Below are 41,048 nucleotides of genomic sequence, written 5' to 3' on the forward strand. Positions count from 1 at the left end.
CCGCTATCCGGGTACATCTCCCCGGTGGCGCTGCGCTTACCGGGGCTACAAAGCGGAGCTGGCCTGTAGCCCGGATAAGGCGTCAGCCGCTATCCGGGTACATCTCCCCGGTGGCGCTGCGCTTACCGGGGCTACAAAGCGAAGCTGGCCTGTAGCCCGGATAAGGCGCCAGCCGCTATCCGGGTACATCTCCCCGGTGGCGCTGCGCTTACCGGGGCTACAAAGCGGAGCTGGCCGGTAGCCCGGATAAGGCGCCAGCCGCTATCCGGGGTTACAGGGAGTGATACATTTTCACTCCCCGTGGTTAGCCAGCACCGCGGGGAGATTCAGCTCGATCCAGTCCGCCAGCGCCGCCACCTTCTCGCTCACCTGCAGGCCGAGCGACGTCAGGCTATATTCAACATGCGGCGGCACCACCGGATATGAAACACGGTCGATAAAGCCATCCTGTTCCAGCGCCTGTAAGGACTGCGCCAGCATCTTTTCGCTGACGCCGCCCATTTTGCGCCGCAGATCGCTAAAGCGGTGGGTCCCCTCGCGTAGCGCCACCAGAATCAACACGCCCCAGCGGCTGGTCACGTGTTTTAGCACATCACGCGACGGGCACTGTTCAGCAAACAGATTCCCGTTGCGCAGTTTGTCGCTCAGCGTCGGTTCGGCCATTTTATACTTACCTTTTTGTACGTACTTACTAAAAGTTAGTTAAGGTGTTAGCTTACCACAACTGCCAATGAACACGAAGGAGAAGACCTATGATCGCGATTACCGGCGCCACCGGCCAGCTTGGCCAGCACGTACTGCATGATCTGTTAAAAACCGTCCCCGCCAGCCAGATCGTGGCGATTGTCCGCAACCCGGCGAAAGCGCAAGCGCTCAGCCAGCGGGGCGTCACTGTGCGGCAGGCCGAGTACGGCGATGAAGCCGCGCTTACCGCCGCGCTGCAAGGGGTTGATAAACTGCTATTAATCTCATCAAGCGAAGTCGGCCAGCGCGCCGTTCAGCACCGTAACGTCATTAACGCCGCCAAAGCCGCTGGGGTGAAATTTATCGCCTATACCAGCCTGCTGCATGCCGATACCTCACCGCTGGGCCTGGCCGGCGAACATATCGAAACCGAACAAATGCTGGCTGATTCCGGTATTCCTTACGCGCTGCTGCGCAACGGCTGGTATACCGAAAACTATTTAGCCAGCGCGCCGCCAGCGCTGGAACACGGCGTGTTTATCGGCGCCGCCGGCGAAGGTAAAATCGCCTCCGCCACCCGTGCCGATTATGCCGCCGCCGCCGCTCACGTTATCGCCGGTGAGGGCCATGCCGGGAAAGTTTACGAACTGGCGGGGGACAACGCCTGGACCCTGAGCGAACTGGCTGCCGAGCTGAGCAAGCAAAGCGGGAAAAATGTGGTTTATCAAAACCTCAGCGAAGCCGATTTCGCCGCCGCGCTGAAAAACGTCGGCCTGCCGGCCGGGCTTGCCGATATGCTGGCGGATTCCGATACCGGCGCGTCGAAAGGCGGACTGTTTGACGACAGCCGCACTCTGAGCAAACTGATTGGCCGCCCGACCACGTCGCTTGCCGATAGCGTTAAAGGCATCATTTAACCGCTCCCTGTCAGTTTTTGCGGTTGCGTCCCGGCGCTTCATCTCTAATATTGAAGGGATGAATCGTCGGGAGACACGGCATGCAGGGCGTACCACCACAATTTAGCGATGAAAAAGACCACGCGCGCTTTCGCCATCTCGAACAACTTCCCGGCGTTGAGCTCTATCACGCCCATATTTCCCGTTATGCCTTTGAACCGCATACCCATGAAGCCTTCGGCATCGGCGTGATTGAACAAGGCGCCGAACGCTTTCGCTATCGCGGCAGCCAGCACGTCGCCTCTGCCAATTCCATCGTCACCATGAATCCGGATGAGCTCCATACCGGCGAGGCGGAAACCGCCGAAGGCTGGCGCTACCGGATGATTTATCTGGAGCCGGATCGGCTGGAGGCCTTCACCGGCGTTCGCCACTGGTGGTTCAGCGAGGTCGTGCGCCAGGAGCCGCAGCGAGCCCGGCAAATCGGCCAACTGATTTACGGCCTGTGGCACGCAGACGATCCGCTGGCGCAGCAAGGAATGCTGCTCGACCTGGTTGATACCTTCCGCCCGCTGGCTCACCATGCGCCAATGGCGCCGGAAGCGGCGCACCGCTTCGATCGGGTACGCGACTACCTGCACGATAACTATATGCGCGCCGTCAGCCTTGATGAACTGGCGCAGGTGGCAGCGCTCAGCCCCTATCACTTCCAGCGCCAGTTTAAAGCCCACTTTCACGTTACCCCGCACCAGATGCTGATGGCGATTCGCCTGTGGCGCGCCAAGGCGTTTCTGACCCACGGCATGCCTGCCGCCGAAGTGGCCATTGCCGCCGGGTTAACCGACCAGTCACATTTAACCCGCGCCTTCACCCGTCGCTACGGCATCACACCGGTGCGTTACCAAAAGCAGGTCGCCGGGCGCTAAAGCGCAATCTCATACAATATTCTTTCCCTCGTACCCTCCTACACTTGGCGCAAGCAAACTGAAGATGGATGTCATCATGATTAGCGGCGTGTTGTATGCCCTGCTGGCGGGGTTAATGTGGGGGCTGATTTTCGTCGGCCCGTTGCTGGTGCCGGAATATCCGGCGGTGCTGCAGTCGATGGGGCGCTATCTGGCGCTGGGACTTATCGCCCTGCCGCTGGCGTGGCTCGGCCGCGCGCGTCTACGCCAGCTGAACGGCAAGGATTGGTGGACCGCGCTGGCGCTGACCATGATGGGGAACCTGATCTATTACTTCTGTCTGGCCAGTGCCATTCAGCGCACCGGCGCGCCGGTATCGACAATGATTATCGGCACCCTGCCGGTAGTACTGCCGGTGTGCGCCAACCTGCTTTATAGCAAGCGCGATGGCAAGCTGCCGTGGCGGCGGCTATTTCCGGCGCTAATCTGTATTGCCCTGGGGCTGGTGTGCGTCAACGTGGCGGAGCTACAGCACGGGCTTCCTGATTTCAGCCCGTGGCGCTATGGTTCGGGCATTGTTCTCGCGCTGATCGCCGTCGTCTGCTGGGCGTGGTATGCCCTGCGCAACGCCCGCTGGTTGCGTGAAAACCCGGATAAGCCGCCGATGATGTGGGCTACCGCGCAGGCGTTGGTCACCCTGCCGCTCTCGCTGGTCGGTTACATCGCCGCCTGCTGGTGGCTGCAGGGCCAACACCTCAACTTTCCGCTCCCCTTCGGCCCGCGCCCGGCTGTATTCATCGCGCTGATGCTGGCGATTGCCGTACTCTGCTCGTGGGTGGGCGCGCTGTGCTGGAACGTCGCCAGCCAGCGCCTGCCGACGGTGATCCTCGGGCCGCTGATCGTCTTCGAGACGCTGGCTGGTCTGCTGTACACCTTCCTGCTCCGCCAGAGCCTGCCGCCGCTGCTGACGCTGAGCGGGATCCTGCTGTTGGTGCTCGGCGTGGTGTCGGCGGTTCGCGCCCGCCCGGAAAAACCGGTTCTGCAGGAACTGCGCGTCGAGCCAAAAAAATAGCCTGGTATCCTAAAGGGGTATTCCCATGGATTAAAGATGCATTTAATATACATCTTATATTCTTGATGACGAGGTAATTGCTATGGCTTTCCGTGACCAACCTTTAGGCGAGCTGGCGCTGAGCATCCCGCGCGCCTCCGCGCTGTTCCGTAAATACGATATGGATTACTGCTGCGGCGGCAAACAAACCCTGGATCGCGCGGCGGCGCGCAAAGCGCTGGACGTCGCGGCGATTGAAGCCGAGCTGACAAAACTGGCCGAGCAGCCGATCGAGCGCGACTGGCGCGCCGCGCCGTTCACCGACATCATCGACCACATCATCGTTCGCTATCATGATCGTCACCGCGAACAGCTGCCGGAACTGATTCTGCAGGCAACCAAGGTTGAACGCGTCCACGCCGATAAGCCGAACGTGCCAAAAGGACTAACCAAATATCTGACCATGCTGCACCAGGAACTCTCCAGCCACATGATGAAAGAGGAGCAGATCCTGTTCCCGATGATCAAGCAGGGGATGGGAACCCAGGCCGGTGGTCCTATCAGCGTGATGGAAAGCGAGCACGACGAAGCGGGCGAACTGTTGGAAGTCATCAAGCACATCACCCATAACGTGACACCGCCGCCGGAAGCCTGCACCACCTGGAAAGCGATGTACAACGGCATTAACGAGATGATTGACGACCTGATGGAGCACATCAGTCTGGAAAATAACGTGCTGTTCCCGCGTGCCCTCGCCGGAAAATCATAAAAAAAGCGCCCGCAGGCGCCCTCTCGACATTGTCAGTTTATTGGCCACTCCGGGTGGCCTTTTTTATTTCGCCAGACGTTTTTTACCGGCAAACAGCCAGCCCGCGCCCAGCAAAACAAACCACAACGGGGTAACCATCAGCGCTTCGCGGGTATCATCTTCCAGCGTCAACAGCACCAGTACGAAGACGAAGAAGGCCATGCACACCCAGCACATCACTTTACCCAGTGGCATCTTATAGATGGACTTCTCGTGCAGCTGCGGACGCTTTTTACGATAGACCAGATAAGAGCAGAGGATAATGGTCCAGACGAACATGAACAGAATCGCCGACACCGTGGTGATCATGGTGAACGCGGCAATCACGCTCGGGTTGACCATCAGCATTACCACGCCGCCCAGCAGGCACATGCAGGAGAAGGTTAAGCCCTTCGCCGGCACCGCGCGCTTCGACAGCTTGGCGAACATTTTCGGCGCCTGACCTTCCTGCGCCAGACCGAACAGCATACGGCTGGTGGAGAACACTCCGCTGTTAGCGGAAGAGGCGGCGGAAGTCAGTACCACGAAGTTGATCAGGCTGGCGGCAGCCGGCAGACCAACCAGAACAAACAGTTCAACGAACGGACTCTTGCTCGGCACGACGGAGCTCCACGGCGTCACCGACATAATCACAATCAGCGCGAAGACGTAGAACATAATGATACGCAGCGGGATGGAGTTGATCGCCCGCGGCAGCGATTTTTCCGGGTCCTTGGTTTCCGCCGCGGTGGTACCAACCAGCTCAATACCCACGAAGGCGAATACCGCTATCTGGAAGCCGGCAAAGAAACCGCTGAGGCCTTTCGGGAACCAGCCGCCGTCATTCCACAGATGCGCGAATGAGGCTTCGACGCCGGTCGGCGATTTAAAGTGCATCATCACCATCACCAGGCCGACCACAATCAGCGCCACGATGGCGACGATTTTGATCATCGCGAACCAGAACTCCATTTCGCCAAACATCTTCACGGTTGCGAGGTTCAGGCCCAGCAGCAGCAGGATAACCGCTAACGAAGCGACCCAGTCAGAAAGTCCGGGGAACCAGAACTGCGCGTAGGCGGTGATGGCGACAACGTCCGCCATCCCGGTGACCACCCAGCAGAACCAGTAGGTCCAGCCGGTAAAATACCCCGCCCACGGCCCTAACAGGTCGGAGGCGAAGTCACTGAATGATTTATATTCGAGGTTCGACAGCAGTAATTCGCCCATTGCACGCATGACGAAAAACAGCATAAAACCGATGATCATATAAACAAAAATAATGGATGGCCCGGCGAGACTGATGGTCTTGCCAGACCCCATAAACAGCCCGGTGCCGATCGCCCCGCCGATAGCAATAAGCTGAATATGCCGGTTAGTGAGATTTCGCCGTAGCGATTGTTCAGTCGTCTCCTGCTCGTCGGCAACGACTTTGACCTGATCTACCATGTGATTTTCTTCCTGTTGTACCTGTCTGTGTTGTTCAGGCTCTGTTGGCCTGTCATTTGTCGCAACCCTGGCAAGAGGGTTTATCGATATTAGGTAAGAATCGGAGGGATGAATACTATGATTTAGATATAATGTTAATTTTATGTTTAAAGTGAGTGTTATATCACCAATGTAACGCGAAACAGCTCACAAAAATACACTCAACGAACTTATATGCAATACAAAATTCCAATAAATTTATAACTTAAGGATTTTACACTGTTTTTATTGGCTCCCTCCCCCTGACAGGAGAGGAAGCCCCTGGTGCTTAAATAATGTCCAGCAGCTCAACTTCAAAGATCAGGGTGCTGAATGGCGGGATAGAAGCGCCCGCGCCGCGCTCGCCGTAAGCCAGGTTGTGCGGAATGGTCAGTTCCCATTTGGAACCTACCGGCATCAGGGTCAGCGCTTCGATCCAGCCGCCGATCACGCCGGTCACCGGGAATTCAGCCGGTTCGCCGCGGGCCACGGAGCTATCGAACACGGTACCGTCGATAAGCTTACCGGTGTAGTGAACGCGTACGCGGTCGGTACGCGCCGGGATCGGGCCTTCGCCCTGCGTCAGTACGCGGAACTGCAGGCCGGATTCAGTGCTGTTCACGCCTTCTTTTTCACGGTTTTCATCGAGGTATTTCTGGCCATCGGCGGCCATCGCCTGGAAGCGCTCACGACGCACGGCGTCAGCGCGTTCGTGGATTTCACGCAGCGCGCGGTGTACGGCTTCAACCGGCACCTGCGGCTGGTTGCCTTCCAGCGCATCGGCAATGCCGGCAACCAGCGCTTCCGGCAGCAGCCCCTGCAGGCCGGATTCGCTCAGTTGTTGTCCAACCTGCAAGCCGATACCGTAACTTGCCTGCGCTTCGATAGTGTCAAAAGTCGGGGTTGCCATCTTTGTTCCTTTTTTGGGTGATAAACATCTTGAGAAAAGCGTTCGAAAGCATAACAGCCATAGAGGAATGGGTAAAACTTTGTCGGCGGATGATGACAAATCTCAGCGAAACAGAAACAATAGGCGATATCAGGTTAACCTCTACCTTCAGGACGTTAGCCGTCTATACTCATAAGCAGGATAAAAATATGCGGAGCAGGAGGAAAGCCATGCCCGGGCGCTTTGAATTGACATCTACCCTGGCGAAGATCTGGCACGCCCCGGATCAACTTCGTCTCATGGATCCGCTACCGCCCATGCATCGCCGCGGCATCATCGCCGGCTTCCTGCTGGTCATTATTGGTTTCCTGCTCCCCTCCGGCGATAACAGCACGCCGACCCAGGCCAGCCGCGAAGCTAATCTCGATCTGCAGTCCCAGTCTCAGCCGCAAGGTTCGGGCAATCAGGCCGTGCCGCTTCCGCCAATCACCAATACGCCGACGGTCAGCGATGCCGACCAGGTTGCGCCTGTGGCGCCTGAAGCCATTCAGGATGAACAGCCGGACCAGACGCAGACGCAAACTTCTTCTTCTTCTCAGCCGTACCAGCAGCCGGCGCAGCAGCAATCTGCGCCGGGCATTGAACAGCAGTGGCGCACCTACCGGATTGAATCGGGCAAAACGCTGGCGCAATTGTTCCGCGACCACGGACTGCCAGCCACTGACGTCTACGCCATGGCGCAGGTCGAAGGCGCCGGCAAACCATTAAGCACCTTGCAGAGTGGACAGACGGTGCAAATTCGCCAGAACGCCAACGGCGTCGTCACCGGCCTCACTATTGATACCGGCAACGGCCAGCAGGTGCTGTTCACCCGCCAGTCGAACGGCAGCTTCGTGCGTGCGCGATAAACGCTTCGCTTAGGCCGGGTTGTACGCCCGGCCTAATGCGCCTGGCTTTTGTTCACCCAGCGGATCCCTACACACACCAGCACCAGCGCGATCGCGTACTTCCACTCAAAGATATTCTCGCCAAGAAAGATCGCTGACAGCACCGTCCCGGCCACCGGGATAACAAAGTTAAACGGCGCAATCATACTGACGCGATTGTGCTTGAGCAGCACGCTCCATAGCGCAAAAGCTATCGACGACAGCAGAGTTAAATAGCCAAGGATCATCGCTGCGGTCAGGCTGTGCATCCGTAGCTCCCCGCCGGTCAGATACCCGCCCGCCACCAGCACCAGACCGCCGAAGGCCAGCTGCCAGCCGGTCATCACCGTCGGGTCGACGGTTTGCGAGATGCGTTTGCCGTAGAGCGTCGCCGCCGAGAGGATGAACGCCGCCAGCACGACAAAGCCATCGCCCTGCCAGACAAAATTAAAATCGCCCAATGAGGTGTTGAAGTTCACCAACATCACGCCGACGAAGCCCAGCACACAGCCGATAGTTTTGTTATAGCTGAGCCGGTCATTCTGGTAGATAAAATGCGCCAGCAGAACGCTGAAGAACGTCCCGGTGGCATTCATAATCGATCCCTTCACTCCGGTGGTGAACGCCAGGCCGACGTAGAAGAAGGCGTACTGGATAGCGGTCTGCGTCAGCCCCAGCATCGCCAGCTGCCCGCACTGGCGGCCATTGAGCCGGGCGATGGGTTTGCGCTGCGCGAGCGCAAACAGCAGCAACAATAAGCCTGCAAACAGGAAGCGATAACCAGCAAAAACAATTTTTGAGGGGACATCATCGGTGGCGATGTGCAGAAGTTCATAGCCGTTTTTTATCGCGGGATAAGAACTGCCCCACAGCAGACAGCATAGCGTCGCGCAGACATAAGCTACTTTTTTATTGGCAAAAATCGAGGGGGTCGGAAAGGAAGCGTCCATTAACTTTACCGGAAATAAAATCGTGTTTTATTTTATCATCCAGAAAGTGGAGAGAATAGCTACCATACCAGATAAAAATCAGGCTGGCGCTAAAAAGCAAAACGCCGGCACAAGGCCGGCGCATCGACGTGAGTTGAGTAAAAAATTACTCAGCTACAACGTTAACAACCAGTTTAGCGAAGACTTCGCTGTGAACCTGGAAGTCTACTTCGTGCTCACCGGTGGTGCGCAGAACGCCGTTCGGCAGGCGAACTTCGCTCTTCGCAACGGCAACGCCAGCTGCAGAAACAGCGTCAGCGATGTCGCGAGTACCGATGGAACCGAACAGTTTACCTTCGTCGCCAGATTTGGACGCGATGGTAACGGTGCCCAGTGCGTTGATTGCTTCAGCACGTGCGTTAGCAGCGGCCAGAACGTCAGCCAGTTTGGCTTCCAGTTCAGCGCGGCGCGCTTCGAAGAACTCAACGTTTTTCTTGGTAGCTGGAACAGCTTTACCCTGTGGTACCAGGAAGTTACGAGCATAGCCCGCTTTAACGTTTACCTGATCACCCAGGCTACCCAGGTTTGCTACTTTATCAAGCAGAATAACTTGCATTACCTTATCCTCTCAAAGTCGTATTAATGGACCGTGACCGATTACTGATGACGATCAGTGTACGGCAGCAGGGACAGGTAGCGTGCGCGTTTGATAGCGCGAGCCAGCTGACGCTGATATTTTGCACGGGTACCGGTGATACGGCTTGGGACAATCTTACCGCTTTCGGTGATGTAGTTTTTCAGCGTAGCGATATCTTTATAGTCGATCTCTTGAACGCCTTCCGCGGTGAAACGGCAGAACTTGCGACGACGGAAATAACGTGCCATATGGCTAGTCTCCAGAATCTATCAATTCAATCTGCTCGGCATGCAGAACCATTTTACTCAAGCCGTTCTTTGCCTTATGGCAACTAATGAACCCTTGAACGGTGACTGCGCTACCGACCGTTATACTGTGAGTAATGGCCTGGTTCTCGTGTCCGCTAATAATAACGGGCATTTGGCACCACGCCTGCCGGTGAAAACCGGCTTCCTCCTGCACAGAACGATGCTCAAGCACGAACTGGCAATGAGGAATTCCTGACGGGCTGACCTTTCGAAGGGGCATCCTGCACACGGTGCCGGACAACACCAGACGGTTGGTCATCAGGATTACTCTTCAGAATCCCCAGCTTCAGAATCATCTGCGGTTTCGTTAGCGAAATCTTCACGACGCTCACGGCGCTCGTCTTTCGCTTTAACCATCGGAGATGCTTCGGTAACAGCGTGCTTAGTACGCATTACCATGCTGCGGATAACGGCGTCGTTGAAGCGGAAGTTAGTTTCCAGCTCATCGATCGCTTCCTGCGGCGCTTCAACGTTCAGCAGAACGTAGTGAGCTTTGTGCAGTTTGTTGATCGGATAAGCCAGCTGACGGCGGCCCCAGTCTTCCAGACGGTGGATCGTACCTTCTGCTGCAGTGATTGCACCAGTGTAACGTTCGATCATGCCCGGAACCTGTTCGCTCTGGTCAGGATGGACCATAAAAACGATTTCGTAATGACGCATCGAATTGCTCCTTACGGATTATTCAGCCTCCTGTCTGGGTCAGCCGCGGCCCATGGAGGCAAGGAACGTGTTAAAGGGCGGCTGAAAAATTGACGCGTCATTCTAATTGCGCCCCCCCAGGAACACAAGCGCATTTGCACAAATAATTCGCACTAAGCGCCAAGCTGGGCTAAGTGGGTGATTTAAAATTAACCAATAACGAACGCGGCATTTTTTTGAACAACTGCATCAGAAAAGGTCGCTATCAGGCGACGCGCCAGCGATTACAATTTAATCAATGGCCAGACACCAGCAAGAGGAGTCCAGCGTTTTACCCGTACTGTCAGTAAGGAGCGTTCTATGAAAAGCATTATCATCGCCGTTATGGCTGCGCTACTCCTTAGCGCCAACGCGCTGGCAGCCATCAAAATCGATGGGCGTCAGGCTCGCAACATGGACGATGTGCAGAGTCTGGGCGTAATTTATATCAACCATAATATGGCTAGCAAGCAAGAGGCCGACCAGGCCCTGAACCAGGAAAGCGATGCCCTGGGAGCGAAGTACTTCCAGCCAATCCTGATTCACGAACCGCAGAGCAATGGCCTTATTCATGCCAGCGCCGCTATTTACCGCTAACCCAGGTCGATGCTTCGCCTCTCCTCACGAGGGGCGAAGCGATAGCCGATGTAAACGCAATTGAGAATTATTTTCCAAACTGACTTACCAGCGTCATCGCAACCTGATTTAATCATCAATTCACCGTTTGTTAATCAGGAGTGATTGATGGTCCCGCGTTTCGCGACGTTAGGTCGCATCCCGAAAGGAGTTTGGGTGCTCGGCGGCGTCAGCCTGCTAATGGATGTCTCATCCGAGATGATCCACAGCCTGCTTCCGCTGTTTATGGCCACCACGCTCGGCGCCAGCGTCATTATTATCGGTCTTATCGAAGGGCTAGCCGAAGCCACCGCCTTAATTCTCAAAGTCTTCTCCGGCGTCATTAGCGACTACGTTGGCAAACGCAAAGGGCTGGCGCTGCTTGGCTACGGGCTGGGGGCGCTGAGTAAACCGCTGTTTGCCCTCGCGCCGAGCGCCGGGGTGGTATTTAGCGCCCGCATGATCGACCGCGTCGGAAAAGGTATCCGCGGAGCGCCGCGCGATGCGCTGGTCGCCGACGTAACACCGCCGGAGATCCGTGGCGCTGCCTACGGGTTACGCCAGGCGCTGGATACCGTCGGCGCCTTTCTCGGCCCGCTGCTGGCGGTGCTGCTGATGTTCATCTGGGCCAACGATTTTCACGCTATCTTCTGGGTGGCGGTCATTCCCGCCGTACTATCCATTGCTCTACTGGGCTTTGGTCTGCAGGAGCCGAAATCCGCCATCGCGCACAAACGTAGCAATCCGCTGAAGCGCGAAAACCTGAAAAAGCTCTCTGCCGCTTACTGGTGGGTGGTGGCGATCGGCAGTATCTTCACCCTCGCCCGCTTCAGCGAAGCTTTTTTGGTACTGCGCGCCCAGCAGATGGAGATCCCGCTGTTTACTATTCCGCTGGTCATGGTCGCGATGAACCTGGTCTACAGCCTCACGGCTTACCCGTTCGGTAAGCTCTCTGACAGCATGAGCCACAGTAAACTGCTGCAATGGGGGCTGCTGGTGCTGATCCTCGCCGATATCGTGCTGGCGCTCAGCGGCCACTGGAGCACGCTGCTGATCGGTGTCGCGCTGTGGGGGATTCACATGGGCATGACTCAAGGCCTACTGGCGGCCATGGTTGCGCATACCGCGCCGCCGGAACTACGCGGTACGGCATTCGGCATGTTCAACCTGATGAGCGGGCTGGCGCTGCTGCTGGCCAGTACCGGCGCGGGGATACTCTGGGAAAGCTTCGGCGCCGCATCGACGTTTTACGCCGGCGCGGTTATCTGTCTGCTGACGCTCATCGGCATGCGCTGTATGCCATCGGCCTATCGTCAGGGTTAAAAACGGCTCCGGGGCCAGACCAGTTGCTTCACCCTGAGGTGAAAGCCCCGGAGCGCGTAGCTTACTTCTGCCCGTAGTAGGCGTCAGGCCCGTGTTTACGCAGAAAATGTTTCTCCATTAGCCAGCTGTCGATGGGCTGTAGCTGCGGATTAATGCCGCGGGCGATCCACGCCATTCGCGCCACTTCTTCCATCACCACCGCATTGTGCACCGCCTCGTGGGCATCTTTCCCCCAGGAGAAGGGTCCGTGCTGATACACCACAATTCCCGGCGTATGTAACGGGTTGGCCTCGCCCAGCGTTTCGATAATCACCTTCCCGGTGTTCAGCTCATAGGCCTCTTCCACCTCCTGTGCGCTGAGCGCCCGGGTGCAGGGGATATCACCGAAGAAGTAGTCCGCGTGAGTGGTGCCGAGCGCCGGGATTGCCAGCCCCGCCTGCGCCCAGGCGGTAGCGTGCGTCGAGTGGGTATGCACCACCCCGCCAAGGCCGGAATAACGGCGGTATAACGCAAGGTGGGTAGCGGTATCAGAAGAGGGACGCCAGCGCCCTTCCACCACGTTGCCCTGCAAATCGACCACCACCATATCATCGACGGTCATTGACTCGTAGGCTACGCCGCTGGGCTTAATCACCACCAGCCCACGTTGCCGGTCGATTGCGCTGACGTTGCCCCAGGTAAAGGTCACCAGCCCGTAGCGCGGCAGATCCATATTAGCTGCAAATACCTGCTGTTTAAGCTGCTGCATTATGCCGCCTCCGTCAGGCCCGCGCGGGCCATCCGCGCTTTCACCCAGTCGCGAGCCTTTGCGACTTCCGCCGCCGGATCATCGGTGGTTTCGCTCCACATCTCAATCAGATACGGACCGCAGTAGCCTGTCTGCTTGAGCGTTTCGAAGCAACGTTCAAAATCGACGACCCCTTCACCAAACGGCACGTTTTTAAAGACGCCGGGCTTCGTATCTTTGACATGTACCGCCACGATATGCCCCATGCCGGCCTGCAATTCCATCTGTACGTCGTTATCCCACGCCGACAGATTGCCAATATCCGGATAAAGCTGGAACCACGGATTATTCAGGTAGTGGGCATAACCCAGCGCCTTACTGATCGAGTTCATCAGCGGATAGTCCATGATTTCCATCGCCAGCGTGACCTGGGCCCGGCTGGCCATCTCGACGCTCTCTTTCAGGCCTTCACGAAAACGGCGGCGCGTTTCATCATTCGCCTGCTGATAATAAACATCGTAGCCCGCCAGCTGGATCACCCGAATCCCCACATCCTGCGCCAGCTGAATGGCTTTACGCATGATGTCCAGCCCCTGCTTGCGCACCGCGTCATCTTCGCTGCCGAGCGGAAAACGACGATGGGCGCTAAGGCACATCGATGGTACCCGGACGCCGGTTTCGGCTACCGCCTTGACCAGCGCGAGGCGCTGCTCCTGGCTCCAGTCCAGCCGGGCGAGACGGGCATCGGTTTCATCAAGCGACATTTCAACAAAATCAAAACCCAGCGCTTTCGCAAGCTGTAACCGCTCCAGCCAGCACTCCCCGGCGGGGAGCGCTTTTTCATAGATACCGAGCGGAATTTGTTTCGACAACATAACCGCTCCTTAACCCCACAGCTGGGCGATAGAGCGTTTAAACTGGCGAGCCGCTTCCACCGGCGAGGCGGCATCGCGGATGCTGCGCCCGGCAATAAAGACGTGAATAGGGATACCGGCGAACAGCGGCAGGTCTTCCAGCGCCAGTCCGCCGGTCACGGTGACTTTGAAGCCCATATCGGAAAGGCGCTTAATCGCGCTGATATCCGCCTCGCTCCACGCCACGCCCGCGGCCTGCGCGTCGCGGCTGCGGTGATAGACCACCTGCTGAATACCCGCATCACGCCACGCCTGCGCCTGCTCCCAGGTCCAGAAGCCGGTCAGTTCAATTTGTACGTCGCCATTGAACTCTTTAGCGACATCCAGCGCCCCTTTGGCGGTGTTGATATCGGCGCAGCAGATCACGGTCACCCAGTCGGCGTTGGCTTCAAAGCACATCCGCGACAGGATTTTACCGGCATCGGCGATTTTGGCATCCGCCAGCACGATTTTATGCGGATACAGCGCTTTCAGATCGCGCACCGCGCGCACTCCTTCGCCGACGCAGAGAATAGTGCCGACTTCAATGATATCCACCTCTTCGGCGATCAGCCGGGTGGTCTCATAGGCGTGAGACAGGGTTTGGTTATCCAGCGCAACCTGCAACATTGGTAACTGAGACATCGTATCAACTCCCTCTTAAACAGCCGCCGCAGTGGCGTTTTCAATTAAATCCAGCACTTCCTGCTCGGTGCGGCAGGCGCGTAAACGGTCGAAATTGGCTTCGTCATCAAACAGGTTAACGATCTGCATGATGCCCACCTCCTGGTGGGTGGTGGCGTCAACTGCCGCCATGGTGATCAGAATGTCGACCGGGTCGTTATCTTCGTGATTGAAAATTAGCGGTTTTTTGAGCGTCACCAGCGCAAAGCCGGTTTTCTTAACGCCCTCTTCCGGACGGCCGTGCGGCATCGCCAGCCCCGGCGCGATAACAAAATAGGGGCCATGCTGCGCGACGCCATCGAGGATCGCCTGGTAGTAACGCGGTTCCACTACGTCGGCGGCCACCAGCAGATCGACGCCGATTTTCACCGCCTCCTGCCAGCTTTCCGCCTCCGCCTGCAGGCGTATGGAGTGGTTCTGCGCCAGAGAATCATGAAGTTTCATGGCGGCTCCTTATTTCACATCCTGCGGGAAGTGGGCTTTGATCACTTCTAGCAGTTTTGGGCCGAAATCCGCAGGCGACAGCATATTGCGCACACCAACCACGTATTTATTGCCAGTGACGGTGATTTCGCCGGCGATGTGGGTCGAGGCAATAATGATATCCGCGCCGTTTAGTTCGCTTTTATACTCACCTACCGCGCAGCTGTTCACCGTGTGGTCGATATTTGATTGCGTCAGGAACTGGTCCACCTTCATTTTCATGATCATGGAACTTCCTTGCCCGTTGCCACACACAGCCAGAATACGTACGGTCATAATCAGAACTCCTTATTGAGCAGAGGCTTCTGCCAGTTGTTTTTCTGCGTCTTCCTCGGCGCGCAGCGCGCGGCCGGCGAAGAACATATAAGCCAGTGAAATCAGAATAATGACGGCCATAAACGCCAGCCCTATCGAGGCGAAGCCCTGCATCATCGGCGGCGCCAGGATTGACCAATCCGCCATGCCCATCCAGGCGCTCATTCCGGTCAACTTCACCGCCCACACGCAGCCGAAGATTTCAATCATGCCCATCACCAGACAGATTTTGAGCGCCGCGCGCCAGCCGCCGAAGTGGTTAGCAAAGACGCCAATCGTCGCGTTAGAGAAGAACATTGGGATAAAGCCCGGGATGATCAGGATGGAGGAACCAACGCCGACGAGAATACCCACGGCAATCAGTTGGCCGATGGTGCCCCACATAAAGCCCCAGACCACGGCATTCGGCGCGAAGCTATAGATAGCGGCGCAGTCGATCGCCAGCACGGCGCCGGGGATCAGGCGCTGTGAGATACCGTTGAAGGCTTCGGACAGCTCGGCGACGAACATACGCACGCCCTGGGTAATGATGAAAATGGCCACGGCGAAGGAGAAACCGGTCTGCAGGATATAGACCGTCCAGTGGGTTTTGCCCGCCATCGCCTGTACAACGTCGATACCAAAGGAGAGCAGAATGGCGCCAAAGAAAATGGTCATCACAATCGCGGTAGAGACGATGTTGTCGTGGAAGATATTGAGCCAACCGGGCAGTTTGAGGTCTTCGACGCTCTCCTCTTTTTTCCCCAGATACGGCGCCACTTTATAGGCAATCCACGAGGCAAACTGCTGTTGGTGTCCGATAGAGAAGCCGCAACCGTCGGTAACCAGTTGAGTCGGCTTGAACATCATGTTGGAGGTGATCCCCCAGTACAGGGAGACCAGTACCGCGGTACAGATAATGGTCGTCCACATGGAGTAGCCGAAAATGAAGAAAGAGACCGCAATCAGCCCCGCCTGCTGAAACATGATATGGCCAGTCAGCATAATGGTGCGGATGCCGGTAATGCGGCGCAGCAGGACGTAACAGATGTTTAACGCCAGCGCCAACAGCACCGCATATCCCACCCAGCTATAGGCTTCACCCATCCGGTCGATGGTCGCCATCATCGAGGCGTAGGTGTCGGAAATCGCGCCATTGATGCCATAAACCTCTGACATTTTCGCCACCACCGGCTTAAAGGTGCTGGTAAGAATGCCAGAGCCGGCTTGTAACAGCATGAAACCAATGATGGTTTTGATCGTGCCTTTGATAATCACGCTGACGCTTTTACGCAACAAGATATAGCCAAGGCAGGTCACGATACCCAGCAGCAGCGGGGCATTAGTCATTACCTGATTAAAGAAGACGGTAAAGATGTTGTAGAGGATCTCCATAACACACTCCAGAAGAGGAAGGCTTTGAACGCGCATGACGCTCAGCAGTTGTCGTCGCCCTCACTCTAATAATCAAAAACAATCACAACAAGATTGAATTTGATTAAATGTGACGCATCACGCAAATAATCACATTTTTTATGCGTGTATTTTCCACTACGTCATATCACAACCAAACAAACCACTAATATCAACAATATACATACATCCATGATATTAAACTCAGGGTTTATCAGCGCGTTAGCGCAACGATATCAGCGCTTTTTATCGAAAATAGCCGATTGCATTCCTGAAAAAACAGTGACAATATAAATCAAAACAAATCACCAATTGATTACTTTTGAAATAAAAGAGGAAGAGATAGATGAGTAAAGTGCAAACCATCACCCGTGAATCCTGGATTTTGAGCACTTTCCCGGAATGGGGCAGTTGGCTGAATGAAGAGATCGAACAAGAGCAGGTTGCGCCGGGCACCTTTGCCATGTGGTGGCTGGGATGCACCGGTATTTGGCTTAAATCGGAAGGCGGCGCTAATATTTGCGTCGATTTCTGGTGCGGCACCGGTAAGCAGAGCCACGGTAATCCGCTGATGAAAACCGGCCACCAGATGCAGCGCATGGCCGGGGTGAAAAAACTACAGCCGAACCTGCGCACTACGCCATTCGTGCTCGATCCTTTCGCCATCCGCCAAATTGACGCCGTGCTGGCGACGCACGATCACAACGATCATATCGACGTTAACGTCGCCGCCGCGGTGATGCAAAACTGCGCCGCCGATGTGCCGTTTATCGGGCCGAAAACCTGCGTTGACCTGTGGATTGGCTGGGGCGTGCCGAAAGAACGCTGCATCGTCATGAAGCCGGGTGATGTGGTGAAGATCAAAGACATTGAGATCCACGCGCTCGATGCATTCGATCGTACGGCCCTCATTACCCTTCCCGCCGATCAAAAAGCCGCCGGCGTGCTGCCGGACGGCATGGACCAACGCGCGGTCAACTATCTGTTCAAAACGCCGGGCGGAAACTTGTACCATAGCGGCGACTCCCACTACTCCAACTACTACGCGAAGCACGGCAACGACCATCAGATTGACGTCGCCCTCGGTTCCTACGGGGAAAACCCGCGCGGCATCACCGACAAAATGACCAGCGCCGATATCCTGCGCATGGCGGAATCGCTGAATACCAAAGTGGTTATCCCGTTCCATCACGATATCTGGTCCAACTTCCAGGCCGACCCGCAAGAGATCCGCGTACTGTGGGAGATGAAAAAAGATCGTCTGAAATACGGCTTCAAGCCGTTTATCTGGCAGGTCGGCGGTAAATTTACCTGGCCGCTGGATAAAGACAATTTCGAGTACCACTACCCACGCGGGTTCGACGACTGCTTTACCATTGAGCCGGACCTGCCGTTCAAATCCTTCTTGTAACCGTATTCCGGCGGGCGCGCTCGCCGGAATTCCCTTTCCGCATTAGTATTTAGCGTTGATTTCAAATATCATCTTTGCTTGTCACTTTTAATCGGATTCGCTCATGACTGAAGCGCAAAGACATCAAATTTTACTGGATTTGCTGGCGCAAACGGGATTCGTCACCGTTGAACAGGTAATTTCCCGTCTCGGCATCTCTCCGGCGACAGCAAGACGCGATATTAATAAGCTGGATGAAAACGGCAAGCTGAAAAAAGTTCGTAACGGCGCGGAAGCCATCAGCGAACAGCGCCCGCGATGGTCGCCAATGAACATTCATCAGGCGCAAAACCATGATGAGAAAGTGCGGATTGCCCGCGCCGCCTCGCAGCTGGTGTCGCCGGGCGAAAGCATTGTTATCAACTGCGGCTCCACCGCCTTCCTGCTCGGCCGCGAACTATGCGGCAAACCGGTGCAGATCATCACCAACTACCTGCCGCTGGCCAACTATCTGATTGATCAGGAGCATGACAGCGTGATCATTATGGGGGGGCAATATAACCACAGCCACTTCATCACCCTCAGCCCGCAGGGTAGCGAAAACAGCCTGTATGCCGGGCACTGGATGTTCACCAGCGGCAAAGGGTTAACCGCCGAGGGATTGTACAAAACGGATATGTTGACTGCGATGGCCGAGCAGAAAATGCTTAACGTCGTTGGCAAACTGGCGGTACTGGTCGATAGCAGCAAAGTCGGCGAACGCGCCGGGATGCTGTTCAGCCAGGCCAGCCAAATCGACCTGGTTATCACCGGTAAGCAGGCCGATGAAACGATCCTCAAGCAGCTTGAGGATCAGGGCGTGCAGGTTATTCGCGTTTAAAGATGCCGCAGAAAAAAGGCGGTGGTCGCGTCCAGCGCTTCCGGGGTGATGCGGTGACGCACGCCCTTTTGCCAGTGGCAGGTCAGGTTAGTTGCCAGGCCGCTCTGCGTTAACGCCTGCTGCAGACGGAAAGTGTCACCGGGTGGAACCACATCATCGGCATCACCGTGCCACAGCAGCAACGGCTTATCAGCCACTGCCGCCAGCTGATGAGTGACGTCCCACTCCGCCAGGCTTGCCGTATCGAATTCGGGCGACGGAAACAACGTCTGTGCAAGGGTGCTGAAATAGCCCGAGCCCATCAGGCAGGCCACACATTTAAGCTCAGGATGATGAGTCATGATGCCGAGCGCGGTCATGCCGCCCATTGATGCGCCGGCCACCGCCAGCCGCTCGTCTTCCAGCCACCCCTCAGCGATAATCGCTTCCCGCAGTGCGGCAAACTCAACAAAGTTTTGTCGCAGGATCGGCCAAAAGCGCTGCATTCGCCCGGCATCATCGCCGTGAAAACGCGCGCCATGTTCGGCGGCATCCGGCATAATCACCCGGAAGCCGGCTTCGGCCAGCGCGACGGCAAAGTAGCTGTAGACCAGTTTGGAAGAGGTAAAACCGTGATAGAAGACGATAACCGGCAGCGGTTTCTCCGCCATCCCAGCCGGACAGGCGTGAATCACTTCACCGCCCGCCAGATTGCGCATTTCGAGTGTTATCATTTATCGTCTCCTTCTTTATAGTGGCATCACGCAATGCGCAAAAAGCAACCACCAAAATTCTGCTTTTGCCGTGAATTATAATGTTGAGAGCTCGGTTACGCTTTCATAACATTTTCATTCGAAAATCGCGCGATAGATAACAATTCGGGAACATTCCCCAGAAATGATGTTCAGGCTACCACTACACTATCACTATCAGGAAACGAGATATGGTCATGCGTAGGTTTACACCGTGGTTACTGGCTCTCGCCTTAAGCGGATGTAGTGTCCTGCAGGGTACGCCGGAGGCACCGCCGCCGGCAAGCGATCATCCGCAGGAGATTCGTCGCAATCAGACTGAGGGCCTGCAAAAGATAGGTACCGTCAGCGTGCTAATGTACGGTTCGCCGATGGATGTCGAGACCGCGTTGAAAGCCAAAGCAGAAGCCGCCAAAGCGGATTACTACGTCATCGTCATGATCGATGACACCATGGTTCCCGGCCAGTGGTATTCGCAAGCGATTCTGTATCATAAATAGCAGCGTGATGCGCTTTTAATCAGCTTTACACTGCTTTGCGTCCATTCACGTTCTCCTGCGCATAATAACGTTCGGCCAGCCTTTTTGGCAGAACGTTAGCAAACGGACTGCCCTCGGGATTACGTGAAATGGAGCTGACGATGAAACGATCACTGACCTTACCCAGCCTGTTGCTGACCACCGCGACGGCCAATACTTCCGCTCAGTCAGCCGAATTCGCCAGTGCGGATTGCGTCACCGGCCTGAACGAAATTGGTCTGATTTCCGTCAATAATATCTCCGGCAGTCAGCAGGATGTCGAGCACGCCATTGCCGTAAAAGCCGATGAGCAGGGCGCTTCCTGGTATCGTATCGTTCAGATGTATGAAGAGCCGCAGCCGGATAGCTGGCGAGTGCAGGCCATTCTCTACGCCTGAGACGGCTGTCGTCCGCGCCCCATTGCTCGCAGCAGCGCATCGTCAAGCAGTTGAGCGTCCAGGCGGACACTTCCTCGCGGATCCAGCATCATTCGGCACCATGCCTGGGCCAGCGGCGGCGACGCAAAGCGCAGCATCTGCGCACCCGCCCCCAGGCAATACACCAGACGCGCTATTTCTCGTCCCTGCGCCTCAACAGGTCGCCGTAAGAGTTGCTGAAGCTGTCGCCACGCGCGGTCATAATGCCGGTTCTGCCCCTTAACCTCAGCACACTCCGCCGCCAGCATTTCTAGCGCCGCAGGCTGCTTGCTAAGTACCCGCATCACGTCGAGACACATAATATTGCCGGAGCCTTCCCAGATACTATTCACCGGCATCTCACGGTATAAGCGCGGGAGTTCGCTCTCTTCGCAATAACCGATACCGCCCAGCACTTCCATCGCCTCAGCGACAAACGGTATACCAGCGCGACAGATAGCAAACTTGGCGACCGGGGTAAATAAACGAGCCCATAGCACTTCATGCGCATCGTCGCGCCGATCCCAGGCGCGAGCCAGACGGAACAGAAAAGCGGTTTGTCCTTCAAGACGCAGCGCCATCTGGCCCAGCACCTGACGCATCATCGGCTGATCGGCCAGATTCTTGCCGAACGCCTGACGCTGCAGCGCATGATACAGCGCCACCGAGTAAGCGCGGCGCATCAGGGCATGACTGCCGGCGGCGCAGTCGAAGCGGGTCAGCGCGCCCATCTTGAGAATTTGCCGCACGCCGTCGCCTTCTTCGCCTATCAGCCACCCGCAGGCGTCAAAGAATTCGGCTTCGCTACTGGCGTTAGAGCGGTTGCCTAATTTATCTTTCAGCCTCTCCAGGCGAACGCCATTGCGTTGGCCATCGGGTAAAAAGCGCGGCACAAAGAAGCAGGAGAGCCCACCCGACGCCTGAGCCAGCACCAGATGCGCGTCGCTCTGCGGCACCGAGAAGAACCATTTATGCCCCACCAGCCGATAGAATCCTTCCGCCGTTTTTTCCGCCCGGGTGGTATTACTGAGCACATCGGAACCGCCCTGTTTTTCGGTCATTCCCATACCAATCAGCAACCCACGCTTCTGATCGCCGGGCGCCAGATGCGGGTCATAGCGGTCGCTGAGCAACGGCGGCAGCCAGTCGCTAAAGACGGTGGGCAGCGCGCGCTGTAGCAGCGGCGTTGCGGCGAAGGTCATGGTTATCGGGCATAACGTTCCCGCCTCCACCTGGGCATGCAGCATAAAGCGGGCAGTACGGGCAACAAACGAACCCGCGCGGGCATCCTCCTGCCAGGCAAGATTATGCACCCGGTTGGCGCACAGTCCCTGCATTAGCAAATGCCAGGCGGGGTGAAACCGCACGTCATCCAATCGGGCGCCGGTGGCGTCGTAGCGTAGCAGTTCCGGCGGATTACTATTGGCCAGACGCCCCAACTCCAGCGATTCCGCCGTGCCTAACTGCTGGCCGATGCTGGCGAGCAGATCGCTATCCCAGCCGGCGCCTTCACGCGTCACTGCCTCACAAAGCGCGGTATCGGACAAAAACAGATTACTGTTACACAACGGCGTCGGTTGATTGAATACGGTATGCGTTTGCCAGTGCATGATGTCTCCCTCCGTCAATGGCTCTGACAGTAAGTATGGTCGGCCGCATAGACGCTCACAAAAAAACCGCTCCGCCTTCGTGAAGCCCATCACAGGCATAAGAATTTAAAATTTTCTCATTAAAAATGTATGGAATAATTTATTCATTCGTTACTGTTTTGTATCAGTCGGGGCTTCCTATGCACACCGCCAGCACAACATCGGCAGCGCAAAAACGCGCGCTGATCGCCGGTTCTATCGGTAACTTTATTGAATGGTACGAGTTCGCGGTCTATGGCTTTCTGGCGACCGTAATTGCGAATAATTTTTTCCAAATGACTGGAGAAGCGCCGCTGACCGGGCTGATTCTGACTTACGCCTCTTTCGCGATAGCGTTCTTCTTTCGCCCGCTGGGCGCCATCGTTTTTGGCCGTCTCGGCGACCGCATCGGCCGCAAGCCGACGCTGATTATCGTGTTGGTACTGATGACGCTCGCCACCACGGCTATCGGACTGGTACCGGTTTACGCCAGCATCGGTATTGCCGCACCGCTCATTCTGACCGGATTACGTATTCTTCAGGGATTGTTTGCCGGCGGCGAGTACGGAGGTGCGGTATCGCTGATGACCGAGTTCGCCCCTAAAGGTAAGCGTGGGCTGTATGGCGCATGGCAATCTTTTACCGTCGCGCTGGGGCTGCTGGCAGGCGCAGGCGTGGTCGCGCTGATTTCCGCCGCGCTTAGCCCCGAATCGCTGCATGACTGGGGCTGGCGCATCCCCTTCTTTCTCGCCATACCGATGGGCATCGTCGCGCTGTGGCTACGCGTTAAAATGGAAGAGACGCCGGGCTTTTTACGTCAGCAGCAGGCTACACCGCCCGCGGAAACCCGCGCCAGTTTGCGCCAGACGCTCAAAGCGATTCTCACCGGCATTGGCCGGCTGATGGTATGGTCGGCGGCGGGTTATACCTACCTGGTGATCATGCCCTCATACCTTCAGTCCGCGCTGCACACCGGTTTTAATCAGGCACTGCTGATTGCGGTGATCTCCAATATTGGCTTCGCCATCACCATCTTGCCTGCCGGGATGCTCAGCGATAAGTGGGGACGTCGGCGGGTGATGGTCGCGGCTGCGGTATTGCTGCTGGTACTGGCGCTACCGCTGCTGAAAATATTGCAGGCGGAAAGCAGTACGCTGCTGGTGAAAGGTATCGTGGTGCTGATTGCGGGTGGCCTGGTGGGGATTCTGGCCGGGCCTGGGCCGGCGATGCTGGCGGAGATGTTCCCAACCAGAGTGCGTTATACCGGGCTGGGTTTAGCCTATTCGCTTTCGAATGCTGTCTTCTCCGGCTGTGCCGGGTTGATTATTACCGGCCTGATTAAACAGACCGGTAATCTGGATATTCCGGCGTACTACGTGATGGCGACGGCCGTCGTCAGTATTGCCGCGCTGATGACGCTCAATAAGAACGATCATTTGCGGGCGCTGGACGACTAACCTACCGCGCCCGCGGCGGCTTAGCTGCGCTGGCGCACCGCTTCAAACAGGCAAATACCGGTGGCGACGGAGACATTCAGCGAAGAGACGCTACCCGCCATCGGGATACTGATCAGTTCATCACAATGTTCGCGGGTCAGGCGACGCATACCTTCGCCTTCCGCGCCCATCACCAGCGCCATCGGGCCGGTCATTTTGCTCTGGAACAGCGTATGGTCGGCTTCGCCGGCGGTACCAACGATCCACACGTTTTCTTCCTGCAGCAGACGCATGGTCCGCGCCAGGTTAGTGACGCGGATCAGCGGCACGCTTTCCGCCGCGCCGCAGGCGACTTTCTTCGCCGTAGCGTTGAGCTGAGCGGAACGATCGCGCGGCACGATCACCGCATGCACGCCGGCGGCGTCGGCGCTACGCAGGCAGGCGCCGAGGTTGTGCGGATCGGTGACGCCGTCGAGGATCAGCAGGAACGGTTGATCGAACTGCGCCAGCAGATCCGGCAGATCGTTTTCCTGATACTGACGTCCCGGCTTCACGCGGGCAATGATGCCCTGATGCACCGCGCCTTCGCTTTTCTCATCGAGGAACTGGCGGCTGGCAACCTGAATCACCACGCCCTGCGCTTCAAGGGCATGAATCAGCGGCAGCAGACGCTTATCCTCACGGCCTTTCAGAATAAAAACTTCCTGAAAACGCTCAGGTGCGCGTTCCAGCAGTGCCTGCACCGCATGGATGCCGTAAATCATTTCACTCATTGATGTACTCGTTTTAGGTTCTGTTATCCGCCCCCTTCACCCCACCCCAGCAGGCTTCAGGGTGAAGGGACGTCAATCACTCGGCGTTCTTCTTTTTTGCCGCGCGCTTGGCTTTGGTTGCCGCGGCGATTTTTTGCGTTTTCGCCGACGGCTTTTTCGCTTTCTTCTCGCCTTTCGGTTTGGCTTTAGCTTTCTCTTTTTCCTTGCGGAAGGCGCTATCCGGCTCGAAGTTTACCTGCTTGCCAACCTGGCGACGACGGCCGCCGCCGTTTTTACCCGGCGCGCCCTTCTTCGCTTTTTCGCGTGCGGTTTTGCCGACATTACGCGGGCCGCGTTCACTGGAAATCAGGCTGAAATCAATCTTACGCTCATCCATATTGACCGCTTCGACGCGCACTTCCACGCGGTCGCCCAGGCGGTAAGTCTGGCCGCCGGACTCGCCAATCAGCCGCTGTCCTACCTGGTCGAAGCGATAGTAGTCATTATCCAGCGAGGAGACATGTACCAGACCATCGATAAACAGATCGTTCAGGCGGACGAAGAAGCCAAAGCCGGTGACGCTGGCGATCACGCCGGAGAAGGTGTTGCCCACCTGATCCTGCATGAAGTCGCACTTCAGCCAGTCTGACACTTCACGCGTTGCTTCATCGGCGCGGCGCTCGGTCATCGAGCAGTGCTCGCCCAGCTGCAGCATCTCTTCCATGCTGTAGTGCCAGCCGCCGGTCTCGGTGCTATTGCCTTTATGTCCCTGCTCTTTCGCCAGTAAATACTTAATAGCGCGATGCAGCGACAGGTCAGGATAACGACGGATCGGCGAGGTGAAGTGGGCGTATGACTGCAGCGCCAGGCCGAAGTGGCCGCGGTTTTCCGGATCGTAGACCGCCTGCTTCATAGAACGCAGCAGCATCGTCTGCAGCATTTCCGCATCCGGGCGATCGGCGATGGAAGTCAACAGCTCGGCGTAATCGCGCGGCTCCGGCTTGTTGCCGCCCGGTAGTTCCAGCCCCAGTTCCGCCAGCACGGTACGGAAGGCGGTAATCGCTTCGGTGCTTGGCTTATCGTGAATACGGAACAGCGCCGGCTCCTGCGCTTTCTCAACGAAACGCGCCGCGGAGATGTTCGCCAGGATCATGCACTCTTCAATCAGCTTGTGCGCATCGTTACGCTGAGTCTGTTCAATACGCTCGATACGACGCTCGGCGTTGAAGATGAATTTAGCTTCTTCACTTTCAAATGAGATACCGCCGCGCTCTTCACGGGCGCCATCCAGCACCTTGTAGAGGTTATGCAGCTCTTCAATATGCTTCACCAGCGGCGCATAGTGCTCGCGTAGCTCCTGATCGCCCTGCAGCATATGCCACACCTTGGTATAGGTCAGGCGGGCGTGAGAGCTCATCACCGCTTCATAGAATTTAAAGCCGGTCAGGCGGCCTTTTGACGAGATCGTCATTTCGCAGACCATACACAGGCGATCGACCTGTGGGTTCAGCGAACACAGGCCGTTGGACAGCACCTCTGGCAGCATCGGTACGACCTGCGAAGGGAAGTAGACTGACGTCCCGCGGCTGCGCGCTTCGCCGTCCAGCGGCGTACCGGGGCGCACGTAGTAGCTCACGTCGGCGATAGCCACCCACAGTCGCCAGCCGCCACCGCGTTTTTTCTCGCAATACACCGCGTCATCGAAGTCGCGGGCATCTTCGCCGTCAATAGTGACCAGCGGCAGAGAGCGCAAATCGACGCGCCCGGCTTTCGCCTCTTCTGGCACTTGCTCTTTGAGGCCGGAGACCTGTTTTTCCACCGCCGGCGGCCAGACGTAAGGGATCTCATGGGTACGCAGCGCCATATCAACGGCCATGCCGGTGCCCATGTTGTCGCCCAGCACTTCAACTATTTTGCCGACCGCTTTGGTACGGCGGGTTGGACGCTGGGTCAGCTCGACCACCACCACGTAGCCCATACGCGCGCCCATGATCTCTTCAGGCGGGATCAGGATATCGAAGCTAAGACGGCTGTCATCCGGCACCACGAAGCCTACACCGGCATCGGTGAAATAACGGCCGACGATCTGGCTGGTTTTCGGCACCAGCACGCGAACGATGCGCGCTTCGCGACGCCCCTTACGATCGGCGCCCAACGGCTGGGCCAGCACCTGATCGCCATGGATACACATTTTCATCTGCTCAGATGAAAGATACAGGTCGTCTTTACGCCCTTCGACGCGTAAAAAGCCGTAGCCGTCGCGGTGGCCAATAACGACGCCTTTGACTAAATCGAGACGTTCCGGCAGCGCATAGCACTGACGGCGAGTAAACACCAACTGGCCATCGCGTTCCATTGCACGCAGGCGACGACGTAGCGCTTCGGTTTGTTCTTCGCCCTCGATATTTAACTCAATCGCCAGCTCATCACGGCTGGCCGGTTTTTCGCGTTTGGTTAAATGTTCGAGGATAAATTCCCGGCTCGGGATTGGATTCGCGTACTTCTCAGCTTCGCGTTCCTGGAATGGATCTTGTGACATATCGGTTCCTCCGTTGTCATCTCCGATGAAAGTCTCTGGGTGGCGCACGCCGCCGCTTTGTGAGTTCTCTTTACGCTGCGGCGCGAATCACTCAGCGCTTTTCTTCCACCAGTAATAATTTATATAGCGGTTGATTCTTTTCAACCAAATCGGCCAGCGTGTAGTTATCCAGTTCCTTCAGGAAACTTTGCGCGGCTTCGGCAAGTGCCTGTTTCAGGCGGCAAGCGGGAGTAATGTGGCAAAATTCGCTGCTGCAATTCACCAGCGATAGCGGCTCAAGATCGCGCACAACATCACCCACGCGAATCATTTTAGCTGGCTTGCCAAGGCGAATCCCCCCATTCTTTCCCCGCACGGCCGTCACGTAGCCAGCACGGCTTAACTGATTGATTATTTTGACCATATGATTACGGGAAACGCCATAGACATCCGTCACCTCGGAAATACTGGTCATTCGGTCATCCGGCAACGACGCCATATAAATCAGCGCACGTAATCCATAATCGGTGAAACTCGTTAACTGCACATCAACCTCAGGGTAAGGGGAAAGCGGTGAATCCGCGGGTATTAACTCTATTGATGATAAACCAGCCAGCGCTCAGGCCGCTAATTTATTTGAAATGGGGCGGGCGAACTGCAAAAACAAGGGCGCCCGAACGGCGCCCCTGGATGATGATTACGCGTCGAACGGGTCGCGCAGAATCATAGTCTCAGTACGGTCAGGACCGGTAGAGATGATATCAACCGGCACGCCGGTCAGCTCTTCAATACGCTGGATATAGTTCAGCGCTGCCTGCGGCAGACCGCTGCGCTCTTTCACGCCGAAGGTGGTTTCGGACCAACCCGGCATGGTTTCGTAGATAGGCTCGATACCTTCCCAGTTGTCGGCAGCCAGCGGAGTGGTGGTCACTTCACGGCCGTCCGGCATACGGTAGCCGACGCAGATTTTCACTTCTTTCAGGCCGTCCAGGACGTCCAGTTTGGTCAGGCAGAAGCCGGACAGGGAGTTAATCTGCACCGCGCGGCGTACCGCGACAGCGTCCAGCCAGCCGGTACGACGACGACGGCCGGTAGTGGCGCCGAATTCGTTACCCTGCTTGCACAGGAACTCGCCGGTTTCATCAAACAGCTCGGTCGGGAACGGACCCGCGCCTACACGAGTAGAGTAAGCTTTGATGATACCCAGAACGTAATCCACATAACGCGGGCCCAGGCCGGAGCCGGTCGCCACGCCACCAGCAGTGGTGTTGGAGGAAGTTACATACGGATAGGTACCGTGGTCGATATCCAGCAGCGTGCCCTGCGCGCCTTCGAACATCACGAAGTCGCCGCGCTGACGCGCCTGATCCAGCAGATCGGAGACGTCAACGACCATGCTGGTCAGGATGTCGGCAATCGCCATCACATCGTCCAGCACTTTTTGATAGTCGACCGCTTCTGCTTTATAGAAGTTCACCAACTGGAAGTTGTGATATTCCATCACTTCTTTCAGTTTGTCAGCGAAGGTAGCTTTATCAAACAGGTCGCCAACGCGCAGGCCGCGACGGGCGACTTTATCTTCGTAAGCCGGGCCGATACCGCGACCGGTTGTACCGATAGCTTTCGCACCGCGTGCTTTCTCACGCGCAACATCCAGCGCAACGTGATAGTCGAGAATAAGCGGACAGGCTTCGGACAGCAGCAGACGCTCACGAACAGGGATACCACGGTCTTCCAGACCTTTCATCTCTTTCATCAGCGCAGCCGGAGACAGCACAACACCGTTACCGATGATGCTGGTTACATTCTCACGGAGAATACCTGATGGAATAAGATGGAGGACGGTTTTTTCACCGTTGATTACGAGAGTATGGCCTGCGTTATGGCCACCCTGGTAGCGCACAACATATTTAGCCCGTTCAGTCAGGAGATCGACGATCTTCCCTTTACCTTCGTCACCCCATTGGGTGCCCAGTACGACGACGTTGTTACCCATTTTTTCAAAATCACCGTTTGCTTAAAAATGGATTCTACCATCGCTTTTTCAGAGTTACAGCACTTTTTGCACTCAAAATGAGGGTAATACGATTGTTTTTTGATCAGCCAATCGATTTCCTCAACATGTAGTAGATGACGATACCAGCTACCACAAGACCGCCGCCAAAGCGACGCAATAAATTATCCGGCAGTTGGCTCATGGTCGCTACCATCTTGCGCCAGGCACGGGGATAAAGCAGTGGGCCAAGACCTTCGAGAACTAAAACCAGCGCCAGTGCCAGCCAAATTGTTGCATTCATTATTGATGACCCTTATCGAAAAACAAAACCGCCGCCAGTTTGGCGCCGGTGAGTATTACCGCAAAACCCTTTTCTTTCTTCACATTCTCCGGCATTTCATAGGCTATATGAAACCACTAGCTGAGAGAAAAATCACAATCTATGGCATGAAAAAAGGCGCCTCTTGCAAGGCGCCTTCTGATTTCACACTGACCCGGCTTATTTACGCACAGAATCCGGTGACTTCATGTAACGGAAGAAATCGCTATCCGGGCTGAGGACCATCACGTCCTGGTTGCTCTGGAAGCTCTTCTCATAGGCGCGCAGGCTACGGATAAAGGCATAGAAGCCCGGATCCTGACTGAATGCATCGGCAAACAGTTTTGCCGACTCGGCATCGCCTTCACCGCGCAGAATACGCCCTTGACGCTCGGCTTCCGCCAGGGTCTTGGTCACTTCATAGTCCGCGGTCGCGCGCAGTTTTTCCGCTTCTTCCTGACCTTGTGAACGATGGCGACGAGCAACCGCTTCACGCTCGGCGCGCATACGGTTGTAGATCGCTTCAGACACTTCAGCCGGCAGGTTGATCTGCTTGATACGTACGTCAACGACTTCAATACCCAGCGCCGCCATACTGTTCGGGTTGATTACCTGAACCTTACCGTTAGTTTCAGCTTCTACACGCTCTGCCGCTTTAGCGATAGCGTCATCGGCTGCCGGCGTCGAGACTTCATCTTCTGTACCTGCAGAACCGGAGTTCAGCGCATCACGCACTTCCAGGGTCAAACGACCGCGGGAATCAGTCACGATGTCTTTCACGTCCAGACGACCAATCTCAGAGCGCAGACGGTCAGAGAACTTACGCTTCAGCAGAACTTCGGCCTGGGAGACGTCGCCGCCGCCGGTCGCCAGATAGTAACGACTGAAGTCACTGATGCGCCACTTGATATAGGAGTCGACGATCAGGTCTTTCTTCTCTTTAGTAACAAAGCGGTCAGCCTGGTTGTCCATGGTCTGGATACGCGCATCCAGCATTTTCACGGATTCAATAAACGGGATCTTGAAGTGCAGACCCGGCGCATACACCAGCGGCTTGTTCTCATCGTCGCGCAGAACTTTGCCAAAGCGCAGCGTAATGCCACGCTCGCCTTCTTTCACCACGAAGACAGACATGTAGAGCACTACCAGCACGACGACAATGATCGCGATAACAGATTTACGCATCGTTATTCCCCCTGACGCTGGTAGTCGTTACGCTGCGCGTTGGCGCGGCGTTGGTCCATAATGGTACCCCCGGTTGAACTCGAGGTTGATGAGGTGCTGGCGCTGCTTGAGCTGGACGCAGGCGGCAGGCGCAGCAGATCGCTTGCGCCACTGCTATCGCTCTTTGCCGGCGCACCAGTGGCGCCTTTCAGCATCTGATCCAACGGCAGCACCATCAGGTTGCCGCCCTTGCTGTCATTAACCAGCACTTTGCGGGTATGGCTCAGCACTTTTTCCATGGTTTCGATATACAGACGCTCGCGGGTAATTTCCGGCGCGGCTTTATATTCCGGCAGGATCTTCGCAAAGCGAGCGACTTCACCCTGTGCTTCCAGTACGGTCTGGGTTTTATACGCACGCGCCTCTTCGAGGATACGCTGCGCCTGACCGTTCGCACGCGGCTGAACTTCGTTGGTATAAGCTTCCGCTTCGCGGATGTACTGCTGCTCGTTCTCACGCGCGGCAATGGCATCATCAAACGCGGCCTTCACCTCTTCCGGCGGACGCGCCGTCTGGAAGTTGACGTCCAGCAGGGTAATACCCATGTTGTACGGACGAATGGTCTCTTCCAGCTCGCGCTGGGTATCGCTACGGATAACGGTACGACCTTCGGTCAGGATACGGTCCATGGTGTACTTACCGATGACGCCGCGCAGGGCGCTGTCGGTGGCCTGACGCAGACTATCGTCGGCGCTGGTCACGCTAAACAGGTAGCGCTCCGGATCGGTCACCCGGTACTGTACGTTCATCTCAACGCGCACGACGTTCTCATCGGAAGTCAGCATCACACCAGATGCGGCCAGCTCACGAACCGACTCGACGTTCACCGCTTGCACATTATCGACAAAGGTTGGCTTCCAGTTCAGACCTGGCTCAACCAGATGGCTGAACTTGCCAAAGCGTGTCACCACACCACGTTCCGCTTCCTTGATGGTATAGAAACCGCTGGCTGCCCAGATAATCACCGCCGCTGCAGCAACGATGCCGACAATGCGCCCGCCCATCGGGCCGCGCGGCCCCTGCGTCACATTACCGCCACCCTGGCCGCCTTTACCGCCGCCGAGACCGCCAAGTTTTTTGCTTAACTTGCGGAAGATATCATCCAGATCGGGCGGCCCCTGATCGCGACCGCCTTTGTTGCCATTTCCCTCAGAGTTGCCGCCATTCTTGCTGCTTCCCCACGGGTCGCGGTCCTGTCCGTTATTACCGGGCTGATTCCACGCCATGTATATGCTCCATATTTGTTTTTGATATCCCCACAGGGGTTAATATCTTCAGGCCAGGTCAAACCACGTAGTCGACCAACGCAGGCTCTTGTTTGCAGAGGCGACGCCAGTCCACGATGGGCATGCGCACTTGCAGGCTTACGCTGCCGTCATCCTCCATCCACTCTTTTTCTATCGCCTGAAGCTGATAGAACCGGCTTCTCAGACGACCTTCCTGCGGTGGTAAACGCAGCGTATGCTGAGCCACTTCGCCGGAAAGACGTTCTGTTAACGCCTGAAAAAGCAGTGGTACGCCAACTCCGGTCTGGGCGGAGAGCCAGACCCGAATCGGTTTATTCTCTTCATCCCGATCGATGCGCGGTTCAAAATCGTCAAGCACATCGATTTTGTTCATCACCAGCAATGACGGGATTTCATCGGCCTCGATTTCAGCAAGGACCGTATTTACTGCATCAATATTTTCCTGCACGCGGACATCCGCCGCGTCGATAACGTGCAGCAGCAGCGTCGCCTGACGCGTCTCCTGCAGCGTCGCTTTAAACGCCGCCACCAAATCGTGCGGCAGATGACGAATAAAGCCTACGGTGTCAGCCAGTACCGTTTCGCCGACGTCGGTGACGTTAATGCGGCGCAGCGTTGGGTCCAGGGTGGCGAACAGTTGGTCCGCGGCATAGACTTCCGCTTCGGTTATCTGGTTGAACAGCGTTGATTTTCCGGCGTTGGTATATCCCACCAGCGAGACGGTAGGGATATCGGCCTTAGCGCGTGACCGCCGACCTTGCTCGCGCTGCTTTTCTACTTTTTCCAGTCGCGACAGGATCTGCATAATACGGTTACGCAGCAATCGACGGTCGGTTTCGAGCTGGGTTTCACCCGGTCCGCGCAAACCAATCCCGCCCTTCTGCCTTTCAAGGTGGGTCCAGCCGCGTACCAGACGGGTGGCCAGATGGCGCAGCTGCGCCAGCTCAACCTGCAGTTTCCCTTCGTGGGTACGCGCTCGCTGGGCAAAAATATCTAAAATCAGACCGGTGCGATCGATAACCCGGCATTCGCAAAGCTGCTCCAGGTTACGTTCCTGGGCCGGACTCAAGGCATGATCGAACAGCACGACCGAGGCGCCGGTCGCTTTTACGGCTTCCGCAATTTCAACAGCCTTACCTTCACCAACAAAATACTTCGGGTGCGGTGCTTTACGGCTACCGGTAATCACCTGCATTGCTTCGACACCGGCGGAAGAGACCAGGGATTCAAACTCCTGGAGATCCTCCATATCTTTGTCTTGCGAAAAATAGATGTGTACCAGTACCGCCTGCTCACCGGCATCATAACGGTCAAACAAGCGTAAACCCCTTATAAAATACCAGCGGGGAACGCAGAAAACCTGGCTCCCCGACGTGGAAAAACAGCATTAGCCTTATTCGGCGTCGTCGCTGTCTTGCTGCGGCGCAGAAGAACCTTGCGCGCTACCACCGTGGTGATAGTTGTTTGCACCGCCGCCAGCATTATTGCTGTGGTGAGACACCGGACGGGACGGAACAACAGTAGAAATTGCGTGCTTATAGACCATCTGGCTGACCGTGTTCTTCAACAGGATCACGAACTGATCGAAAGACTCAATTTGCCCTTGCAGCTTAATACCATTCACCAAATAAATAGAAACCGGAACACGTTCCCGACGCAAAGCGTTCAGGAACGGATCTTGTAAAGATTGCCCCTTAGCCATTCTCTCTTTTCCTTATATGTATGCTTGTTTTGTACTCAGAACCTTACGATTCTTAAAAAAAATTACGCACGATACCGTTCAATTGTACACGTTCAGTTCTGGCTAGCACCAACAACCTGTAATACTTTGTTGAGCGCTTGTTCAGGTTGCTCACTGTCTAACCAGTGAACATCTTCCCAACCACGCAGCCAGGTGACCTGACGTTTAGCTAACTGTCTCGTCGCGCAAACACCTCGATAAACCATTTCATCATACGGGACCTCGCCTTCAAGGTATGACCACATCTGGCGGTATCCGACACAACGAATGGAAGGCATATCCGTATGCAAATCTCCACGGGCAAATAGCGCCCGCACTTCTGCTTCAAAACCTGAAGCCAACATCTGATGAAAACGCTGCTCAATGCGTTGATGTAGCAGTTCACGGCTCGCCGGGGCGATGGCGAACTGATGCACCTGATACGGCAGAGCCTCTCCTGACGTTTGCGTCAGTTCCGTTAAAGTTTTACCCGAAATGAAAAAAACTTCCAGTGCTCGGGAAAGTCTTTGCGGATCATTTGGATGAATACGCGCGGCGGCCACGGGATCGATGTCCTGTAACTGCCGGTGCAATGCGTGCCACCCCTGCTCTGCTGCTTGTTGCTCAATTCTGGCCCTGACTGCGGGATCCGCCGAAGGCAGCGGCGATAACCCTTCCAACAACGCTTTGAAGTACAACATTGTTCCGCCGACCAGCAGCGGGATGCGCCCGGCGGCGACGATATCCGCCATTTCCGCCAACGCATCGCGGCGAAAATCCGCCGCCGAGTACGACTCTGCCGGATCAAGGATATCCAGCAACCGATGCGGCGCAGCGCTAAGCTCCGCGGCATCGGGTTTGGCCGTGCCGATATCCATTCCTCGATAGATGAGGGCGGAATCGACGCTAATCAACTCTACGGGCAAAACTTTACGCAAGGCGATAGCTAATGCGGTTTTACCGGAGGCCGTCGGCCCCATTAAAAAAATTGCCTTAGGCAGGCTCGCCTCAGTTACATCACTCATCTTTCAGGGCTGTCATCGCCGAATGTAAATCAACAGGTTGTAACAGACCACCCGGCGGCGCTTTAATCAGCTGCGGACATAAACGCTCAACGTCCGCCAGCACGGAAATCGCCTGCGCCATACTCCACTGCGCGTGCTCGCTCGTCAGATTACGCGCCGTCCACTGGGCAATGTCGCCGACGTCGAATGCCGTTAGCTGCGCCAGGTAGCCTATCAGTTCAGGAATCAAGATTTGTAAATTTTGTTGTCTTAAGGGTAAAGGCACCGCGCGGACCGTCACGTGCTGAGCATCTGCTTGTAAATCGATACCCAATTGCGCCAGCGCCGGCTGCGCCTTTTCCAGCGCCTTACGTTCTGCTTCGCTCACTTTAAGACGTAGCGGGATCAGCAGCGGCTGCGCGCAAACCGCTTCCGCGCCCGGCGTTAGCTGCGCCTGACGCAGCCAGCGCTCCGCCACCGGCAGCGCCAGCAACGCCAATGTGCCGCCGCGCTCGAGCAGCGCGCAATCGCTGCCGATAATAGTCAGCACCCGGCCAAAGCTTTGGCTGTGGGCTGCCAGGCTTTCCGCAGGCGCCGGCGCAACGGGCTGCTTTTCCACCGCCGGGGTTTGCAGCAGTTGACGGTAAAGCACCCCCTGCTGTTTTTGGTAACCCGGCTGCGCGTGGGGCCAGCTGGCGCCGCCTGCACTATAGCCGCCGCCAGAGGCGGCAGGTTCGCGCGGCGCGCGGGTATCATAACCCGCCGCCGGTTCCCGGGCAGGCGATGGGCGAGCGAAATGGTTAGCGCCTGCCGCTACGCGGTTTTCCGGCACCTGCCGCGGCGCGGGAGCTTCGTCTTCTTCCACCAGCGGCGCATCCAGTTGCTGCTGCAGCACGCTCAGTACGCCTTGATAGATAAAATCATGCACCAGCCGCGATTGATGGAAACGTACTTCGTGCTTCGCCGGATGCACGTTGACATCAACCTGATGCGGGTCAATCTCCAGATACAGCACAAACGCCGGCTGCTGGTCAGCGCCCAGCTTGTCTTCACAGGCCTGGCGAATGGCATGGTTGATCAGCCGGTCGCGCATCATACGCCCGTTGACGTAGCAGTACTGGATTTCCGCTAATGCCGGATTGGTATGCAACGGATCGGCAACCCAGCCGCGCAGCGTCAGATCGCCATGCTGCCACTCAATGGCCAACGCGTGTTCCAGAAACGCCGCGCCGCAAATCGAGCCGAGGCGGCGTTCACGCTGGCCGCCTTCCGCCACTGCGCGATACTGGCGCATCATTTTGCCGTTATGGCTGAGATTAATCGTTACATCGAAACGCGCCAGCGCGATGCGGCGGACGATTTCATCAATATGATTAAACTCGGTTTTTTCGGTACGCATGAACTTGCGCCGCGCGGGGGTGTTGTAAAACAGATCCAGGACTTCCAGCGTGGTGCCTATCGGATGCGCCGCCGGTTTCACCGTCACTGCCTGGTCGCGCCCTTCAGCATAAGCCTGCCATGCCTCGTGCTGCTCCGCGGTACGCGAAGTCAGCGTCAGGCGGGCGACGGAACTGATACTGGCCAACGCTTCGCCGCGAAAGCCAAGGCTGATGATCGCCTCAAGGTCATCCAGCGAGGCGATTTTACTGGTGGCGTGACGAGCCAGCGCCAGCGCCAGCTCATCTTTTTTGATCCCACAGCCGTTATCGCGAATACGGATAAGCTTCGCGCCCCCGCGTTCGATATCAATGTCGATACGGGTTGCGCCGGCATCAAGGCTGTTCTCAACCAGCTCCTTCACTACCGACGCCGGACGTTCCACCACCTCGCCAGCGGCAATCTGGTTGGCGAGCTGCGGCGGTAGAACCTGAATCGGCATGACCTTCTCCTTAGTTAATCAACGTCCCGCCAGGCGAACTGGCGCTGGCGGTTTGCGCAGCCGTGCCGCGCGGCGCTGATTGCAGCGGGTGCTGCATATAATAGTTACGCAGCCCTTTATAAATCGCCTCTGCAATCTGCTGTTGGTAATCATCGCTACCCAGCAGGCGCTCTTCGCCGTTATTACTAATAAAGCCGGTTTCGACGAGGATCGACGGAATATCCGGCGAGCGCAGAACGCCAAGGCTGGCATGCTCCGGGCGGCGTTTATGGAGATTACCGACCCGCTGCAGCTGGCTTAGTACATCCGTCGCCACATCATAACCGACGCGCTGGGAATGGCCGAACTGTAAATCCAGCACCGCCTGGCTCAGATAAGGATCCGACTGACTATTTGCCAGCACGTCGCCCGCACCGCCCAAAAGTTCGGATTGTTTCTCATGCTGTTCTAGCCAGCCGGCCATTTCGCTATTCGCGCGGCGGTTAGAGAGCACCCACACCGATGCGCCGGTCGCGTCGCGGTTCGGGGCCGCATCGGCATGGATAGAGACAAGGAAATTGGCGTTTTGTTTGCGCGCCACGTCCGAACGCCCCATAACCGAGATGAAGTAGTCGCCGTTGCGGGTTAGCACCGGTTTAAACTGCGGATCGTCGTTGAGCAACGCCCGTAGTTTATGGGCGATAGCAATCGTGACGTTTTTCTCTTTGGTGCCGCCCGGTCCGATGGCGCCAGGATCCTGGCCGCCGTGACCGGCATCAATGGCGATAATAATTTTATCGTCAGAAGAGACGGTACGCGCCGCCGGACGGCTGATGGTCTGGTTGTTGGTCATCGCCGGCTGACTGCTGGTCACCACCGTGGTTCTGTCGCTGCCAGAGTTTTTAAACGGATTGCGCGGCGGCGCGCTCGGACGCGACGCCACTACCGGCGCTTCGACCCGTTTCGCTATCACTGGCGGCGGCGGAGGTGGCGGCGGCACATCGGCGTTAATGGTAAAGACGACGGTATAGTTGGCGCCATTTTGCTGCTTCACCGCCCGCGTTTTACCATCTTCCGTCAGATCGACCAACAGACGCAGCGATTGCGTATCCTGAGGCGAGCCGGAACGAATGCTCTTGACCAGATTATTACCGCTAAACTGCAGCGGCAGCCCCTGAAGTACGCCGGTTTGTTTGATATCCAACGCCACCGCCCGCTTACCTTGCGGGGTGAAAGAATATTCAGGATCGCCGACAAAACTTAGCGTGATGCGGGCCTGCCGATCGCCGTTTGAGACCTGGATATCGGATAAACTTGCCGCGGATGCCTGAGTGCCGAGCAGCATCAGAGCGGCGGCCAGCCAACTGGTTATACGATACTTCATCCCGTCATCCTTTAGGCTAAATGGCTAAACGCGCCAATAAAGACTCACCCAATGAAGAGACCGCCGTTACGCGCGCCTCACGCCCTTGCGCCTGATAATCCAGGTGAATTTCGACATCCGGGTCAGGCAGTACACCCGCGCCTTGTTGCGGCCATTCTACCAGGCAGATGGCATCGTTAGCGAAGTAATCGCGGATCCCCATAAATTCGAGCTCCTCAGGATCCGCCAGCCGGTAGAGGTCGAAGTGATACACCATCAGATTGTCGAGGGTGTAAGGCTCCACCAGCGTATACGTTGGGCTTTTGACATTGCCGCGGTGGCCAAGGACCTGCAGAAAACCGCGGCTGAAGGTGGTTTTACCCGCGCCTAAATCGCCATACAGATAGATAACCGTCGCGCCGCTACAGGCCTGCGCTACGCGGTTGCCAAGGTCTAATGTCGCCTGCTCGTCGGGTAAAGGAATCACACGGTTAATCATGGTCTAGGTCAATCACATCCGGGTTAACAACACGCCTCAGCGTGCAAAAAAGATCGGTCGCCAGCATCCCGCGGGCGCCATCTCTGGCGGCCAGCCGGTCTGCGGCTTCGCCGTGCGCCACGCAGCCTGCGCAAGCGGCATCATATGGGGTCAGCCCCTGTCCCAACAGCGCGGCGATAATGCCGGTGAGCACATCGCCCATCCCGCCGCTGGCCATTCCGGGATTACCGGCATCAATGATACCGATTTCCCCCGCGTTATTCGCCACGACGGTTCCTGCGCCTTTTAGCACCACCACGCCGCCATACCGTTTTACCAGACGTTGTACAGAATGTAAGCGATCGCTTTCAACTTCTGCCACGCTGATATTCAATAAACGGGCGGCTTCGCCAGGATGCGGGGTTAACACGCGATTGTGACGTTTATCGGGATTGATTGCCAGCAGGTTCAACGCGTCGGCATCCCAGACCATCGGTTTGCGAAAATTCTCTACCTGCCGCAGCGCCGCTTTACCCCATTCGCTTTGCCCAAGACCGGGACCAATCGCCACGACATCCGCCCACTCCAGGCTCTCGGCAAGAGAGTCACCGTTCAGCTCATGGACCATCAATTCCGGTCTGGCAGTCACAATGCCCGCGATATTTTCCGCCCTGGTCAGCACGCGTACTAAACCCGCGCCGGCACGCAGCGCGGCCTCACCTGCCATACGAATGGCGCCAGCGGTGCCACGATCGCCGCCGATAATCACCAGCCGACCATGCGAGCCTTTATGCGACGTCGGGCGACGCGGCGGCAACCAGCCTGCCAGTTGCGCTGCGGAAAAACGGCGAATAGCGGTGTTTTGCCCGGCAAGCCAGCGCTCCAGCCCGAGCGCATGATGATGTAAGCGCCCGACGACGTCGCGGGCGTTGCCGGTCAGTAGTCCGGGTTTTAGCGCGATAAACGTCAGGGTATGGGCGGCGTGGATTACCGCGCCAGGCGTCGCGCCGGTTTGCGCGTTCAGCCCGGAGGGGATATCAAGCGCAATAACCGGCGCGGGATAGGCATTTGCCAGTTCAATCAGCCCGGCGACGTTAGCGCGCGGCGCGCTATGCAGGCCGGTGCCGAGCAGCCCGTCAATAATCAATGAGATATCATCCGGCCAGGCGCTATCGGCGGCGTGGATGACGCCGCCGGCATTGAGCCACTCTTCCCGCGCGGCCTGCGCCTCTTCCGGCAGCGGCTTATCGCTTTCCAGCGCCAGTAGCGTTACCGCGATGCCCTGCGCCTGCGCCAGTCGCGCGACGACATAGCCGTGGCCGCAAAGAATCAACCAGTGCTGGCTGGCGGGATAAAGGCTGCGGGCCAGTTGAAACGCCGCCTCGCCGGCACGCCGCATCAATTCAAAAAGCGTCAGCCCGAGACTATCCGCCGCCTCTCTTTCCGCCTGGCGCAGCGTCTCCGCTGGCCATACGATGTGTGGTATACTGTCAGGGTTTTTCGTCATTGTATGGTCCATCATGTCACAGCCCCTCGATCTCAATCATTTAGCGCAACAAATCAAACAATGGGGCACCGAGCTTGGCTTCCAGCAGGTCGGTATTACCGATACCGATCTCAGCGCCAGCGAACCTAAACTACAGGCATGGCTGGATAAACAATACCATGGCGAAATGGAATGGATGGCTCGCCACGGCATGATGCGCGCCCGGCCGCATGAACTGCTGCCCGGTACGCTACGCGTGATTAGCGTGCGCATGAACTACCTGCCCGCCAATGCTGCTTTCGCCAGCACTCTGAAAGATCCCACGCTGGGTTACGTCAGCCGTTATGCCCTGGGGCGTGATTATCATAAGCTGCTACGTAACCGCCTGAAAAAACTCGGCGAGATGATTCAGGAACAGTGTGCTTCGCTCAATTTTAGACCGTTTGTCGATTCCGCGCCTATCCTGGAGCGGCCAATCGCTGAAAAAGCGGGCCTTGGCTGGACAGGTAAGCACTCACTTATCTTAAGCCGCGAGGCCGGATCGTTTTTCTTCCTCGGCGAGCTGCTTATTGATCTTCCGCTACCGGTAGACCAGCCGGTTGCCGAAGAGTGCGGACGCTGTGTCGCCTGTATGACTATCTGCCCCACCGGCGCCATCGTCGAGCCCTATACCGTTGACGCGCGACGCTGCATCTCCTATCTGACCATCGAGCTGGAAGGCGCCATCCCGGAAGAATTTCGTCCGCTTATCGGCAACCGTATTTACGGCTGCGATGATTGCCAGTTGATATGTCCGTGGAACCGTTTTTCGCAGCTCACCGATGAAGAGGACTTCAGCCCGCGTAAAGCGCTACATGCGCCGCAGCTGATTGAGCTGTTCGCCTGGAGCGAAGCCTGGTTCCTGAAAGTCACTGAGGGATCGGCGATACGCCGTATCGGTCACTTACGCTGGTTACGCAATATCGCCGTCGCGCTCGGTAATGCTCCCTGGAATGAAGCCAATCTGGTCGCGCTGGAAAGTCGCCGAGGTGAGCACCCACTTCTCGATGAACACATTGAATGGGCGGTTGCGCAGCAGATCGAAAAGCGAAACGCCAACGTTATCGAAGTGCAGTTGCCGCAGAAATTACGCCTGGTCAGGGTGGTCGAGAAAGGATTACCGCGCGACGCCTGATTCATTCACAGGCTGTGAATAAAAACAAAAACACATTGCGTTTCAACGGGCAGACGTACGTCAAGTGATCGAATTAACAGTTTGAAATGAAATTTAAATGTTAAATTTCAATCAGATACGACAATACTATTTACAAAGTGAAGCATTTATCGCGCCGTCAGCCAAACGACAGCCTGTGGATAACTCTGTTTACAGTATTTTTGGATAGGCAATGAAAATCATCCCCGGCGCGATTTCGCACTGTGGATAAACTGGATAAAGGAAGAAATTTGGAGCGGGAAACGAGACTCGAACTCGCGACCCCGACCTTGGCAAGGTCGT

43 protein-coding genes are annotated in these 41,048 nt (G+C 56.6%); 13 read left to right on the top strand and 30 right to left on the bottom strand.

What is annotated here, in order from left to right; genetic code table 11:
* Positions 1-291 precede the first annotated feature (291 nt).
* Entirely contained in the window at positions 292-663 is a 372-nt protein-coding gene (locus tag ABLU86_RS17030; RefSeq protein ID WP_046883312.1) for a helix-turn-helix domain-containing protein, read from the bottom strand.
* Between the two features lie 89 nt (positions 664-752).
* Here ABLU86_RS17030 and ABLU86_RS17035 point away from each other — a divergent pair, with 89 nt between their 5' ends.
* The 4 genes from ABLU86_RS17035 (at position 753) to ytfE (ending at position 4,305) form a co-directional block, all read left to right on the top strand.
* The gene (locus tag ABLU86_RS17035) at positions 753-1,601 is read left to right on the top strand and encodes an SDR family oxidoreductase (RefSeq protein WP_046883313.1); all 849 of its coding nucleotides are present in this window, start codon (positions 753-755) and stop codon (positions 1,599-1,601) included.
* Positions 1,602-1,681: 80 nt separating this feature from the next.
* Positions 1,682-2,506, top strand: coding sequence for an AraC family transcriptional regulator (locus ABLU86_RS17040; protein ID WP_045386744.1), 825 nt, complete (start codon positions 1,682-1,684; stop codon positions 2,504-2,506).
* A gap of 76 nt (positions 2,507-2,582) precedes the next feature.
* The gene (locus ABLU86_RS17045) at positions 2,583-3,557 is read left to right on the top strand and encodes a DMT family transporter (protein WP_063402218.1); all 975 of its coding nucleotides are present in this window, start codon (positions 2,583-2,585) and stop codon (positions 3,555-3,557) included.
* 82 nt (positions 3,558-3,639) lie between these two features.
* Entirely contained in the window at positions 3,640-4,305 is a 666-nt protein-coding gene (gene ytfE / locus ABLU86_RS17050) for an iron-sulfur cluster repair protein YtfE (protein ID WP_015368602.1), read from the top strand.
* Between the two features lie 63 nt (positions 4,306-4,368).
* Here ytfE and cycA read toward each other — a convergent pair whose 3' ends face one another.
* Both cycA and fklB read right to left on the bottom strand, forming a co-directional pair.
* Positions 4,369-5,772: a D-serine/D-alanine/glycine transporter gene (cycA, locus tag ABLU86_RS17055; protein ID WP_015368603.1), complete on the bottom strand. Its 1,404-nt coding sequence runs from the start codon at positions 5,770-5,772 to the stop codon at positions 4,369-4,371.
* 307 nt (positions 5,773-6,079) lie between these two features.
* The gene (gene fklB, locus ABLU86_RS17060) at positions 6,080-6,700 is read right to left on the bottom strand and encodes an FKBP-type peptidyl-prolyl cis-trans isomerase (RefSeq protein ID WP_002886687.1); all 621 of its coding nucleotides are present in this window, start codon (positions 6,698-6,700) and stop codon (positions 6,080-6,082) included.
* A gap of 209 nt (positions 6,701-6,909) precedes the next feature.
* Between fklB and ABLU86_RS17065 the strand changes: the two genes are divergently transcribed.
* A complete protein-coding gene (locus ABLU86_RS17065; RefSeq protein ID WP_047053215.1) occupies positions 6,910-7,587 on the top strand; it encodes a LysM-like peptidoglycan-binding domain-containing protein in 678 nt (225 codons plus the stop codon).
* A gap of 32 nt (positions 7,588-7,619) precedes the next feature.
* On the opposite strand, the gene ABLU86_RS17070 is transcribed toward ABLU86_RS17065, so the two are convergent.
* The 5 genes from ABLU86_RS17070 to rpsF all read right to left on the bottom strand — a co-directional run bounded on the left by ABLU86_RS17070 (position 7,620) and on the right by rpsF (position 10,139).
* Complete coding sequence (locus tag ABLU86_RS17070; protein WP_047053214.1) at positions 7,620-8,555, bottom strand: DMT family transporter; 936 nt, start codon at positions 8,553-8,555, stop codon at positions 7,620-7,622.
* 145 nt (positions 8,556-8,700) lie between these two features.
* A complete protein-coding gene (rplI, locus tag ABLU86_RS17075) occupies positions 8,701-9,150 on the bottom strand; it encodes a 50S ribosomal protein L9 (protein WP_015368607.1) in 450 nt (149 codons plus the stop codon).
* Between the two features lie 41 nt (positions 9,151-9,191).
* Positions 9,192-9,419, bottom strand: a complete 228-nt coding sequence (gene rpsR / locus ABLU86_RS17080; RefSeq protein ID WP_000135199.1) for a 30S ribosomal protein S18 — start codon at positions 9,417-9,419, stop codon at positions 9,192-9,194.
* Between the two features lie 4 nt (positions 9,420-9,423).
* Positions 9,424-9,738: a primosomal replication protein N gene (priB, locus tag ABLU86_RS17085; RefSeq protein WP_015704181.1), complete on the bottom strand. Its 315-nt coding sequence runs from the start codon at positions 9,736-9,738 to the stop codon at positions 9,424-9,426.
* Between the two features lie 5 nt (positions 9,739-9,743).
* Complete coding sequence (gene rpsF, locus ABLU86_RS17090; RefSeq protein WP_004098001.1) at positions 9,744-10,139, bottom strand: 30S ribosomal protein S6; 396 nt, start codon at positions 10,137-10,139, stop codon at positions 9,744-9,746.
* A gap of 339 nt (positions 10,140-10,478) precedes the next feature.
* On the opposite strand from rpsF, the gene ABLU86_RS17095 reads away from it, so the two are divergent.
* Together ABLU86_RS17095 and ABLU86_RS17100 are read left to right on the top strand one after the other, a co-directional pair.
* Positions 10,479-10,754, top strand: coding sequence for a DUF1471 domain-containing protein (locus ABLU86_RS17095; protein WP_348796032.1), 276 nt, complete (start codon positions 10,479-10,481; stop codon positions 10,752-10,754).
* Positions 10,755-10,901: 147 nt separating this feature from the next.
* Positions 10,902-12,095 carry an MFS transporter gene (locus ABLU86_RS17100; protein WP_015704179.1) on the top strand — a complete coding sequence of 398 codons (1,194 nt, stop codon included), beginning with the start codon at positions 10,902-10,904 and terminating at the stop codon, positions 12,093-12,095.
* A gap of 61 nt (positions 12,096-12,156) precedes the next feature.
* Here ABLU86_RS17100 and ABLU86_RS17105 read toward each other — a convergent pair whose 3' ends face one another.
* From ABLU86_RS17105 to ulaA, 6 genes are read right to left on the bottom strand one after another with little or no spacing between them, the layout of a single operon-like run.
* Positions 12,157-12,843 (bottom strand): L-ribulose-5-phosphate 4-epimerase, encoded by a 687-nt coding sequence (locus ABLU86_RS17105; protein ID WP_015704178.1) that lies wholly within the window; start codon positions 12,841-12,843, stop codon positions 12,157-12,159.
* Positions 12,843-13,697 (bottom strand): L-ribulose-5-phosphate 3-epimerase, encoded by an 855-nt coding sequence (locus ABLU86_RS17110; RefSeq protein ID WP_042895261.1) that lies wholly within the window; start codon positions 13,695-13,697, stop codon positions 12,843-12,845. Before ABLU86_RS17110 ends, ABLU86_RS17105 begins: the two co-directional genes overlap by 1 nt.
* Before the next feature lie 9 nt (positions 13,698-13,706).
* Complete coding sequence (ulaD, locus tag ABLU86_RS17115) at positions 13,707-14,360, bottom strand: 3-keto-L-gulonate-6-phosphate decarboxylase UlaD (protein WP_015368613.1); 654 nt, start codon at positions 14,358-14,360, stop codon at positions 13,707-13,709.
* A 15-nt stretch (positions 14,361-14,375) separates the two neighbouring features.
* A complete protein-coding gene (gene ulaC / locus ABLU86_RS17120; protein ID WP_015368614.1) occupies positions 14,376-14,843 on the bottom strand; it encodes a PTS ascorbate transporter subunit IIA in 468 nt (155 codons plus the stop codon).
* 9 nt (positions 14,844-14,852) lie between these two features.
* The gene (ulaB, locus tag ABLU86_RS17125) at positions 14,853-15,158 is read right to left on the bottom strand and encodes a PTS ascorbate transporter subunit IIB (RefSeq protein ID WP_001577590.1); all 306 of its coding nucleotides are present in this window, start codon (positions 15,156-15,158) and stop codon (positions 14,853-14,855) included.
* 12 nt (positions 15,159-15,170) lie between these two features.
* On the bottom strand, positions 15,171-16,571 hold the full coding sequence (gene ulaA, locus ABLU86_RS17130) for a PTS ascorbate transporter subunit IIC (RefSeq protein ID WP_015368616.1): 1,401 nt from the start codon (positions 16,569-16,571) through the stop codon (positions 15,171-15,173).
* Positions 16,572-16,935: 364 nt separating this feature from the next.
* Between ulaA and ulaG the strand changes: the two genes are divergently transcribed.
* Entirely contained in the window at positions 16,936-18,000 is a 1,065-nt protein-coding gene (gene ulaG, locus ABLU86_RS17135) for an L-ascorbate 6-phosphate lactonase (RefSeq protein ID WP_047040128.1), read from the top strand.
* A 103-nt stretch (positions 18,001-18,103) separates the two neighbouring features.
* Positions 18,104-18,859, top strand: a complete 756-nt coding sequence (gene ulaR / locus ABLU86_RS17140; RefSeq protein WP_015368619.1) for an HTH-type transcriptional regulator UlaR — start codon at positions 18,104-18,106, stop codon at positions 18,857-18,859.
* Here the strand turns inward: ulaR and yjfP are convergent.
* Entirely contained in the window at positions 18,856-19,572 is a 717-nt protein-coding gene (yjfP, locus tag ABLU86_RS17145) for an esterase (RefSeq protein ID WP_063402259.1), read from the bottom strand. The two genes, ulaR and yjfP, sit on opposite strands and share 4 nt — an antisense overlap.
* Before the next feature lie 209 nt (positions 19,573-19,781).
* Between yjfP and bsmA the strand changes: the two genes are divergently transcribed.
* Together bsmA and yjfN are read left to right on the top strand one after the other, a co-directional pair.
* Positions 19,782-20,090 (top strand): biofilm peroxide resistance protein BsmA, encoded by a 309-nt coding sequence (bsmA, locus tag ABLU86_RS17150; protein WP_015368621.1) that lies wholly within the window; start codon positions 19,782-19,784, stop codon positions 20,088-20,090.
* Positions 20,091-20,230: 140 nt separating this feature from the next.
* A complete protein-coding gene (yjfN, locus tag ABLU86_RS17155) occupies positions 20,231-20,506 on the top strand; it encodes a DUF1471 family protease activator YjfN (protein ID WP_020079815.1) in 276 nt (91 codons plus the stop codon).
* On the opposite strand, the gene ABLU86_RS17160 is transcribed toward yjfN, so the two are convergent.
* On the bottom strand, positions 20,497-22,134 hold the full coding sequence (locus ABLU86_RS17160; RefSeq protein WP_015368623.1) for an isovaleryl-CoA dehydrogenase: 1,638 nt from the start codon (positions 22,132-22,134) through the stop codon (positions 20,497-20,499). The two genes, yjfN and ABLU86_RS17160, sit on opposite strands and share 10 nt — an antisense overlap.
* 179 nt (positions 22,135-22,313) lie before the next feature.
* Here ABLU86_RS17160 and ABLU86_RS17165 point away from each other — a divergent pair, with 179 nt between their 5' ends.
* On the top strand, positions 22,314-23,609 hold the full coding sequence (locus ABLU86_RS17165; RefSeq protein WP_348796031.1) for an MFS transporter: 1,296 nt from the start codon (positions 22,314-22,316) through the stop codon (positions 23,607-23,609).
* Positions 23,610-23,629: 20 nt separating this feature from the next.
* Here the strand turns inward: ABLU86_RS17165 and rlmB are convergent, their stop codons facing one another.
* From rlmB to nnr, 14 genes are all read right to left on the bottom strand, one after another.
* The gene (gene rlmB, locus ABLU86_RS17170; RefSeq protein ID WP_015704174.1) at positions 23,630-24,361 is read right to left on the bottom strand and encodes a 23S rRNA (guanosine(2251)-2'-O)-methyltransferase RlmB; all 732 of its coding nucleotides are present in this window, start codon (positions 24,359-24,361) and stop codon (positions 23,630-23,632) included.
* A 76-nt stretch (positions 24,362-24,437) separates the two neighbouring features.
* A complete protein-coding gene (rnr, locus tag ABLU86_RS17175; RefSeq protein WP_015368626.1) occupies positions 24,438-26,879 on the bottom strand; it encodes a ribonuclease R in 2,442 nt (813 codons plus the stop codon).
* Between the two features lie 91 nt (positions 26,880-26,970).
* Complete coding sequence (gene nsrR / locus ABLU86_RS17180; RefSeq protein ID WP_015368627.1) at positions 26,971-27,405, bottom strand: nitric oxide-sensing transcriptional repressor NsrR; 435 nt, start codon at positions 27,403-27,405, stop codon at positions 26,971-26,973.
* Between the two features lie 150 nt (positions 27,406-27,555).
* Positions 27,556-28,854, bottom strand: a complete 1,299-nt coding sequence (locus ABLU86_RS17185) for an adenylosuccinate synthase (RefSeq protein ID WP_002885665.1) — start codon at positions 28,852-28,854, stop codon at positions 27,556-27,558.
* A gap of 103 nt (positions 28,855-28,957) precedes the next feature.
* Positions 28,958-29,155 carry a DUF2065 domain-containing protein gene (locus ABLU86_RS17190; RefSeq protein WP_015368629.1) on the bottom strand — a complete coding sequence of 66 codons (198 nt, stop codon included), beginning with the start codon at positions 29,153-29,155 and terminating at the stop codon, positions 28,958-28,960.
* A gap of 198 nt (positions 29,156-29,353) precedes the next feature.
* The gene (gene hflC, locus ABLU86_RS17195) at positions 29,354-30,358 is read right to left on the bottom strand and encodes a protease modulator HflC (RefSeq protein ID WP_015368630.1); all 1,005 of its coding nucleotides are present in this window, start codon (positions 30,356-30,358) and stop codon (positions 29,354-29,356) included.
* Between the two features lie 2 nt (positions 30,359-30,360).
* Complete coding sequence (hflK, locus tag ABLU86_RS17200) at positions 30,361-31,623, bottom strand: FtsH protease activity modulator HflK (protein ID WP_015368631.1); 1,263 nt, start codon at positions 31,621-31,623, stop codon at positions 30,361-30,363.
* A 58-nt stretch (positions 31,624-31,681) separates the two neighbouring features.
* Complete coding sequence (hflX, locus tag ABLU86_RS17205) at positions 31,682-32,962, bottom strand: ribosome rescue GTPase HflX (protein WP_015368632.1); 1,281 nt, start codon at positions 32,960-32,962, stop codon at positions 31,682-31,684.
* Positions 32,963-33,037: 75 nt separating this feature from the next.
* A complete protein-coding gene (gene hfq, locus ABLU86_RS17210; RefSeq protein ID WP_015368633.1) occupies positions 33,038-33,346 on the bottom strand; it encodes an RNA chaperone Hfq in 309 nt (102 codons plus the stop codon).
* A gap of 92 nt (positions 33,347-33,438) precedes the next feature.
* Positions 33,439-34,389 (bottom strand): tRNA (adenosine(37)-N6)-dimethylallyltransferase MiaA, encoded by a 951-nt coding sequence (gene miaA / locus ABLU86_RS17215; RefSeq protein ID WP_015704169.1) that lies wholly within the window; start codon positions 34,387-34,389, stop codon positions 33,439-33,441.
* Positions 34,382-36,247 (bottom strand): DNA mismatch repair endonuclease MutL, encoded by a 1,866-nt coding sequence (mutL, locus tag ABLU86_RS17220; RefSeq protein WP_204278869.1) that lies wholly within the window; start codon positions 36,245-36,247, stop codon positions 34,382-34,384. The genes miaA and mutL overlap by 8 nt, the downstream gene beginning before the upstream one ends.
* A 10-nt stretch (positions 36,248-36,257) precedes the next feature.
* Positions 36,258-37,610, bottom strand: a complete 1,353-nt coding sequence (amiB, locus tag ABLU86_RS17225; RefSeq protein WP_348796030.1) for an N-acetylmuramoyl-L-alanine amidase AmiB — start codon at positions 37,608-37,610, stop codon at positions 36,258-36,260.
* A gap of 16 nt (positions 37,611-37,626) precedes the next feature.
* A complete protein-coding gene (gene tsaE / locus ABLU86_RS17230) occupies positions 37,627-38,088 on the bottom strand; it encodes a tRNA (adenosine(37)-N6)-threonylcarbamoyltransferase complex ATPase subunit type 1 TsaE (RefSeq protein WP_348796029.1) in 462 nt (153 codons plus the stop codon).
* Positions 38,081-39,574: a bifunctional ADP-dependent NAD(P)H-hydrate dehydratase/NAD(P)H-hydrate epimerase gene (gene nnr / locus ABLU86_RS17235; RefSeq protein ID WP_348796028.1), complete on the bottom strand. Its 1,494-nt coding sequence runs from the start codon at positions 39,572-39,574 to the stop codon at positions 38,081-38,083. Before nnr ends, tsaE begins: the two co-directional genes overlap by 8 nt.
* A 13-nt stretch (positions 39,575-39,587) precedes the next feature.
* Between nnr and queG the strand changes: the two genes are divergently transcribed.
* Positions 39,588-40,727, top strand: coding sequence for a tRNA epoxyqueuosine(34) reductase QueG (gene queG / locus ABLU86_RS17240; protein ID WP_015368639.1), 1,140 nt, complete (start codon positions 39,588-39,590; stop codon positions 40,725-40,727).
* The last annotated feature ends 321 nt before the right edge of the window (positions 40,728-41,048 follow it).

The sequence above is a fragment of the Klebsiella sp. JN_Kp121 genome (assembly GCF_040062145.1).
Classification (GTDB): Bacteria; Pseudomonadota; Gammaproteobacteria; order Enterobacterales; family Enterobacteriaceae; genus Klebsiella; species Klebsiella aerogenes.

Excerpts from the sequence above, each read along its gene's own strand:
- ABLU86_RS17030 (WP_046883312.1), bottom strand. The coding sequence starts at position 663 with ATGGCCGAACCGACGCTGAGCGACAAACTGCGCAACGGGAATCTGTTT.
- ABLU86_RS17035 (WP_046883313.1), top strand. The coding sequence starts at position 753 with ATGATCGCGATTACCGGCGCCACCGGCCAGCTTGGCCAGCACGTACTG.
- ABLU86_RS17040 (WP_045386744.1), top strand. The coding sequence starts at position 1,682 with ATGCAGGGCGTACCACCACAATTTAGCGATGAAAAAGACCACGCGCGC.
- ABLU86_RS17045 (WP_063402218.1), top strand. The coding sequence starts at position 2,583 with ATGATTAGCGGCGTGTTGTATGCCCTGCTGGCGGGGTTAATGTGGGGG.
- ytfE (WP_015368602.1), top strand. The coding sequence starts at position 3,640 with ATGGCTTTCCGTGACCAACCTTTAGGCGAGCTGGCGCTGAGCATCCCG.
- cycA (WP_015368603.1), bottom strand. The coding sequence starts at position 5,772 with ATGGTAGATCAGGTCAAAGTCGTTGCCGACGAGCAGGAGACGACTGAA.
- fklB (WP_002886687.1), bottom strand. The coding sequence starts at position 6,700 with ATGGCAACCCCGACTTTTGACACTATCGAAGCGCAGGCAAGTTACGGT.
- ABLU86_RS17065 (WP_047053215.1), top strand. The coding sequence starts at position 6,910 with ATGCCCGGGCGCTTTGAATTGACATCTACCCTGGCGAAGATCTGGCAC.
- ABLU86_RS17070 (WP_047053214.1), bottom strand. The coding sequence starts at position 8,555 with ATGGACGCTTCCTTTCCGACCCCCTCGATTTTTGCCAATAAAAAAGTA.
- rplI (WP_015368607.1), bottom strand. The coding sequence starts at position 9,150 with ATGCAAGTTATTCTGCTTGATAAAGTAGCAAACCTGGGTAGCCTGGGT.
- rpsR (WP_000135199.1), bottom strand. The coding sequence starts at position 9,419 with ATGGCACGTTATTTCCGTCGTCGCAAGTTCTGCCGTTTCACCGCGGAA.
- priB (WP_015704181.1), bottom strand. The coding sequence starts at position 9,738 with ATGACCAACCGTCTGGTGTTGTCCGGCACCGTGTGCAGGATGCCCCTT.
- rpsF (WP_004098001.1), bottom strand. The coding sequence starts at position 10,139 with ATGCGTCATTACGAAATCGTTTTTATGGTCCATCCTGACCAGAGCGAA.
- ABLU86_RS17095 (WP_348796032.1), top strand. The coding sequence starts at position 10,479 with ATGAAAAGCATTATCATCGCCGTTATGGCTGCGCTACTCCTTAGCGCC.
- ABLU86_RS17100 (WP_015704179.1), top strand. The coding sequence starts at position 10,902 with ATGGTCCCGCGTTTCGCGACGTTAGGTCGCATCCCGAAAGGAGTTTGG.
- ABLU86_RS17105 (WP_015704178.1), bottom strand. The coding sequence starts at position 12,843 with ATGCAGCAGCTTAAACAGCAGGTATTTGCAGCTAATATGGATCTGCCG.
- ABLU86_RS17110 (WP_042895261.1), bottom strand. The coding sequence starts at position 13,697 with ATGTTGTCGAAACAAATTCCGCTCGGTATCTATGAAAAAGCGCTCCCC.
- ulaD (WP_015368613.1), bottom strand. The coding sequence starts at position 14,360 with ATGTCTCAGTTACCAATGTTGCAGGTTGCGCTGGATAACCAAACCCTG.
- ulaC (WP_015368614.1), bottom strand. The coding sequence starts at position 14,843 with ATGAAACTTCATGATTCTCTGGCGCAGAACCACTCCATACGCCTGCAG.
- ulaB (WP_001577590.1), bottom strand. The coding sequence starts at position 15,158 with ATGACCGTACGTATTCTGGCTGTGTGTGGCAACGGGCAAGGAAGTTCC.
- ulaA (WP_015368616.1), bottom strand. The coding sequence starts at position 16,571 with ATGGAGATCCTCTACAACATCTTTACCGTCTTCTTTAATCAGGTAATG.
- ulaG (WP_047040128.1), top strand. The coding sequence starts at position 16,936 with ATGAGTAAAGTGCAAACCATCACCCGTGAATCCTGGATTTTGAGCACT.
- ulaR (WP_015368619.1), top strand. The coding sequence starts at position 18,104 with ATGACTGAAGCGCAAAGACATCAAATTTTACTGGATTTGCTGGCGCAA.
- yjfP (WP_063402259.1), bottom strand. The coding sequence starts at position 19,572 with ATGATAACACTCGAAATGCGCAATCTGGCGGGCGGTGAAGTGATTCAC.
- bsmA (WP_015368621.1), top strand. The coding sequence starts at position 19,782 with ATGGTCATGCGTAGGTTTACACCGTGGTTACTGGCTCTCGCCTTAAGC.
- yjfN (WP_020079815.1), top strand. The coding sequence starts at position 20,231 with ATGAAACGATCACTGACCTTACCCAGCCTGTTGCTGACCACCGCGACG.
- ABLU86_RS17160 (WP_015368623.1), bottom strand. The coding sequence starts at position 22,134 with ATGCACTGGCAAACGCATACCGTATTCAATCAACCGACGCCGTTGTGT.
- ABLU86_RS17165 (WP_348796031.1), top strand. The coding sequence starts at position 22,314 with ATGCACACCGCCAGCACAACATCGGCAGCGCAAAAACGCGCGCTGATC.
- rlmB (WP_015704174.1), bottom strand. The coding sequence starts at position 24,361 with ATGAGTGAAATGATTTACGGCATCCATGCGGTGCAGGCACTGCTGGAA.
- rnr (WP_015368626.1), bottom strand. The coding sequence starts at position 26,879 with ATGTCACAAGATCCATTCCAGGAACGCGAAGCTGAGAAGTACGCGAAT.
- ABLU86_RS17185 (WP_002885665.1), bottom strand. The coding sequence starts at position 28,854 with ATGGGTAACAACGTCGTCGTACTGGGCACCCAATGGGGTGACGAAGGT.
- ABLU86_RS17190 (WP_015368629.1), bottom strand. The coding sequence starts at position 29,155 with ATGAATGCAACAATTTGGCTGGCACTGGCGCTGGTTTTAGTTCTCGAA.
- hflC (WP_015368630.1), bottom strand. The coding sequence starts at position 30,358 with ATGCGTAAATCTGTTATCGCGATCATTGTCGTCGTGCTGGTAGTGCTC.
- hflK (WP_015368631.1), bottom strand. The coding sequence starts at position 31,623 with ATGGCGTGGAATCAGCCCGGTAATAACGGACAGGACCGCGACCCGTGG.
- hfq (WP_015368633.1), bottom strand. The coding sequence starts at position 33,346 with ATGGCTAAGGGGCAATCTTTACAAGATCCGTTCCTGAACGCTTTGCGT.
- miaA (WP_015704169.1), bottom strand. The coding sequence starts at position 34,389 with ATGAGTGATGTAACTGAGGCGAGCCTGCCTAAGGCAATTTTTTTAATG.
- mutL (WP_204278869.1), bottom strand. The coding sequence starts at position 36,247 with ATGCCGATTCAGGTTCTACCGCCGCAGCTCGCCAACCAGATTGCCGCT.
- amiB (WP_348796030.1), bottom strand. The coding sequence starts at position 37,610 with ATGAAGTATCGTATAACCAGTTGGCTGGCCGCCGCTCTGATGCTGCTC.
- tsaE (WP_348796029.1), bottom strand. The coding sequence starts at position 38,088 with ATGATTAACCGTGTGATTCCTTTACCCGACGAGCAGGCGACATTAGAC.
- nnr (WP_348796028.1), bottom strand. The coding sequence starts at position 39,574 with ATGACGAAAAACCCTGACAGTATACCACACATCGTATGGCCAGCGGAG.
- queG (WP_015368639.1), top strand. The coding sequence starts at position 39,588 with ATGTCACAGCCCCTCGATCTCAATCATTTAGCGCAACAAATCAAACAA.